Origin of the sequence: Malikia sp., from assembly GCF_028687635.1 — a bacterium.
Lineage (GTDB): Bacteria > Pseudomonadota > Gammaproteobacteria > Burkholderiales > Burkholderiaceae_C > Malikia.
In genome coordinates this window covers 167,759-225,131 of record NZ_JAQTZS010000003.1, presented here as the reverse complement: position 1 = coordinate 225,131, position 57,373 = coordinate 167,759, and the positions used below count along the sequence as shown (strand labels likewise).

Annotated in this window: 49 protein-coding genes and 2 riboswitches (2 of these 51 cut by a window edge); of the genes, 33 read left to right on the top strand and 16 right to left on the bottom strand. The window is 64.6% G+C overall.

Annotated elements, in window-relative coordinates; genetic code table 11:
• From PHR85_RS03745 to PHR85_RS03695, 11 genes are all read left to right on the top strand, one after another.
• Window positions 1–504 carry the 3' portion of a hypothetical protein gene (locus PHR85_RS03745; RefSeq protein WP_300050615.1) on the top strand. It extends 279 nt beyond the left edge of the window, so only the last 504 of its 783 coding nucleotides appear in the window; its start codon lies beyond the left edge, outside the window; it ends in the stop codon at window positions 502–504.
• A 46-nt stretch (window positions 505–550) separates the two neighbouring features.
• A complete protein-coding gene (locus PHR85_RS03740) occupies window positions 551–2,824 on the top strand; it encodes a glycosyltransferase (protein WP_300050612.1) in 2,274 nt (757 codons plus the stop codon).
• 34 nt (window positions 2,825–2,858) lie between these two features.
• Complete coding sequence (locus PHR85_RS03735) at window positions 2,859–3,299, top strand: hypothetical protein (RefSeq protein ID WP_300050610.1); 441 nt, start codon at window positions 2,859–2,861, stop codon at window positions 3,297–3,299.
• On the top strand, window positions 3,289–4,629 hold the full coding sequence (locus PHR85_RS03730; protein ID WP_300050608.1) for a hypothetical protein: 1,341 nt from the start codon (window positions 3,289–3,291) through the stop codon (window positions 4,627–4,629). Before PHR85_RS03735 ends, PHR85_RS03730 begins: the two co-directional genes overlap by 11 nt.
• A gap of 125 nt (window positions 4,630–4,754) precedes the next feature.
• A complete protein-coding gene (locus tag PHR85_RS03725; protein ID WP_300050605.1) occupies window positions 4,755–5,450 on the top strand; it encodes a heparin lyase I family protein in 696 nt (231 codons plus the stop codon).
• Between the two features lie 68 nt (window positions 5,451–5,518).
• Window positions 5,519–8,470, top strand: a complete 2,952-nt coding sequence (locus tag PHR85_RS03720; protein WP_300050603.1) for a glycosyltransferase — start codon at window positions 5,519–5,521, stop codon at window positions 8,468–8,470.
• Between the two features lie 6 nt (window positions 8,471–8,476).
• Complete coding sequence (gene gmd, locus PHR85_RS03715) at window positions 8,477–9,595, top strand: GDP-mannose 4,6-dehydratase (protein ID WP_300050601.1); 1,119 nt, start codon at window positions 8,477–8,479, stop codon at window positions 9,593–9,595.
• Between the two features lies 1 nt (window position 9,596).
• Window positions 9,597–10,556 (top strand): GDP-L-fucose synthase, encoded by a 960-nt coding sequence (locus tag PHR85_RS03710; RefSeq protein WP_300050598.1) that lies wholly within the window; start codon window positions 9,597–9,599, stop codon window positions 10,554–10,556.
• A gap of 88 nt (window positions 10,557–10,644) precedes the next feature.
• Window positions 10,645–11,649 carry a class I SAM-dependent methyltransferase gene (locus tag PHR85_RS03705; RefSeq protein WP_300050596.1) on the top strand — a complete coding sequence of 335 codons (1,005 nt, stop codon included), beginning with the start codon at window positions 10,645–10,647 and terminating at the stop codon, window positions 11,647–11,649.
• Between the two features lie 4 nt (window positions 11,650–11,653).
• A complete protein-coding gene (locus PHR85_RS03700; protein WP_367278700.1) occupies window positions 11,654–12,904 on the top strand; it encodes a glycosyltransferase family 2 protein in 1,251 nt (416 codons plus the stop codon).
• A gap of 76 nt (window positions 12,905–12,980) precedes the next feature.
• Window positions 12,981–14,669: an AIPR family protein gene (locus PHR85_RS03695; RefSeq protein ID WP_300050593.1), complete on the top strand. Its 1,689-nt coding sequence runs from the start codon at window positions 12,981–12,983 to the stop codon at window positions 14,667–14,669.
• A gap of 2 nt (window positions 14,670–14,671) precedes the next feature.
• Here the strand turns inward: PHR85_RS03695 and PHR85_RS03690 are convergent, their stop codons facing one another.
• The gene (locus tag PHR85_RS03690) at window positions 14,672–15,742 is read right to left on the bottom strand and encodes a glycosyltransferase (RefSeq protein WP_300050588.1); all 1,071 of its coding nucleotides are present in this window, start codon (window positions 15,740–15,742) and stop codon (window positions 14,672–14,674) included.
• Window positions 15,743–15,780: 38 nt separating this feature from the next.
• Here PHR85_RS03690 and PHR85_RS03685 point away from each other — a divergent pair, with 38 nt between their 5' ends.
• Window positions 15,781–16,530: a hypothetical protein gene (locus tag PHR85_RS03685; protein ID WP_300050585.1), complete on the top strand. Its 750-nt coding sequence runs from the start codon at window positions 15,781–15,783 to the stop codon at window positions 16,528–16,530.
• Between the two features lie 10 nt (window positions 16,531–16,540).
• On the top strand, window positions 16,541–17,185 hold the full coding sequence (locus tag PHR85_RS03680; RefSeq protein ID WP_300050582.1) for a hypothetical protein: 645 nt from the start codon (window positions 16,541–16,543) through the stop codon (window positions 17,183–17,185).
• Here the strand turns inward: PHR85_RS03680 and PHR85_RS03675 are convergent.
• Window positions 17,154–18,632 carry a tetratricopeptide repeat protein gene (locus PHR85_RS03675; protein ID WP_300050580.1) on the bottom strand — a complete coding sequence of 493 codons (1,479 nt, stop codon included), beginning with the start codon at window positions 18,630–18,632 and terminating at the stop codon, window positions 17,154–17,156. The two genes, PHR85_RS03680 and PHR85_RS03675, sit on opposite strands and share 32 nt — an antisense overlap.
• 113 nt (window positions 18,633–18,745) lie before the next feature.
• Window positions 18,746–18,913, bottom strand: a complete 168-nt coding sequence (locus PHR85_RS03670) for a hypothetical protein (protein ID WP_300050579.1) — start codon at window positions 18,911–18,913, stop codon at window positions 18,746–18,748.
• A 197-nt stretch (window positions 18,914–19,110) separates the two neighbouring features.
• Between PHR85_RS03670 and PHR85_RS03665 the strand changes: the two genes are divergently transcribed.
• From PHR85_RS03665 to PHR85_RS03655, 3 genes are all read left to right on the top strand, one after another.
• Entirely contained in the window at window positions 19,111–21,816 is a 2,706-nt protein-coding gene (locus tag PHR85_RS03665) for an EAL domain-containing protein (protein ID WP_300050577.1), read from the top strand.
• Window positions 21,813–22,163 (top strand): DUF3147 family protein, encoded by a 351-nt coding sequence (locus PHR85_RS03660; protein ID WP_300050574.1) that lies wholly within the window; start codon window positions 21,813–21,815, stop codon window positions 22,161–22,163. The genes PHR85_RS03665 and PHR85_RS03660 overlap by 4 nt, the downstream gene beginning before the upstream one ends.
• 99 nt (window positions 22,164–22,262) lie before the next feature.
• A complete protein-coding gene (locus PHR85_RS03655; RefSeq protein WP_300050571.1) occupies window positions 22,263–22,577 on the top strand; it encodes a DUF2322 family protein in 315 nt (104 codons plus the stop codon).
• Between the two features lie 27 nt (window positions 22,578–22,604).
• Here the strand turns inward: PHR85_RS03655 and PHR85_RS03650 are convergent, their stop codons facing one another.
• From PHR85_RS03650 to PHR85_RS03640, 3 genes are read right to left on the bottom strand one after another with little or no spacing between them, the layout of a single operon-like run.
• On the bottom strand, window positions 22,605–23,567 hold the full coding sequence (locus PHR85_RS03650) for a thymidylate synthase (RefSeq protein ID WP_300050568.1): 963 nt from the start codon (window positions 23,565–23,567) through the stop codon (window positions 22,605–22,607).
• Window positions 23,564–25,021: an FAD-binding oxidoreductase gene (locus tag PHR85_RS03645; protein ID WP_300050565.1), complete on the bottom strand. Its 1,458-nt coding sequence runs from the start codon at window positions 25,019–25,021 to the stop codon at window positions 23,564–23,566. The genes PHR85_RS03650 and PHR85_RS03645 overlap by 4 nt, the downstream gene beginning before the upstream one ends.
• A gap of 14 nt (window positions 25,022–25,035) precedes the next feature.
• Entirely contained in the window at window positions 25,036–25,500 is a 465-nt protein-coding gene (locus PHR85_RS03640) for a DUF2069 domain-containing protein (protein ID WP_300050563.1), read from the bottom strand.
• Between the two features lie 34 nt (window positions 25,501–25,534).
• Between PHR85_RS03640 and PHR85_RS03635 the strand changes: the two genes are divergently transcribed.
• The 4 genes from PHR85_RS03635 (at window position 25,535) to PHR85_RS03620 (ending at window position 29,742) form a co-directional block, all read left to right on the top strand.
• Entirely contained in the window at window positions 25,535–26,791 is a 1,257-nt protein-coding gene (locus PHR85_RS03635; protein WP_300050560.1) for a YihY family inner membrane protein, read from the top strand.
• A gap of 123 nt (window positions 26,792–26,914) precedes the next feature.
• The gene (locus tag PHR85_RS03630; RefSeq protein WP_300050557.1) at window positions 26,915–27,370 is read left to right on the top strand and encodes a CBS domain-containing protein; all 456 of its coding nucleotides are present in this window, start codon (window positions 26,915–26,917) and stop codon (window positions 27,368–27,370) included.
• 80 nt (window positions 27,371–27,450) lie between these two features.
• Window positions 27,451–28,545 carry a chorismate synthase gene (aroC, locus tag PHR85_RS03625; RefSeq protein WP_300050554.1) on the top strand — a complete coding sequence of 365 codons (1,095 nt, stop codon included), beginning with the start codon at window positions 27,451–27,453 and terminating at the stop codon, window positions 28,543–28,545.
• 15 nt (window positions 28,546–28,560) lie between these two features.
• Entirely contained in the window at window positions 28,561–29,742 is a 1,182-nt protein-coding gene (locus PHR85_RS03620) for an MFS transporter (protein WP_300050551.1), read from the top strand.
• Here the strand turns inward: PHR85_RS03620 and aroE are convergent.
• The gene (gene aroE / locus PHR85_RS03615) at window positions 29,723–30,559 is read right to left on the bottom strand and encodes a shikimate dehydrogenase (protein ID WP_300050549.1); all 837 of its coding nucleotides are present in this window, start codon (window positions 30,557–30,559) and stop codon (window positions 29,723–29,725) included. The genes PHR85_RS03620 and aroE overlap by 20 nt on opposite strands.
• A gap of 162 nt (window positions 30,560–30,721) precedes the next feature.
• On the opposite strand from aroE, the gene PHR85_RS03610 reads away from it, so the two are divergent.
• On the top strand, window positions 30,722–31,537 hold the full coding sequence (locus tag PHR85_RS03610; RefSeq protein WP_300050546.1) for a dioxygenase: 816 nt from the start codon (window positions 30,722–30,724) through the stop codon (window positions 31,535–31,537).
• A 10-nt stretch (window positions 31,538–31,547) separates the two neighbouring features.
• Here PHR85_RS03610 and PHR85_RS03605 read toward each other — a convergent pair whose 3' ends face one another.
• The 3 genes from PHR85_RS03605 to PHR85_RS03595 all read right to left on the bottom strand — a co-directional run bounded on the left by PHR85_RS03605 (window position 31,548) and on the right by PHR85_RS03595 (window position 35,290).
• Window positions 31,548–32,939 (bottom strand): L-serine ammonia-lyase, encoded by a 1,392-nt coding sequence (locus tag PHR85_RS03605; RefSeq protein ID WP_300050545.1) that lies wholly within the window; start codon window positions 32,937–32,939, stop codon window positions 31,548–31,550.
• Window positions 32,940–33,102: 163 nt separating this feature from the next.
• Window positions 33,103–34,293, bottom strand: a complete 1,191-nt coding sequence (locus tag PHR85_RS03600; RefSeq protein ID WP_300050543.1) for a M20 aminoacylase family protein — start codon at window positions 34,291–34,293, stop codon at window positions 33,103–33,105.
• A gap of 4 nt (window positions 34,294–34,297) precedes the next feature.
• Window positions 34,298–35,290, bottom strand: coding sequence for a tripartite tricarboxylate transporter substrate binding protein (locus PHR85_RS03595; protein ID WP_300050541.1), 993 nt, complete (start codon window positions 35,288–35,290; stop codon window positions 34,298–34,300).
• A 105-nt stretch (window positions 35,291–35,395) separates the two neighbouring features.
• Here PHR85_RS03595 and PHR85_RS03590 point away from each other — a divergent pair, with 105 nt between their 5' ends.
• The gene (locus PHR85_RS03590; protein WP_300050538.1) at window positions 35,396–36,292 is read left to right on the top strand and encodes a LysR family transcriptional regulator; all 897 of its coding nucleotides are present in this window, start codon (window positions 35,396–35,398) and stop codon (window positions 36,290–36,292) included.
• Between the two features lie 84 nt (window positions 36,293–36,376).
• Here PHR85_RS03590 and gcvP read toward each other — a convergent pair whose 3' ends face one another.
• From gcvP to PHR85_RS03560, 6 genes are all read right to left on the bottom strand, one after another.
• Entirely contained in the window at window positions 36,377–39,316 is a 2,940-nt protein-coding gene (gene gcvP, locus PHR85_RS03585; RefSeq protein ID WP_300050536.1) for an aminomethyl-transferring glycine dehydrogenase, read from the bottom strand.
• Window positions 39,317–39,385: 69 nt separating this feature from the next.
• The gene (gcvH, locus tag PHR85_RS03580; protein WP_300050533.1) at window positions 39,386–39,751 is read right to left on the bottom strand and encodes a glycine cleavage system protein GcvH; all 366 of its coding nucleotides are present in this window, start codon (window positions 39,749–39,751) and stop codon (window positions 39,386–39,388) included.
• 65 nt (window positions 39,752–39,816) lie between these two features.
• Window positions 39,817–40,944, bottom strand: a complete 1,128-nt coding sequence (gene gcvT / locus PHR85_RS03575) for a glycine cleavage system aminomethyltransferase GcvT (protein ID WP_300050531.1) — start codon at window positions 40,942–40,944, stop codon at window positions 39,817–39,819.
• A 68-nt stretch (window positions 40,945–41,012) separates the two neighbouring features.
• Window positions 41,013–41,124: riboswitch (glycine riboswitch) on the bottom strand.
• A 12-nt stretch (window positions 41,125–41,136) separates the two neighbouring features.
• Window positions 41,137–41,254, bottom strand: a riboswitch (glycine riboswitch).
• 31 nt (window positions 41,255–41,285) lie between these two features.
• Window positions 41,286–42,581, bottom strand: coding sequence for a glutamate-1-semialdehyde 2,1-aminomutase (hemL, locus tag PHR85_RS03570; RefSeq protein WP_300050654.1), 1,296 nt, complete (start codon window positions 42,579–42,581; stop codon window positions 41,286–41,288).
• Window positions 42,582–42,606: 25 nt separating this feature from the next.
• Window positions 42,607–43,566: a bifunctional hydroxymethylpyrimidine kinase/phosphomethylpyrimidine kinase gene (locus PHR85_RS03565; RefSeq protein WP_300050528.1), complete on the bottom strand. Its 960-nt coding sequence runs from the start codon at window positions 43,564–43,566 to the stop codon at window positions 42,607–42,609.
• A gap of 32 nt (window positions 43,567–43,598) precedes the next feature.
• The gene (locus tag PHR85_RS03560; protein WP_300050526.1) at window positions 43,599–45,095 is read right to left on the bottom strand and encodes a deoxyribodipyrimidine photo-lyase; all 1,497 of its coding nucleotides are present in this window, start codon (window positions 45,093–45,095) and stop codon (window positions 43,599–43,601) included.
• 54 nt (window positions 45,096–45,149) lie between these two features.
• On the opposite strand from PHR85_RS03560, the gene PHR85_RS03555 reads away from it, so the two are divergent.
• The 11 genes in view from PHR85_RS03555 to pyrR are tightly spaced (at most 42 nt apart) and all read left to right on the top strand, a layout consistent with a single transcriptional unit that may run on beyond the window.
• Window positions 45,150–46,871, top strand: coding sequence for a class I SAM-dependent DNA methyltransferase (locus PHR85_RS03555; RefSeq protein ID WP_300050524.1), 1,722 nt, complete (start codon window positions 45,150–45,152; stop codon window positions 46,869–46,871).
• Window positions 46,861–48,219 (top strand): restriction endonuclease subunit S, encoded by a 1,359-nt coding sequence (locus PHR85_RS03550; RefSeq protein WP_300050521.1) that lies wholly within the window; start codon window positions 46,861–46,863, stop codon window positions 48,217–48,219. Before PHR85_RS03555 ends, PHR85_RS03550 begins: the two co-directional genes overlap by 11 nt.
• 2 nt (window positions 48,220–48,221) lie before the next feature.
• Window positions 48,222–49,238 (top strand): SIR2 family protein, encoded by a 1,017-nt coding sequence (locus PHR85_RS03545; RefSeq protein ID WP_300050518.1) that lies wholly within the window; start codon window positions 48,222–48,224, stop codon window positions 49,236–49,238.
• Between the two features lies 1 nt (window position 49,239).
• Window positions 49,240–50,376: an AAA family ATPase gene (locus tag PHR85_RS03540; RefSeq protein WP_300050515.1), complete on the top strand. Its 1,137-nt coding sequence runs from the start codon at window positions 49,240–49,242 to the stop codon at window positions 50,374–50,376.
• Window positions 50,373–51,053: a DUF4276 family protein gene (locus tag PHR85_RS03535; RefSeq protein WP_300050512.1), complete on the top strand. Its 681-nt coding sequence runs from the start codon at window positions 50,373–50,375 to the stop codon at window positions 51,051–51,053. The genes PHR85_RS03540 and PHR85_RS03535 overlap by 4 nt, the downstream gene beginning before the upstream one ends.
• Window positions 51,050–52,063 (top strand): ATP-binding protein, encoded by a 1,014-nt coding sequence (locus PHR85_RS03530; protein WP_300050509.1) that lies wholly within the window; start codon window positions 51,050–51,052, stop codon window positions 52,061–52,063. Before PHR85_RS03535 ends, PHR85_RS03530 begins: the two co-directional genes overlap by 4 nt.
• The gene (locus PHR85_RS03525) at window positions 52,060–52,602 is read left to right on the top strand and encodes a hypothetical protein (protein WP_300050506.1); all 543 of its coding nucleotides are present in this window, start codon (window positions 52,060–52,062) and stop codon (window positions 52,600–52,602) included. The genes PHR85_RS03530 and PHR85_RS03525 overlap by 4 nt, the downstream gene beginning before the upstream one ends.
• Window positions 52,602–55,754, top strand: coding sequence for a type I restriction endonuclease subunit R (locus PHR85_RS03520; RefSeq protein WP_300050652.1), 3,153 nt, complete (start codon window positions 52,602–52,604; stop codon window positions 55,752–55,754). Before PHR85_RS03525 ends, PHR85_RS03520 begins: the two co-directional genes overlap by 1 nt.
• A 42-nt stretch (window positions 55,755–55,796) precedes the next feature.
• Window positions 55,797–56,534 (top strand): YqgE/AlgH family protein, encoded by a 738-nt coding sequence (locus PHR85_RS03515; RefSeq protein WP_300050503.1) that lies wholly within the window; start codon window positions 55,797–55,799, stop codon window positions 56,532–56,534.
• A complete protein-coding gene (gene ruvX, locus PHR85_RS03510; protein ID WP_300050500.1) occupies window positions 56,531–56,950 on the top strand; it encodes a Holliday junction resolvase RuvX in 420 nt (139 codons plus the stop codon). Before PHR85_RS03515 ends, ruvX begins: the two co-directional genes overlap by 4 nt.
• Window positions 56,947–57,373: the 5' portion of a bifunctional pyr operon transcriptional regulator/uracil phosphoribosyltransferase PyrR gene (pyrR, locus tag PHR85_RS03505; RefSeq protein ID WP_300050497.1), read on the top strand. It continues 95 nt past the right edge of the window; 427 of the gene's 522 nt are visible here — the first part of the coding sequence; its start codon is at window positions 56,947–56,949; its stop codon lies off the right edge, out of view. Before ruvX ends, pyrR begins: the two co-directional genes overlap by 4 nt.

Below are 57,373 nucleotides of genomic sequence, written 5' to 3'. Positions count from 1 at the left end.
TATTTTCAGATAATATCTAATCTTGTTCAGGCTGTTTCTAAACAGTTGGGTATCGATAAAATCTATGCGTATGGGTCATCTGGAGGTGGATTCGCATCTCTTATGCTTGCGAAAAATATTAAGGAAGTTTATTCGGTAGCTATAAATCCACAAACTAATGTATTTAAATATCATGATAATGCAGTCTCGAAATACTTTTTGACAGCATGGGGGTTTGAGACGAAAGATGCTTTGATTAAACTTCCGCGTGAAAAATTCGATGTCACAAATTTTCATGAGAGAAATTGCTTGGTTGTTCAAAATAAACTTGATAGATTTCATCTCGATAATCACTTTAAGCCATTTATGATTGCTAATAAAATTCCAATTATTGAAGAGGGAATTTATAAAGGCAATGCAATTTCATATTTGCTTTATAGTCACCCCAGCGGTCATGGACCCGAGCCGCTTGAGCTGTTTCCACTAATACTAGAGACAGCTATTTCGATAAATGAAAAACTATAATGTTTGCGAGTCTGTTGCCGGACTAAATTTTGCAGATTATCACTAATTGAAGTTATCACTCGTAGCCGACGCCTTCAGCAGCGCGGCATTTTTTCAGTGCATTGACAGCACGACGTATCTCCTACCCGAATCCTTCCATTCGGCCATCCTGCGTGCTTCGCCTGATCTGCTGTTCGTGGAATCTGCCTGGCGTGGGCAGGACAATGCGTGGCAGGGAAAACTGGCACCGCCCGGCCCCGAGATCCTCGATTGCCTGCGCTTGTGCAAGGCGCGTGGCATTCCTACCGTGTTCTGGAACAAGGAAGACCCGGTCCATTTCGGCACTTTCTTGCCGCTGGCACGGCATTTCGACCACGTATTCACGACGGACATCGACTGCATCCCGCGCTACATGAAGGCGCTGGGTCACGACCGCGTGTCGTTGCTGCCCTTTGCCGCGCAGCCGCGCTTGCAGAATCCTTTGCAGGATGGTGTCCGCCAGGCAGCCTTCAGCTTTGCCGGCTCGTGGTATCAGCGCTATCCGCAGCGCCAGCGCGAGTTTGCCGAGCTGGTGCGCGCGGTTTCAGCGATTGGCCCGGTGGATATCTTCGACCGGAACCATGGCAGTGACGCAACGGAAACCCGCTTCCCTGCGGAATACACGCCGTTGATCAAGGGTGGGCTGCCGTTCGATGAGATCGACCGCGCCTACAAGGGTTACCGCTTCGCGCTCAACATCAACACGGTGAAGCGGTCGCAGAGCATGTTCGCGCGCCGGGTGTTCGAGCTGATGGCGAGCAACACGCTGGTGGTCAGCAACGACTCGCTCGGCCTGCGCCTGTTCTTCGGTGATCTGGTCGCTGCTTCGGACGACGGTGCCGCCCTGGTCGATATTGTTCGTCCCCTGTGGGACGACGAAGCGCGCTATCGCCGCCATCGTCTGATGGCGCTGCGCGCCGTGCTGCGCGAGCACACCTATTCCCATCGCCTTTCATACATCCAGGCCCGCATCGCGGGCCGGAGCTGGAAGCCGGATCAGCCTGAAATCCTGATCCTGGCCGTTGCGGACTCCCCGGAAGCCGAGCAGCGGATCATTTCCAGCGTGGCACGCCAGCAATACCTCCGCTGTCGAACCCTGCTGCTGCGCCGCTACGTTCAGCGCGAAACTGTTCCAGTCCTGCAGCCCGGAATCACCTGCTTTACCGATCCGCTGGACTATCGCGCCGAAGTGGAGCAGGCCTTGCATGAAGTGCCCTGGCTCGCGCTGTTCGTCGCCGAGGATTTCTACGGCCCGCATTACCTGACCGATCTGGTCCAGGCCCGGCATTACTCGGACGCCGCGGCCTTCGGCAAGGTGGCCATGCATGCGGTGCAGGGCGGTCGCTGTGTGCTGCAGGCTGACGGCCAGCAATACCGGCCGGCGCATCGCCTGGCGGCCCGCAGCGCCTTGCTGCGCTCGGATTCTTTACTCGAGGGCTGGCTGGACGCCTGTCTGGACAATCCAGCGCTCATGGCGGTGGACTGGCCCGACATGCTGGCGACTGACGAGTTTCACTATTGCTGCAACGGTTCTGAACTCGATCCCGCCAGCGTGCTGGAGGTGGTTGGTGATCTGCCGGGGCTGGACCAGGGGCTTTCGCTGGCCGACGACATCCTGCCTGTTGCTGAGCGCTTGACGGCTGCCGACTACCGGCCTGCGGTGCCTGGGCCAGGTGCGATGACCGTGACACCTGAGCAGTTGCTCGGGTGGTTCGGTCCAGCGCCGCACGAAAAAATCGGCATGCGGCTGGATGAGGGCAATTTGCTGATTTCATCCCGACTGGCACCGGATGAGCGCGCCGTGGTTTATGCGCGTCCCCGCTTTTCTCGCCCAGAGCTGAATCTTGTAGCCGACAATCGGTTCCAGCTGCTGCTTGATCACGATCTGGCTTCGCTGGAAACGGTGCTGGATTTCCAGGATGTGGACAAGCGCAAGATCGGGCACACGATCAACCCAGCGGGTGCAGGCCTTTCCGTACTGCTTCCCGATGCCTGTCACTTTCTCCGCTTCGCCTTGCGCTTGCAGGGGGCGGGTACCGTCCGGGTTCGCGCGCTTGTGCTGGGGGAGGTGCGCGAACAGCCTGCGGTCTTGCTGCGCAAGGCGCAGTCTTTGTCTCGGTCGGACCCTGCCAGCCTCCAGGTTCTGGCGCGCCAGGCCAGGGATGCCTACTCGGCTGGAGACTATGAACGGGCTGCGGCCTTGTTCGAACAGGCCATGGCTGCTCGTCCTGAGCTGGCCCATGTTTACCGCTTCAGCTTGGAGCTTGCCAGGCGCAAGGCAGTGCTTGCCCGCAAGCCATAGTATTGTGCTGCACTGCCGCCCGGTCTGAACCCCTATGAAACGCCCCCAACCCAACCCGCACAGTCGGAAAATTCCGCCCAGGCTTGCCGCGTCGCCAACCCGGCCGGACCTGGAGCGATACGCGGCGCACGCCCGTTACATCGGCAGCGGCGAACACAAAAGCGCGCCCTGGCATGGCATCACGCCGGCATCCCGCAAGGAGAAAGACGCCAACCGTTGTCCACCTCACCTGACTCGGGATCAGGCAACCGCCATGTTGAAGGCCGGCATTCTGGCTGGCAACATCAGCGAAGAATTCGAGGGTGCGCTACCCAAGCGTGTCTGGTACAAAGGCGAGCAAGGCATATTTGAAGCTCGACTTACCGACCGGGCCGACTTGGAGTCAGGCAAACCCGCCGGCTACAAGGGCTGGCCGGAGAGTCTGGACAAATTGCCCACCAAGCCACGCGAAGTGAGGGCCTCCGATGCAATTTGATTTCACCTGCGAGTGGCAGGACAGCCCGACAGAAGTTCGCCTGCCCGCGCACCGATCCACTTGGGCCGATCTGAAGATCGCGGTCGATGACCGGGTTTTTACCTCGAACGAGCCGCTGGTCAGCGACGACGAAGACGCCGGGTCGCGAGACTTCATCGCCGTCAGTGTCTTCCCGCTGGCTGAGTTCATCGCTGCCAACTGGTGGCCCCTGCTGCACGAGCCGCAGGAAAAGGAAGGGCTGCTGTTGGATGCCAGCGCCTTCAAGCAGCGACACTGGATCAACAAGCACACGGACGGCTTCGCTTATCCCACCTTGGGGTTTTTCGGCGCGGATACCTCGGTGCGCATCGTTGCCAGACCTTCCCACATCGAAAGCGCCAATATCGAGTTCCCCGTCAGTTCCGGCAGCGCCAATGTGCACTGGAATGGCGTGGAAAGAAACGACGTGGAATCCGCGCTGTTGTGCTTTCTTGTCGCTACTGCCGAGCGGCTGCCCGCGAATGACGACAAGACATGGCTGCAAGACCTGATCGCTCGCATCAACCACGCCCGCACCGATCAGGACGAAGCGATCTATTGCCGTTGCGCGGGTCTGCTGGGTGCGGATCCCTTTGAGCCTGGCGACGAACTCTATACGGCGATCACCCGGACCATTGCTGTTCTCGGCCAGGATGTCGCGATGGAAATTTTCGCCACCGCCGAAGTCGCCAATGTGGCGAGCCGGGCACAGTGGCTGCAAGACCAGACGCGCAGCGTGATCAGGAAATCTCGCGAGGTTGCCGCCCATGCCGGTGAGCTGAAGCGCAGGCTTCAAGCCTCTAGGCCACAGGCCGGCAAACCCTGGGAGCGCGGCTATGCCGTCGCGCAACAATTACGGGACTTGCTCGGCATGGCGCCAGACAGGCCCATGTCTACGGTCGACGCGGTCACTCGAACCCTTTTCGATGCGCCCGCTACCGTTGTTTCGAGCATCAAGCATCTGGAATCGAACAGCGGCGCTCGCGGAGTCGCCTGCGAAAGCCGCGCAGGCTTGGGCATCGCCATGCAAAGTAGCCGTATGCCCCAGTTCCAGCTTGCAGCGACGTTCGCAGACTTCCTGTTTTCCGGGGATGGCGGGCTCTTCCTGTCCACCGGAGCCTCGACCGACCGGCAGAAGACCAACCGAGCTTTTGCTGCGGAGTTTCTCGCCCCGATTGAAGGTATCAAGGACAGGTGGTCGGCGAAAAAGATGCCAAACACCAATTTTGACGACATCGCCAGTCAATTTGGCGTTTCGCCTTACATTGTCCGTTACCAGGTTCAAAACCAGGCCGAGCATTTACTCGCCTAGTGACGTACACCTTAGCCGCGCTTGCCCGGAAAATATAGTAAATGCGATTGATCTTGGTGGGAGTTCTGTGGACCTGCTTGCCCGGTTTGGTGCTCGCTGAAAAGGCCGTACCGCCCCCGGCGGCTATGCCGGTCCTGTCCGTGAGCTATGAATCCGGTCAGCCTGAGTTGTCGCGCCAGCAGGTGGCTTTGGTGCTGCCAGCCGCCCGCGATGCGATCCGAACTGACTGCACCCAGGCGCGTAGCGGGCGCTGTTCGCTGGTTACCCATCTGCTGCCGCAGCTTGATTACGTCAGCCAGGGCGCCTGGCGGGCCGAGTCGAACGCGATGGAGTCGCTGGCGGTCCGCTATGGTCCGGGTGACCATTTCCTCTACCGCTTCAGCCTCAGGCTCGCTGACGGCTGGGATCTCAGGCCTCCCGCGTCGGGTGCGCCGCGCCCGGTGGACATCGTCTGGCAGTTCAAGCGTTTCGACGGTCCGCCCGACATGTTCGTCGCCGTCAAGGCGGGTGCGCTGGTGTTGCGCATCGGTGCCTCTACCCAGCTGACGCTGCTGCCGGCGCCGCTGCCGGCGGGGCGCTGGATCGATCTGGCGTTCGATGTGCGCTGGGCGACCGACGCGCGTGGCGAGGTCGGCGTCTCGGCCCAGGTTCAGGGCCAGGCGGCTCGCGGCTTGCGCCACGCCGGCCCCAATCTGCGCAATGCCAAGCCGCAGGCCGGTTATCTGAAATGGGGCCTGTACCTGCCGGATGCCCAGCCCGGCTTTGTGCCGCGCACGGTCTGGCACGACGCGATCGAGGTCTATCGACTGGACAGAAACTGAGCAAGCACTGATTTTTCATGCCTATTTACCGCTTCACACAACAGGTCGACTATGTCAGGCGCGACAGCTTGGCGCTGGACACGCTCGATCGCTCGATCTGCTTCAATCACCGTTTTTCGCTTTACCGCGATGCCACGCACTGTTACTGGGTGGACAGCGCCTGGCCAGGTGTCGCCAGGATCGGCCTGGAGCAGCTGCCGGATGGCTTCGAGCACTGGCCCGAGGTGGAGCAGTTCGCGCTGGGTTTTGCCGGCCCGGTGCTGGACCCGTATCCGGTCACCGTGGCGTCGCAGCCGCGTCACCGCAATGATCTGCTGTTCTGGCAGTTTCCTTGTCGCACCGAGCAGGATGCCTGGGAGCAGGCCCGGTCCGCTTCGAGCTGCGTGGCGATCGTCGAGCGCGACATCTACATCGGTTTGCCCTGGGCCACTTTCATCGACCGGAACCAGGCGCATCGGGTCACGCTGTTTCTGATGGCGTCGCGCCTGAAGCAGGTGCGCGATTTTCTGGCCCAGCATGGCATACGGCTGCGAGTACATACGGTGTGCCAGCATGTCTTCTGGTACCGCCACCTGGACTGGTTCCGCGACCTCGGCGTCACCGATCTCTGGATTTCCCACAAGGAACAGGGGTGGGATGAGGAGGAGGGCATCCGGCTGCATGCCTGGTCGCTCTATGCCGTCAATTACCGTGATCCAGCACGCCAGGCGGGCCTGGAGATCAAGCCGGTGGCGGAGCGCGGTACTTTCGCCTCCTTCGTCGGGGCGTACATGGCGCATTATCTGAGCGACGTGCGCCTGCGCCTGCAGGGTCTCGCGGGCTTGCCGGGCTATGAAGTCCGCTTGACCAATCAGTGGCACTTCAATCAGTCGGTCTATCAGTACCAGGTCAATGGCGAGGTGCCGGCGGCGGATGCCACCGACAGCGCTGCCGTGCTGGGCTACAACCGCATGCTGTCTGACTCGGTCTTCAGTCTTTGCCCGGTGGGTGCCGGTCCCAATACCCTGCGGCTGTGGGAGTCGCTGGCCACCGGTGCGATTCCGGTGGTGCTGAGTGATCGTCACCAACTGCCTGATTTAGATGTCTTTGCGCCCGGTTCGGGGCTGCGCTGGGAAGACGCGCTCATCCTGCATCCCGAGGACCAGCTGGATGCGCTCGATGCCCGCCTGCGCGCCATCCCGAGCGAGCGCCTGCAAGAGATGCAGCGCAAGGGTCGCCAGCTCTACCTGTTGTGTGAATGCTTCACGCCTGTTGCCGCCCAGATCGAGCCGTCGCTGACCGACGCCGCGCCCCGCGTGACGCTGCCTGTCGACCAGGCCGAGCCGGTTGTCGCTGAGCGCTGGATCGGGCTCGATGACCTGTACCGCGAAGCCGATGGGGCAGCGCGGCGCTTGCCTGTCATGGCTGCCGACTCCGCGCCGCTGGTGTCGGTGCTGATGACGACGCACAATGTGGCCGACTACATCGAGGCCGCAGTGACCTCGGTGCTGCGCCAGACCTGGCCACGGCTGGAGCTGATCGTCGTCGACGACGCCAGCACCGATGCCACCTGGACCATACTGGAGCGCCTGCAGCGAGCGTCTGGCGGCCTGCGCTGTCGGCGGCTCAATACCAATCTGGGCACTTATTTCGCGAAGAACCATGCGTTGCAGCTGGCGGGTGGCGACTATGTCTTCTTCCAGGACGGTGACGATCTGTCGCACCCGGATCGCATCCGCCTGTGCATGCAGCAGCTGATGCAACCGGGCGTGACGGCGGTGCGTGGCGCTTATTCGCGCGTGCGCTTTCCTTCGGGCCAGGTCTTGCCGGTCAACGGTCTGGTGCGCAAGCTGGGGCTTATCACCCTTGGCTTGCGGCGTCGGGTCTTCGATGACATCGGCAGCTTCAACTGCACCAGCAAGGCGTCGGACGACGAGTTTTTCCAGCGCCTGATGGCCTGGATGGCGGCCAAGGGCGGTGAACTGCGCGATCTGGACTTGCCGCTGTACTACAACACGCTGCGTGAGGGGTCGTTGTTTGCCGACATGGTGGCCAACGATCCCCTCGCTGATGGATGCATCGAGCAGCGGCCGTCACCTTCGCGTTCCGATTATGTCGATGCGTTCACGGCCAGGCACAAGCAGCTGGGGGTGGACGGTTTCAGGAAGTTTTTCAGCTATCCGGTGCTGCGCGACCGGATACCGGTGGCGCCCGACATGAGTCGTCTGGTCAATCCAGCCTTGCCGGTCGTCGCCACGCTGTGCTCGGTGCCCGAACGCATGGATCTGCTGCGCCGCACGTTGGCCAGCCTGGTGCCCCAGGTTGATGCGCTGCATGTCTACCTGGACCGTTACGACGAGGTGCCCGCTTTCGTTCGCGCCTGTCACCCGAATCTGACGGTGGTCCTGTCGCGTGACCGGCCGGGCTTGCGCGACAACGGCAAGTTCCTGCCCTTTGCCAACCTTGAGCGTGAATGCTACTATTTCACCACCGACGACGATATCGTGTATCCGCCTGACTATGTGGCGGCGATGATCCGGCGCATTGAGCATTACGGCCGGCAGGCCGTGGTTGGCGTTCACGGCGTCCTGCTGCCGGAACGGGCAGCGGGCTATTTCTCGGCCTTCCGCAAGGTGTTGCTGTTCAGGAATGGGTTGGAGCGCGATGCGTTGGTGAACAATCTGGGCACCGGCACCTTGGCTTTCCATTCGGAGTTGTTGCGCGGGCTGGATTTGAGCCACTTTCCGCAGGCAGGCATGGCGGACCTTTACCTTTCGCTCGTCTGCAAGCAGCGGCGGATTCCCATGGTGGCGATTTCTCGCCATGACGACTGGTTGCTTGAGATGGAGGCACCCAGTACCTTGTACCAGGAGTTCGTTCGGAACGATGGCGCACAGGCCGCGCTGGTTCGTTCCCATTGGCCCTGGGGTTATGCGGCGATAGGCGATGCGGTCGCTGCGGTCGGCTTGCGTGCAGCGCAGCCGGAAGTGGGCGAACGGCTGCATGCCCTGATGCCTTTGCTACCAACTTGTTTGCGCTGAAAACTGATGAAAAAAGCTCTGATCACCGGTGTGACCGGTCAGGACGGTTCTTACCTGGCCGAATTCCTGCTCGAAAAAGGCTACGAGGTCCATGGCATCAAGCGCCGCGCCTCGCTGTTCAACACGCAGCGGGTGGACCACATCTACGAAGACCCGCACTCGCAGGACCAGCGCTTCGTGCTGCATTACGGTGACCTGACCGACAGCTCGAACCTGACGCGCATCCTGCAGCAGGTGCAGCCCGACGAGGTCTACAACCTGGGCGCGCAGAGCCATGTCGCGGTGTCGTTCGAGGCGCCCGAGTACACCGCCGACGTCGATGCGATGGGGACGCTGCGCCTGCTCGAAGCGATCCGTTTCCTCGGGCTGGAGAAGAAGACCCGCTTCTATCAGGCGTCTACCAGCGAGCTGTACGGCCTGGTGCAGGAGACGCCGCAGAAGGAGACCACGCCGTTCTACCCGCGCAGCCCCTACGCGGTGGCCAAGCTCTACGCCTACTGGATCACGGTCAACTACCGCGAGGCCTATGGCATCTACGCCTGCAACGGCATCCTGTTCAACCACGAGTCGCCGCGCCGTGGCGAAACCTTCGTGACGCGCAAGATCACGCGCGGCCTGGCCAATATCGCCCAGGGGCTGGAGCATTGCCTGTACATGGGCAACATGGATGCGCTGCGCGACTGGGGCCACGCCAAGGACTATGTGCGCATGCAGTGGCTGATGCTGCAGCAGGAGCAGCCCGAGGACTTCGTGATCGCCACCGGCGTGCAGTACAGCGTGCGCCAGTTCATCGAGTGGTCGGCGGCTGAACTCGGCGTCACGCTGCGCTTTGAAGGGCAGGGCGTGGACGAGGTTGGCATCGTCGCGCGGGTCGACGGCGACAAGGCCCCTGCGCTGAAGGTGGGCGACGTGGTCGTGCGTGTCGACCCGCGCTACTTCCGCCCCGCCGAGGTCGAGACCCTGCTGGGCGACCCGAGCAAGGCCAAGGACAAGCTGGGCTGGGTGCCCGAGATCACTGTGCAGGAGATGTGCGCCGAGATGGTGGCCCATGACCTCGATGAGGCCAGGCGTCACGCCCTGCTGCGCGCGCACGGGCATAACGTCGCGGTAAGCGTGGAGCGCTGATATGAGCAGGATTTTTGTCGCCGGCCACCGTGGCATGGTGGGGGGCGCGATCGTGCGCCGCCTGCAGGCGCTGGATAGCTGCGAGATCTTGACCCGTAGCCATGCCGAGCTGGACCTGACCGACCAGGCTGCGGTGCGGCGCTTCTTTGCCGAGCAGCGCATCGATCAGGTCTATCTGGCCGCAGCCAAGGTCGGCGGCATCCACGCCAACAACACCTATCCGGCCGAGTTCATCTACCGCAACCTGATGATCGAGGCTAACGTCATTCACTCCGCCCACATGGCCGGGGTGCAGAAGCTGCTGTTCCTGGGCTCGTCGTGCATCTACCCGAAGCTGGCGCAGCAGCCCATGCGCGAGGATGCGCTGCTGACCGGCACGCTGGAGCCCACCAACGAGCCTTATGCCATTGCCAAGATCGCGGGCATCAAGCTCTGCGAGAGCTACAACCGCCAGTATGGCCGCGACTACCGCAGCGTGATGCCGACCAACCTGTACGGCCCTGGCGACAACTACCACCCCGACAACAGCCATGTGATCCCGGCGCTGCTGCGGCGCTTTCATGAAGCGGTGCGGCGTGGTGACGCGGAAGTGGTGATCTGGGGCAGTGGCACGCCGATGCGCGAGTTCTTGCATGTGAACGACATGGCGGCGGCCAGTGTGTTCGTGATGAATCTGGATGCTGACACCTACCGCGCCAACACGCTGCCGATGCTGTCGCACATCAACGTGGGCACCGGGGTGGATTGCACGATTCGTGAGCTGGCCGAGACGGTGGCGCGGGTGACGGGGTTTGGCGGTCGGCTGACGTTCGATGCGACCAAGCCGGATGGCGCACCCAGAAAGCTCATGGACGTGTCGCGCCTGGCGGCGCTGGGCTGGCAGGCCAGCATCTCGCTGGAAGATGGGTTGCGGGATGCCTATGCCTGGTTCCTTAACCATCAGGACTTGTACCGGCAATGATTTGTAACGGAGACGTGCCCTGATGCAAAAGAATACGGGCGGTTCAGCGACAATTCGCGCTTTTCCGCCAACCCATCTTGAGATCTAGATGTCGCAGAACAGTCCCTTGACCCCCGATACCGTGGCCCTGGCATACCGCCTGCTGCTGGGCCGCGAGCCCGAGAACCAGGCCGTGCTGGACCAGTTTTGCGACTCGGTGCCTGATCTGGCTCAGTTGCGCCAGGCTTTCATTGATTCGCCCGAGTTCCGCCAGCGCATGGCCGCAACCCTGGACAAGCCGCTGCCCAGCGTGCGTCAGCGCCATCCTTTCCACCTGCCGCAGATGCCGGTGGAGTTGGACGCGACGCCCGCCGAGCTGGCGCAGATGCTGGACCGGGTCAAGGCCGCCTGGGAGCGTTTCGGCGCCACCGAGCCCTACTGGTCGGTCGTCACGCAGCCCATGTACCGCATGGAGCAGATCGAAGCGCACCGCAAGGGCTTCTATCACTCGGGCAAGTATTCCCGTGATCTGTTCCTGGCGGCGCTGCGCCGCTGTGGCATCAACCCGGCCGAGCTTGGCAGCTGTCTGGAGGTGGGCTGTGGCGTCGGTCGCGTGACCCGCTATCTGGCCGAGGTCTTTCCCCGCTTGATCGCTGCCGATGTCTCGGGCGCGCACCTGGCGCACGCGCGCGAGTGGCTGCGGCAGGAGGGTCTGTCGCATGTGGAGTGGCAGCATTGGACCGATCCGGCTGCGCTGCAGCAACTGCCCGAGGTCGATGCGGTGTTTTCGCTGATCACGCTGCAGCACAATCCGCCCCCGGTGATGGCCTGGATGTTGCGTGCCTTGCTGGCCGCGCTCAAGCCCGGCGGCGTGGCCTACCTGCAGCTGCCGACCTACAGCAGCGGCTACCTGTTCGAGGTCAAGCGCTACTTGCATATCCCTCCGAAGGTGCCGATGGAAATGCATTTCCTGCCGCAGCACGAGGTTTTCGCGATCGTGCAGGCCTCCGGTTGCATCTGCCTGGAGGTGCGCGAGGACACCATGGTTGGCGACGAGAACCGCATGCTGTCGAACACGTTCCTGATCCGCAAGTCGGTCAGCTCTGGCAGCTGAAGCCGTGCGGGTCACGGTGGTCATGCCGTCGCTGAACCAGGCGGCCTACATTGATGAGGCGATCGACAGTGTCCTGAGCCAGGACCACGATGACCTTGAGCTGCTGGTGCTCGATGGCATGTCGACCGACGGCACGCTGCACAAGCTCGAACGCTGGCAGGTCCAGGCCGCCGGGCGCATGCGCTGGCAGTCGACCCGGGATGGCGGACCGGCGCAGGCGATCAACGCGGGGCTGTGTCAGGCCGATGGCGACCTGATCGGCTGGCTCAACTCGGACGACCGCTACGCACCGGGAGCGGTGCGCCGCGCGGTGCAGGCGATGCGGAGCCATCCGCATTGGCAGTGGCTCTATGGACATGGCCTGCATATCGACGCCAGTGGCCGCGAGCTTGAGCCTTACCCGACGCGGCCGCCTGGCACGCCGCTGCAGGCCTTTGCCGATGGCTGCTTCATTTGCCAGCCTACCGTTTTCCTGCGGCGGCAGGCGCTGGAGCGCGTTGGCCTGCTCGACGAGTCGTTGCGTCTCGCGTTCGATTTCGACTGGTGGCTGCGCTGGTTCAAGGCCTATCCTGGCGCCGTGGGTTGGGTCGACGCGGTGCAGGCGCATTCGCGGCTGCATCCGGGCTGCCTGACCTTGCGTCAGCGTCGCCAAGTGGTTGTCGAGGGCATGCGGGTGCTGGCTCGCCACCTCGGCGAGGCCCCGGGGCACTGGGTGCTGAGCTGCCTGAACGAGTGGTGCGAGTCCTATCCCTTCATGGAAGGCGAGACTTCGCTGGCGCAGATGCTCAGGGAGCTGCTGGCCGAGGTCAGGCCCTCGATGGAGCCGTCGCAATGGCGCGCGCTGGTCGGGCGCCTCGAACCTGACGCCCGTCTGCGCCTGTCGGGACCACGGCATTTCGTTTCGGTGCAGGCCGACGGCTGGGTTTCGCGCGAGTTGTCGGTGCGCCTGCGCTGGCAATCTGGCCAGCCGCGTACGCTGCGCCTGACCTGTTCCGGCAGCTGGCCGGTCCCTGGCCGCCTGGACCTTGCGATCACCACGCCTTCGGGCTTCGTTCAGCGCACGACGGTCGACGCGCGGCAGACTTTCGTGCTCAGGTTCGTTGCGTCCCAGGACGGCGACGCCGGTTGCGCGAGCTGGCGCGTCTCGACTTTGGAGGGCTTCGTGCCGGCCGACCATGAGCCGGGTTCGCAGGATCGCAGGGAGCTGTCGTTCAAGGTGCTCGGCGCCCAAGTGGAGGAAGCAACCCTTGATTGAGCTGCCCGCTGTTTTACGCCCGATCAGGCCCGGCCAGTATCATGGTCCCTTTGCGGAAAACAAAGCCGATAAATAAATGAATCTGAATGCATCGATCATTGATCAACGGCTCGCCGGAGTTCAGGAGGAAATTCGGCTCTGGGCGGACAACGAGCTGAATCTGACGGATGCAGCCCGCTTGAAACCGCTGGCCTTTGTCTATCTTTGCGTCAGAACCATGCTGGACCTGGACGCCCAGGAGGCTTTTGACTGCGTCACGGAAGGCGGTGGCGACTTTGGCGTGGATGCCATGCAGGTCACCGAGGAGGTGGATGGCGAGTTTGTCGTCACCTTGTTCCAGGCCAAATACAAGACGAAACTGGAAGGCGACTCGAATTTTCCGGAAGAAGGCATCCGGTCGCTGGTCAATGCCATCCGGCATGTTTTCGACCCCACGGCGGAGCTGGGAAGCATTAACGAACGTTTGCGCGTCAAGGTGGAAGAGGCGCGCTCCATGGTGCGCGATGGCTTCATCCCTAGGGTTCGCGCCATCGCGTGCAACAACGGCTTGAAGTGGAATGATCAGGCACAAGTCATCATGGATCTGGCGGGTTTTGGTGACCAGGTGACCTGGGAGCATGTCAACCACGATGTGCTGATCGGCATCCTGCAACGCCCCAAGCAGGTTGACGACACCTTGAGGCTGGTGGGTCGGGCCAACGTCGAGGACATGAACTTCAGTCGCGTCTGCGTCGGGCGCATGCCGGTGACCGAGGTAGCCGCGCTGATGCGTGCGCACGGCGACCGGCTGCTGGAGCGCAATATTCGGCGTTACCTGGGTTTGCACGGCAACCGCGTCAACGAAGGCATCCGGGCCACGCTGCAATCGCCTCAACCTTCCAACTTCTACTTTTTCAACAATGGCCTGACACTGGTCTGCAACGACTTCTCCTACAACGCGCTGCAAAACAGTGACTACCAGGTGCGCGTGGAGAACCTGCAGATCGTCAACGGTGGCCAGACTTGCATGACCATCCTCAAGACGGCCGATGCCATGGCGGCTCAGGGACGGTCCTTGCCGGAAGATGCCAGCGTTCTGGTGCGCCTTTACAAGCTGCCAAAAGACAATGAAGACATCGTGCTTCAGATCACCCACGCCACCAACAGCCAGAACCCGGTGGACCTGAAGGACTTGCGATCGAACGACGAGATTCAGCGCCAGCTGGAGGCCAGCATGCAGTCGCTGGGCTTCAACTATCGGCGCAAGCGGGTCGATGGATCGACCAAGGCGACGGACATCACCGCTGGCGCCGCAGCCGAGGCCTTGCTGGCGGTGTGGCGTGCGGCGCCGCATCAGGCCAAGTTCCTGACCCGCGAGCACTTTGGCAAGCTCTACAGCACCATTTTTCCGAGCGATGTGAACGGTGTCCAGGTGGTGCTGGCGGTGTTGCTCTATCGGATCACGGAAAACCACAGGCGCCGCCCATCGGTCAATGACCCGATGCTGGTGCGCTACGCCTCATGCTTCATTGCCATGCGCATGGGTCAACGCTTGCTGAAAGACCTGAAACGCAAGCTTGGCGACATCGACCATCGCAGCTTTGCCCTGGCGCACGGGCTGATCGAAGCACGGGGCGACCGCTACTTCAGCGCATCCGTCACCGATGTGGAAACCGCACTCAGGAACCTGTACGGCGACAAGGTGGTGTCCACCCTGCAGTTGTCGGCCACGTTCAGGCGTGGAGACCTGATCCAGATGTTGCTGGACTTGCCGATTGAGGGCTGAACTCAAAGGCTGGCCTGCAACACCTTGCGGTAACGCTCGGCCAGCGCCTGCGGCTCGAACGATGCGCTGGTCGCGATGCCGGCCCGGTTGCGCCCGAGTCGGCTGCGCTGCAGCGCCAGTTCGAGCTGTTGCGCGGCATGCCCGATATCCGGGTCGGCCCACCAGCTGGCGCAGGCGTTGGGGTAGTCGTCCGGGGCCACGTCCTGGCGCTGCCAGCGCACCAGCAGCGCGTTCTCCGGGGTCAGGAAGTCGGCCGGCCCCGAGAAGTCGGTGCTGACGATCTGCAGGCCGTGTTGCATCGCTTCGACCAGCGTGCGTCCCAAGCCCTCGCTGCGGTGCAGCGACAGGTAGCAGTCGGCGCTGCGGTAGAGGTCGGTCAGGCCGGCGGTGTCCAGCGTTTCCTTGAGCAAGTGGATGCCGGGATGTGGCGGCAGCCAGGCCAGTGCCTCGGCCGGCAGGTCCTGCCAGCGGTTGGCCTTGAGCACCAGGTGCGCGTCGGGCCGCTGTTGGGCGAAGCGCAGGAAGGCCTGCGCCACGCCTTGCGGGTTCTTGCGCGCCAGCGTCGAGTGCAGGTCGAACAGGTACAGGCTGACGAAGGCGTTGCGCGGGATGCCGAGTTCGGCGCGGAAGTCGCGTCCCCGGCCTTCGCGGCGCAACACCGGCAGCGGCAGCGCGAGCGTGAGCTTGCGTGCCGCATTGAAGAACGCGGACTGGACGAAGCGGGTCGGGCACCAGATCTGGTCCATCGCGCGCAGCGCAGGCAGATGCTCCGGCGGCACATCGGGCAGTTCCCAGAGGAAGTAGCCGATGCGCCGCTGCGCGGCCTCGAACAGCTGCGGCTGCAGCTCAAGCAGGCGCACGCAGGTGCCCGCCGACATGAAAAAGATGCTGGTGTCGAAATCCCGCGTCGACAGGTGGCGCCATCTGACTTCGACCTGGCCTTGCGACTCGGTCGGCAGGTCGATGACCGAGAATGGAATGCCCAGATGGTCTAGCATCGCGGCGAAGGATCTGAGGTCCTCGCCGAGTCCGAGTGGCGAGGTCGCATAGCCGATGAGGTTGAAGCCTTTCATTCGCTCATTCTATTATTCTGATAAATTAGAAGGCTCAAATGAAATTCTCACTGCCATTTTTCCGTCGCAAGTCTGCAGAAACCCCACGCAACGCGCTGGTTGAACAGCCCCCCGAGCCGCCCGCCGAAGAAAACCGATCGCGCTGGGATCTGGCCGCCGAGCAGCTCGCCAGCATGAATGCCGCCAAGGCGGAGGCCGTCGCGCCGGCGCCCATCCCTTGGCAGGCGCTGCCTGCCGAGCCCGAGCCCACCAAGGCGGCTCCGGTTGCTGTGCCGCCGCCCGCGCCAGTTGCCGTCGCCGCGCCCACCGCACCGCTCGGGATGACCCGCGAGGACGTGGTCGCCGCTTTCCACCTGTTCCTGCGCCGTGACCCCGAGTCCGAAGCGGTGATCGAGCCTTATCTGGGGCGCGAGCGCGAGCGCCTGCTCGGCGCCTTCCTGACCTCGGCCGAGTTCCTGCAGTGGCCCGAGCATCTGCGGCTGATCGTCGAGGTCGCGCAGGCGATCGAGCTGCGCCAGCTGGTGCCGCCGCCGCGCGAAGGTGTGCCGGCCTTGAGCGCGCAGGATCTCGAAGCGGCGCGCCGCATCCTGCAGCCGAGCGCGCCCGCGCAGGACACCGAACCGTCGCTTGAGGGGCAGCCGGTCGACTGGGCGCTGGCCCGCCTGATGTGCTCGGACGCGTTCCAGCGCAATCCGTTCAATGCGAAGCTCGTGACTGGCCTCGCGCGCGAAATCGCCGGTCAGCTCAAGCCCCAGACCGACCCGGGCGCCGGGGCGCGCCTGGGCTGACGCGCGCGCGATGGAAGTCCTGCACGCGACGCTGCCCGAGCTGGAGTCGCCCGCGCTGGCGGCGCGCCTGCGCGCGCCCGAGCCGCTGATGGTGATGCCCTGCATCGATGCCGCGCTGGGCCAGCGCGCAGCCGTCCACGCGGCGGCGCGCGCTGGCGTGCCGGGACTGCTGCTGGTGCTGCACGACCAGGCCCGGCTCGGCTTTGTCTCGGTGCTCAACGCGGTGTTCCGCGCTTCGGCCAGCCCCTGGGTCGGCTACATGGCGCAGGACGCGTTCGCCGGCCGCCAGTGGCTGGCGCTGGCGCTGCGCGCGCTGGAGTCCCGGCAGGCCGGGCTGCTCGGTTTCAACGACGGCAAGTGGCAGGGGCAGCTGGCATCGTTTGGCCTGGCGCGCCGCCGCTGGATCGAGTCGCTGTACGGCGGTGACTTTTTTTACAGTGGCTACCGCCGTCACTACGCCGACGCCGAGCTGACCTTGATCGCGCGCGAGCAGGGCCGCTATGTCTACCAGCCCGACAGCGTGCTGATCGAGGTCGATTGGGGCAAGGATGGCGCCGCGGTCGACGCGCAGGACCGCGCGCTGTTCGCGCGGCGCCGTGCCTCGGGCTTCGAGGGCCGCGTGCTCAAGCCTGAACTGCTGAACCTGATGGGGTGAGCGCGGCGGTATGCCGCTCGCAGAACAGCGTGCCGCTGTGGCCGATGACCCGCGTTCCCATCGCGATCGCCTCGCGCGCGGTCAGCCCGCTGCTGTAGGGGAAGGTGTCGAGCATCTCGGCATGCTGGTTGACGGCCTGCAGCGCTTCCAGGTGGCTGGCCGGACAGACATATTCGACGCTGACCGGGTCGAGCACCTGTTCGATGCGCTCGCGCACCTGCGGATACTGGTACTGCCGGTGCACGAATACCTTGCGCCCGGGCCGCGCGGCGAGGTGCGATAGGAAGGCGCGCGAGAGCTTGGCCGGATTCGCGAAGATGACCGGCTCGCTGCGCTTGTGCGCTGCTGGCGCCGGCAGGTAGGGTGGTGCGGTGTAGGTTGCGTAGCCACCCGCGAGGTTGAGCAGCGGCTCGGTGTAGAGCGACTGCAGCCGCAGCGGCGACTGCGCCTCGTCGCCGACCCAACCGTCGAAGCTCGACAGCCCGGTCGTCACGCTCTGGCCGCCAACCCATTTGTACTGGCGCCTTGCGGGCTTGACGCTGAGCGCCTGCAGCCCGACCGGATCCATCCAGCCGCCGAGGTCGTAGAGCAGGTCGAGGTTGGCGTCGTGCAGCGCCCGCGCGAGCTGCAGCGCGTCGAGTCCGTGTGCCTCGTGCCACTCATGGGCGAGCCGGCCCAGCTCGTCGCTCGCCCAGTCCTGGCGCGTGCCACGCTGGAAGACGATCAGCTCGCCTTGCTGTGCGGCCCGCCGCCACGTCGCTATCGTCAGGAAGTAGACCGGACCGGCGCACAGCAGCGGCGACAGGATGCCGATGCGCTGGCGGCGCGCGCCCGGCCCCCGTGGTGGCAGCGGCGCACGGTCCCAGCCGTCGAGGCGCAGATAGGCGCGCGAGAACGCGATGATGCGCTGGTTCAGCGTCAGCGCGTCCTCGTCGCGGTCGTACAGGCTGGCCATCAGCATCGTCAGCAGCGCGTCGCGCCGGTGTTCGGGGTCGGCCAGCAGTGGCGCCACCAGCGCGCTGGCCCGCAGCGGGTCGCCAAAGCTGTTCATCGCCAGGTCCGCCCGGCCGAGCAGCGCGTCGGCCTGTCCGGGCTGAGCGCGCAGTGCGGCGAGGTAGGCCTGGTCCGCGCCCGGCGGGTCACCGATCGCCTGCAGCGCTTGCCCGAGCAGCACCGCGCTCTGCCACAGCTGCGGTCGCGCGGCCAGCGCGCGCCGGCACAGCGGCAGCGCGTCGGCGTGCCGGCCGCTGGCGTGCAGGCACAGCGCGAGGTTGTGCAGCAGTTCGGGCGAGTCCGGCTGCCGGGCGAGACAGGCGCGGTAGGCCGCCGCCGCCGCCGGCCAGTTGGCCGCCAGGCGCAGCCGGTGCGCTTGCAGCAGCATCGCGTCAAGCGCAGGCAGGCTGTCCTCGCTGCGGATGGAGTTGGCGTCGGGCTGGGGCAGCATCATCCCGGCAAAGCATTGGTCATGGAATCAGAGCGGATCTTTTTCATGGTGGCGGCGTGGAGCACAGGCATCATACCGGGGATGACAACCCGCGCGCCGCCACGGCGACTCCCGCCTCACTGCGCCAGCACGAAGTCGATGAAGCCGCGCTCGACCGGAGTCGACACCAGCTTGACCCAATCCGAGCGACAGGTCGGGAAAGCGCAGTGGGTCGGTTTTGTGCTGCTCGGCCAGAAAAGCGTCCAGCGCCTTGCCATCGGGCTGGCGCGGCAAGGCGGTGCCATAGCCCCGCGCCACCTCGACGATGCGCGGCCAGCGCTCCGGCGAGCGCACCACCCGACGCAGCGAGGCGCTGCCCTGGTCACCCGACCCGGCGGTCTGCCCGAAAACCTCTCCGGTTTCCAGGGGATACCGGTAAGTTATATATTTTCAACAATTGAGATGTCGTTGTATCCGGTCTGTATCCGGTGGGAGGCCACATTTGTTTTTTTCGAAGGCCTTCAGGGTGGCCGGTGCCCCCGCTTCCATCAGGATCAGTCTGGTCTACCTTGTGCTGGCCAGCCTCTGGATCTGGGGTTCTGACTGGCTGGCCTTGCAATTGCTGGGGGAACCTGTCGCGGTCACGCGGGCCCAATCCTGGAAGGGCGAGCTCTTTGTCCTGTTCACGGCGGCGCTGCTGTTTGTCCTGGTGCGCCGGGAGGAGAGAGCCCAGGCCGCCATCCAGAACGAACTCAAGCGGACCCGCAGCCAGCTCGAGCATTTCGTCGATACCAGTGCTTCGATCATCTACGCGCTGGCGCCCGAGCCCGGCGCCGTGGGGGGCTGGCGGGTGTCGTACGTCAGCGGCAACGTCTTGCGTCTGACGGGGTATGCGCCAGCAGACTGGCTGCAGCGGGCCGGCTTCTGGTTCGAGCATGTGCATCCCGATGACAGATCGCGGGTGCGGCAGGCCCAGCGGCAACTGCATGAAACGGGTGCGCTCAGTCATCGCTACCGCTTCCAGCACCGTGACGGCCAATACCACTGGATCGATGACCAGTTGCAGCTCTACCGTGGGCCTGACGGTCAGCCGCTCGAAGTCGTGGGCAGCTGGCGGGATGTGACCGAGCAGGAGCAGGTCCAGCAACAGTTGCGCGCCGAGCAGCGGCGCTGGCGGTTCGCGGTCGATGGCAGCGACCTCGGGTTGTGGGACTGGAACCTGGCCGAAGGTAGCGTGTTCTTCTCGCTCCGCTGGAAGACCATGCTGGGCTACTCGGAAGACGAGATCGGCGTCGGCTTGTGCGAATGGGAGTCGCGCGTCCACCCGGATGACAAGGCACAGGTGCTGGCCGATGTCGAGCGCCATTTGCGCGGAGAAGTGGATTTCTACGTCAACGAACACCGGATGCGCTGCAAGGACGGCCGCTACAAATGGATCATGGACCGGGGTCGGGTCGTCGAGCGCGACGAGCAAGGCCAGGCGCTGCGCATGATCGGCACCCACACCGACCTGACGGCGCTCAAGCAGCGCGAGGAGGCGCTGGCGCTCAACGCCAGCGTGTTCATGAACAGCTCCGAGGGCATCGTGATCTGCGATGGCGACTGTCGCATCCTGTCGGTCAACCGGGCCTTCAGCGACATCACGGGCTATCGCGCCGAGGAGGTGCTGGGTCATCCGCCATCGCTGCTGCGCTCCGGCCAGCATACCCGGGCGTTCTACCGGGACCTGTGGCGCCAGATCAGCCGAACAGGTCGCTGGCGGGGTGAGATCCTGAAGCGTCGCAGGGACGGCGAGCCTTTCCTGGCGTGGCTGACCATCAGCCTGGTGCGGGACCCGTACGGGCAGGTCAGGCACTACTACGGCATCTTCCACGACATCACGCAGCGCAAGCAGGCCGAAGACCGGATCAGCCAGCTGACGCACCACGACGCCTTGACCGGCTTGCCCAACCGCGTGCTGCTGCGCGAGCGGATCGAGTCGGGGCTCGTGCAGGCCCGGCGTGAACAGGAGGCGCTGGCGCTGATGTTCATCGACGTCGATCGCTTCAAGTACATCAACGACTCGCTCGGGCACCAGGCCGGCGACGCCTTGCTGGTCGAGATGGCGTCCCGGCTGAAGCAGGCGCTCAGGCCACAGGACACGGTGTCGCGCATGGGGGGCGATGAATTCACCTTGCTGCTGCCCCAGATGGATGCCGAGGGCACGGCGCACTTGGCGCAGGAGATCATCGCGCGGATTTCCGCTCCCTGCCAGATCGACGGGATGGCGCTGATCGTGACGCCGTCGATCGGCATCGCGATGTTCCCCGGCGACGGGCAGGAGGTCGACGCCTTGCTGCAGGCGGGCGACACCGCCATGTACCGCGCCAAGGCGGCGGGTGGCGCCAACTTCCAGTTCTACGAGCTCGGCATGCACCTGAGCGCCAGCCGCACGCTGCAGCTCGAAAACGCCTTGCGCTGGGCGCTGGAGCGCCATGAACTGGAGTTGCATTACCAGCCGCAGATCGATCTGAAGACCGGCCAGGTGACGGGTTGCGAGGCCTTGCTGCGCTGGAAGCATCCGGAGCTCGGTCTGGTTTCGCCGGCCGAGTTCATACCGATCGCGGAGGCCAGCGGCCTGATCCTGCCGATCGGCGACTGGGTGCTCAAGACCGCCGTGGCACAGAGCCGGGCCTGGCAAGAGGCGGGCCTGGTGCCCTCGGTGATGGCGGTGAATATCTCGGCGGTCCAGTTTCGCCAGACCCGGTTCCCCGAACTCGTCCGGGCTGTGCTCGACGAGGCCGGCCTGGAGGCGGGTCGGCTGGAGCTCGAGCTCACCGAGAGCGTGGTCTCGGCCGACCCCGAGGGCGCCATCCGCATCATGGAGCAGCTCGACCGCCTGGGCGTGCAGTTGTCGGTCGATGATTTTGGCACGGGGTATTCCTCGTTGTCCTACCTGAAGCGGTTTCCGCTCGACAAGCTCAAGATCGACCAGAGCTTCGTGCGCGATCTGGGCAGCGACCCGGGCAATGCCTTGATCGTCTCCGGCGTGATTGCCATGGCCCGCAGCCTGGGGCTCAGGACGATAGCCGAGGGCGTCGAGACCGCCGAGCAGGTGGCCGCGCTGACCCGCGAAGGCTGTGACGAGATCCAGGGCTACTGGCACGCGCGGCCCATGCCGGCCGACCAGTATGATCACTGGCTCCGTGATTACCTGAAAGTTCCATGACCTGGCTCATCACCAAATACCTCGTGACAGCGGCGGTCGTCGTGCTGGTGTCCGAGTTCGCCAAGCGCAGCGACAGGCTCGGCGGTTTCATCGCGGCGCTGCCTTTGGTCACGCTGTTGGCGCTGATCTGGCTTCATGTCGAGCGGCAGCCGGCCGAGAAGATCGCCCGCCACGCCTGGTACACCTTCTGGTATGTCGTGCCGACGCTGCCGATGTTCCTGGCCTTTCCCTTCCTGCTGCCGCGCCTCGGGTTCTGGGGCACGCTGGGCGCGTCGGTGCTGATCACCGTGGCCTGCTTTGCGCTGTTCGCCTGGGCCTTGCGGCCCTTCGGCATCGAGCTGATCTGATCGCGGCATGTCCTGGGCCGGACAGACCTTGAGCCGGAGTCAGCCCGGCTGGTCACGGCACAATGGCGGGCTTTCTCAGTCCCATTTCAGGAAAGCAAGATGGCCTTCGCCGACAACCTCAAGCAACTCCCTTCCATCGCTCATCTGGTCGAGCTGCGGCTGATCGACGCGACCGGCGCCGTCGCCGCCACCATCGCGAACCAGCCCGGCAAGGCCGGCTCGCTGGCGGTCTACAACGCGCTGGCCGCCAAGCATGGTGCCATCAACGTGGCTGCTGCGCAGCAAGGGCTGGAGATCTTCGCCGAGCATACGGCTGACGCGCGCGCCAACCCGGGCAAGCACCCCAACATCGACCGCCTGCTCGAAGTGATCGCCTCGGGCCAGGGCTACTCCGTCAAGCTGATCGAGGCCTGAGCGCAGGCGGCCGGCGCACGCGTTCGCTCAGACCGCCATCGGCGCGGTCAGGTGGGCGTGGTGCTGGTAGCCCGCCAGGCTGAAGTCGCCCGGCTCGACCTGTTCCAGCCATTCGGGCTGGTACTGGCCGGTCAAGGCGTAGTCGGGGAGGCGGTCCGACAGCAGCAGCCGTGGCGCCGGCAGCGGCGCGCGCGCGAGCTGCTGCCGCAGCATCGGCACATGGTTCTCGTAGACATGCGCGTCGCCGATGAAGTAGCTGAACCATTTCGGCTGGTAGCCGGTCAGGCGTCCGACCAGATGCAGCAGCGCCGCGCCCTCGGTCAGGTTGAACGGCGTGCCCAGCCCCAGATCGTTGCTGCGGATGTAGAGGCAGAGCGAGATCTCGTGCGTCGCCGCGTTGGGCAGGAACTGGTACAGCAGGTGGCAGGGCGGCAGCGCCATCTCCTCCAGCTGGGCCCAGTTCCAGCCGTGGAAGATGATGCGGCGGTCGCTCGGGTTGTTGACGATGGTGTCGAGGCATTGGCGCAGCTGGTCGACCGCCTTGTAGAGCACGACCTGGCCGTCGGCGGTGTCGGCGATGCGGACATAGCCGCGCCCCAGCGCGTCCTCGATCTGGCCCGTGGCCGAGGCGGGCAGGGCCTTGAAGGCCGGCCAGTTGCGCCATTGCACGCCGTAGACCGGACCCAGATCATCCTCGCCCAGGCGGTAGGGATTGGCCAGCCAGGCGGCGTTCTCGTTGGCGTTCTGGTCCCAGACCTTGCAGCCGAGCGCGCGGAAGTCGGCCGCGCTGCGGTAGCCGCGCAGGAAGCCGACCAGTTCGCCAATGGCCGACTTGAAGGCCAGCTTCTTGGTCGTGACGGCCGGAAAGCCCTGGCTCAGGTCGAAGCGCATCGCCGCGCCGGGCAGGCTCAGCGTGCGGATGCCGGTGCGGTTGGTCTGCCAGCTGCCCTGCTCGAAGACGGTGCGGACGAGGTCGAGGTATTGCTTCACGGGGTTTCCTGCTTCGGTGTCGGGTTGGCCAACACGCGACCCGGGTTCATGAGGTTCTGTGGGTCGAGCGCGGCCTTGATGCGGCGCATCAGCGCCAGCGCCACCGGGTGCTTGTACTGCGGCAGCGTTTCGGCCTTCAGGCTGCCGATGCCATGCTCGGCGCTGATCGAGCCACCAAAGCGCCGCACCGAGTCGAACACGAGGTGGTTGATGCGGCTTTCCTGCCCGCGCAGGAAGGCGGCCGGGTCGCCGCCCTCGGGCGCCTGCACGTTGTAGTGCAGGTTGCCGTCGCCCAGGTGGCCGAAGTTGACCAGCCGCACGCCCGGGATCTCGGCGGCCAGCAGCGCATCGGTCTCGGTACAGAAGGCGGCGATGGCCGACACCGGCAGGCTGATGTCGTGCTTGATGTTGAGGCCTTCCTCGCTCTGCGCCAGCGAGATGCTCTCGCGGATCTGCCACAGGTTGTGCGCCTGGCCCAGGCTCTCGGCGATGATGGCGTCGCTGACGCAGCCTTGTGCGAGCGCGGCTTCGAGCAGTGCCTCGAAGCGCTCGCGCGCATGGGCCTCGCTCTCGCTGTCGGAGTTCTCCAGCAGCACGCACCAGGGATGGTCCTGCCACAGCGGCACGCGCAGCTGCGGGTAATGCTTGTCGACCAGCGACAGCGCGAAGCGGCTCATGGCCTCGAAGCCGGTCAGGCCGGCGCCGAGCTGGCGCTGCGCCATGCCGAGCAGCTCGACCGCGGCCTCGATCGATGGCAGGGCGGCCCAGGCGGTCAGCTTGGCGGCCGGCTGCGGCTGCAACTTGAGCGTGGCGCCGGTGATGATGCCCAGCGTGCCCTCGCTGCCGATGTAGAGGTCGCGCAGGTCGTAGCCGGTGTTGTCCTTGCGCAGCCCGATCAGGCCGTCCCAGATCTCGCCCTGCGGCGTGACCAGTTCCAGCCCCAGGCAGAGGTCGCGCGCGTTGCCGTAGCGCAGCACCTGGGTGCCGCCGGCGTTGCTGGCCAGGTTGCCGCCGATGGTGCAGCTGCCCTCGGAGGCCAGGCTCAGCGGCAGCAGCAGGCCGGCGGCTGCGGCGGCCTGCTGCGCGACCTGCAGGATGCAGCCGGCATCGACCGTCAGCGTCAGGTTGGCGGCGTCGAGCGCGCGCACCCGGTTCATGCGCTGCAGGCTCAGCAGCACCTGGGTGCCGCTGGCGTCGGGCACGCTGCCGACCACCAGTCCGGTGTTGCCGCCCTGCGGCACGATGGCTACGCCGGCAGCCGCGCAGGCCCGGACCACGGCGGCGACCTCGGCCGTGCTGCCCGGGCGCACCACGGCGAGCGCACGGCCACGGTGGCGGCGCCGCCAGTCCTGCTCGTAGGCCGAGAGGTCGGCGGCCGGGTCCTCATGCGTCAGCACCTGTCGGGCGCCGACGGTCGCGCGCAGGGTGGGCAGTAAATCGTTCCAGTCGGTCATCAAGTCGTCTCCCGTTAGGATTTGCTGGCGGCAGCGCTGGCGCCGGCATCGGCCGCCGCGGCCAGCGCGGCGCGCGCCGCCTTCAGCCGCAGCCGGATGTGCAGGGTGCAGGCGACGAACAGCCCGACGCACAGCAGCACCTCCAGACCGGCGAGCGCCTGTGACAGGTCGCGGTCGCTGCCGACGCGCACCAGGCCCTCGGTCGCGTAGAGCCAGACCAGCAGGCTGAGCGCGCGATAGGTGTACATGCGGTTCTTCAGCAGGCCGGGCAACGGCAGGCACAGCGGCAGCACCTTGATCGCCCACCAGGAGCCGCCCGGACGCAGCGGCGCCAGCCAGAGCTCCCAGGCCAGGCCCAGCGCGATCAGCGCCAGCGTGCAGGCAACGGCGGCGCGGCGCGCGGAATCCACCCCGGCGGGGGTGGGCAGTACGGTGCCCGGAGGGGCATCGGGCATCGGGTCGGGGCGGGTTTTTTTCATCTTGGGCGGGTAGAGCGATGGCATGATACCGGCGATGAGAACCTCATCGCGTGCGCGCCAGTCCGGCCGCCTGCATTTCGTCGATTCCTGGCTGCCCGGCTGGCTCCAGTCGCTGCGATGCCTCCCCTGGCGCGCTACCGCGTTGACGCTGCGCGAGCGCTTTCGCGTCGAGCGCCTTGGCATCACCGCCGGCAGCCTGACCTTCACCACCGTGATGTCGCTGGTGCCGCTGTTCACGGTCGGCCTGGCCATCTTCAGCGCCTTCCCCGTCTTTGGCCGCATGCAGCAGCAGCTGCAGCAGTGGCTGATCCAGAGCCTGATTCCCGACACGATCGCGCGCCAGGTCACTAGCTCTCTGTTGAGGTTCTCCGAGCAGGCCGGCAAGATGGGCTGGGCCGGCGCGGTGTTCCTGCTCGCGACCGCGCTGGCGCTGGTGCTGACGATAGACCGCAAGCTCAACGATATCTGGCGCGTGCGCCAGCCGCGACCGCTGGCACAGCGGGTGCTGGTCTACTGGGCGGCGCTGACGCTGGGCCCGCTGCTGCTCGGCGCCAGCCTGAGCCTGAGCTCCTACGCCGTATCGGCCTCGCGCGGCTGGGTCGGCGCGATTCCCGGCGGGGTCAAGCTGGCGCTCGATGGCATCGAACTGCTGCTCGGCCTGTTCGGCCTGGTGGCGCTCTATCGCTACGTGCCCAATGCCCGGGTGCGCTGGATGCATGCGCTCGGCGGGGCGCTGCTGACCACGATAGGCATCGAGCTCGCCAAGCGCTTGCTGGGCTTGTACCTCGGTCAGGTGCCGACCTATTCGGCGGTCTACGGCACTTTCGCGACCGTTCCCATCCTGCTGGTCTGGGTCTACATGGCCTGGGTGATCGTGCTGGCTGGCGCCGTCGTGACGGCCAGTCTGCCCAGCCTGCTGGCCGGCATCGATCGCCATGCCGACACGCCGGGCTGGGGCTTGCAGCTCGCGCTCGAGCTGCTCGCCTGTCTGGAGCAGGCGCGCATGGGCGGACTCGGCGGCGGCAGCCTGGAGTCCGTCGCGCTGCGGTTGCGCGTCGACCCGCTGCAGCTCGAACCTTCGCTGGAGGCGCTGGAGGCGCTGGACTGGGTCGGTCGCCTGAGCGAGGACGAGGCCAGGCTGGTGCTGCTGGTCGATCCCGCCGCGACGCCGCTGGCGCCGCTGCTGCAGGCGCTGGGCCTGCCACGGGAGCCGGGTACCGAGGCACTCTGGCAGGCCAGCGGCTGGCCGCGCCTGGTGCTGGCCGACGCGCTGCCCCGCGCCGTGGCCTGAAGCGTCGTGGCCTGCCTTGTGTATCCGGGTTTTCCCGGGTGGGCGCGATAGCGGCTCGCGTGCTTGCCTTTGTGGGCTATATTTGTACCAGGGCACGGTGGTGTGCCCAAGGAGCCGAAAAACATGAAAGTCAGCGACATCCTGCGCGTCAAGGGCGGCACGCTCTATACCGTTTCCCCCGACGAGAAACTGTCCCATGCGATCGAGACCATGGCCGAGTTCGACATCGGCTCGCTCGCCGTGATGGAAAACGGCCAGCTGGCCGGCATGCTGACTTTCCGCGAGGTGATCAAGACCCTGGCCCGCAACGCCGGCACCGTCGCGGGCAAGACCGTGGACAAGGTGATGGATCGCAAGCCGGCCACCTGCACGCCCGACACCGAGCTCGAACAGGTCCGCCCCCTGATGCTGGAAAGCCACACCCGCTACATGCCGGTGATGGACGGCAAGATGCTGATGGGCGTGATCAGCTTCTACGACGTCGCCAAGGCCATCGTCGATACCCAGAACTTCGAGAACAAGATGCTCAAGGCCTATATCCGCGAATGGCCGGCGCAGGAAGTGGACGAGAAGTCCTGATGTGACGCAAGGCTGGAGCGTCTTGTGCGCTCCAGCTCCGGCATCGCTTTCATCTGCCGCCTCTGGGATAATCAGAATCCATGAGCGGCAACACCTTTGGCAAACTCTTCACTGTCACCAACTTCGGCGAATCGCACGGCCCGGCCATCGGCTGCGTGATCGACGGCTGCCCGCCGGGCCTGGACCTGTGCGAGGCGGACATCCAGCAGGACCTGGACCGCCGCCGGCCGGGAACGAGCAAGTTCGTGACCCAGCGCAACGAGCCCGATCAGGTCCAGATCCTGAGCGGGGTCTACGATGGCAAGACCACCGGCACCCCGATCGCGCTGCTGATCCAGAACACCGACCAGCGCAGCAAGGATTACGGCAACATCCTGCAATCCTTCCGCCCCGGTCACGCCGACTACGCCTACTGGCACAAGTACGGCATCCGCGACCCGCGTGGCGGTGGCCGCAGCTCGGCGCGCCTGACCGCGCCCACCGTCGCGGCTGGCGCCGTGGCCAAGAAATGGCTGCGGCAGGCTTACGGCACCACCTTCAAGGGCTGCATGACCGCCATCGGCGAGGTCGAGATCCCGTTCGAGAGCTGGGACCATGTGCCGAACAACCCCTTCTTCGCGCCGCTGGCCGACGTGTCCGAGCTCGAGCTCTACATGAACGAGCTGCGCAAGTCGGGCGACTCCTGCGGCGCGCGCCTGCGCGTGACGGCGCAGAAAGTGCCGGTCGGCCTGGGCGAGCCGCTCTATGACAAGCTCGACGCGGACATCGCCTACGCGATGATGGGTCTGAACGCCGTCAAGGGCGTCGAGATCGGCGCCGGCTTCGCCAGCGTGGCGCAGCGCGGCAGCACGCACGGTGACTCGCTCACCCCCGATGGCTTCCTGAGCAACAACGCCGGCGGCATCCTGGGCGGCATCAGCACCGGCCAGGACATCGAGGTTTCGCTCGCGATCAAGCCGACCAGCTCGATCCTGATCCCGCGCGAGACCATCGACGTCGAGGGTAATCCGACCGAGCTGATAACCAAGGGGCGCCACGACCCCTGCGTCGGCATCCGCGCCACGCCGATCGCCGAGGCGCTGCTGGCGCTGGTGCTGATCGACCATGCGCTGCGCCATCGCGCCCAGTGCGGCGATGTGCGCGTGGGCACGCCCGACATCGCGGCGGCGCGCTAAGCGCGGGTGCCGAGCTTGAGCCGGGGGCGCGAACTCTGGCCCTTCGCCGCGCTGTCGGCGAGCTATTTCGCGCATATCGGCTTCTTCAACCCCTACCTGCCGCTCTGGCTCAAGGACGCGGGCTTCGGCCTGTTCGCGATCAGCCTGCTGACCTCGATGCAGTCGGCGACCCGGCTTTTCGCGCCCTACGCCTGGGGCTGGCTCAGCGACCACACGGGCGAGCGGGTGCGCCTGCTGCGCTTCTGTGCCATGGTCGCGCTGGGCGGCAGCGCCGGCCTCTGGCTAGACCTCGGTCCATGGGGGCTGGCCGGGGTGCTGCTGCTGATGTTCACCCACACCAGCGCGATGATGCCGATGAGCGAGGCCGCGCTGGCGCAGGTGGTCAGCCGCGCCGGCAGCTTCGATGCCCGGCTGTATGGGCGGGTGCGGCTGTGCGGCTCAGTGGGCTTCCTGCTGACCGTGATGGCGGCCGGGGCCTGGTTCGAGGCTCATGGCATGGGCAGCTTCCCGGCCTGGACCATGGGCACCTTGCTGCTGGTGGTGGCCAGTGTCTGGTGGCTGCCCGACCGGCGCGAGCCGGCCCAGGCCGGCCAGCGCTCGGAGTCCATCCTGCCGGTCTTGCGCCAGCCGGTGGTGGCCTGGTTCTTCGCCTCGGTCTTCCTGCATGTGCTGGCGCATGTGTTCGTCTATGTCTATTTCTCGCTCTACATCGATGCGCTCGGCTATCCCAAGTCGGTGATCGGCTTGCTGTGGGCCGCGTCGGTGCTGGTCGAGATCGCCTGGTTCTTCACCCAGGCGCGCTGGCTGCCGTTGTTGAGTCACGGCGGCTGGCTGCTGCTGGCCGCCGCGCTGGCGGTGCTGCGTTTCGTGGTCACGGCCGGCGCCGGGCAGTACCCGTGGTGGCTGTTCGCGGCCCAGTTGCTGCACGCGATCACCTTTGCCGCCCATCACTCGGTCTGCATCGCGCTGCTGAGCGAGCATTTCCCGGCCCGCCTGCGCGGACGCGGCCAGGCGCTCTATGCGGTGCTGGGCTACGGCCTGTCGGGCGTGGTCGGCGGCCTGCTGGGCGGCCTGATCAGCACGCGCTGGGGCGTGGGCAGCGTGTTCTGGCTCGCCGCCGCCATGGCGCTGCTGGCTTGCGGCGCGGCCTGGCGCATGCGGGCCGCGCAGCGCCGCCTCAGACCAGCGGCACGCTGATGCGCGCGATCATGGCGCGCGTCTCGGGGCGCACGCCGCGCCACCAGGCAAAGGCCTCGGCGGCCTGTTCGACCAGCATGCCGACGCCGTCGGCCAGCTGGCGCACGCCGGCCTGCCGTGCCAGCTGCAGGAAGGGCGTCAGGCCCTTGCCGTAGACCATGTCGTAGGCCAGGCCGTCGGCCGCGAAGGCGCTGGCGGGCAGCGGCGGTGTCGCGGCGCTCAGGCTGGCCGAGGTGGCGTTGATGATCACGTCGAAGGCATCGCGGCCCAGCTCGTCGAAGCCGCCGCCCTGCAGCGTCGCGGGGGCGCCGTTGGCGTGGAACGACTGCACCAGCGCGCTGGCCTTGGCGACGGTGCGGTTGGCGACGAACAGGCAGGCCGGCGCCTGGTGCAGGATCGGCAGGATGGCGCCACGGCTGGCGCCACCCGCGCCCAGCAGCAGCACCCGCTTGCCCTGGAGAGCCTGACCGAGGTTGTGCGTGATGTCGCGCACCAGGCCGACGCCGTCGAAGTTCTGCGCCTGGACGCGATCGCCCTCGAACTTGAGCGCGTTGGCCGCGCCGGCGGCGCGCGCGTCTTCCGACAGCTCGGTGGCGTAGGCGCAGGCGTCGAGCTTGAACGGCAGGGTGACGTTGAGTCCCTTGCCACCTTCGGCGCGGAAGGCATCCACCGTCGCGGCGAACTGGCCCAGCGGGCCTTCGATGGCGGTGTAGACCAGGTTCTGCCTGCTTTCCTGGGCAAAGGCCATGTGGATCAGCGGCGACTTGCTCTGGCTGATGGGGTTGCCGATGACGGCGTAACGGTCGGGGCTGGTCATGTCTGGCTGCAGGTCTGGATGGTGATTGCAGCGATTTTCGCTCATGCGCACGCTCGGATTTTTTGAACGCGGTCGCGCGCCGTGGCGAACAAGATTGGCGCATCCGGGCGCTACAGTCAAGGCATCGAGGCCCTGGCCTGGTTTTTTCTGGATTTTGCCGACATGACTCATTCCCCGCTGCCCGTCCTGTTCGTTTCGCACGGTTCACCGATGTTCGCGCTCGACCCAGGCCAGACTGGCCCGGCCTTGCAGCAGATGGGCGCGCGCTTGCGCGAGCGCGGCGACCTGCGCGCCGTGCTGGTGCTGTCGCCGCACTGGATGTCGCGCGGCGTCGAGGTCATGACGAATCCGCAGCCCGCGACCTGGCACGACTTCGGCGGCTTCCCCGAGCCGCTGTATCGCCTGCAATACCCGGCGCCGGGTGCGCCTGAACTGGCACAGCAGGTGCTGGAGCTGCTGCGGGCGGCTGGCGTGCCCGCGCAGGCCGACCCGGAGCGGCCCTTCGATCATGGCGCCTGGGTGCCGCTGCGCTTCTTGCTGCCGGCGGCCGACCTGCCGGTGCTGCAGCTGTCGCTGCTGGCGCATGCCGGGCCGCGCGAGCTCTACGCGCTGGGCCAGGCGCTGGCCGGCCTGCGCGAGCAGGGCGTGCTGATCCTGGCGACCGGCAGCATGACGCACAACCTGCGCGAGTTCATGGGCGGGCGCCCGGAGCAGGACGCGCCCGCCGCGCCCTATGTGGAGGAATTCGCGCGCTGGGTCGAGCAGGCCTTGCTGGCGCAGGACAGCGAACGCCTGTTCGACTACCGGCGCCAGGCCCCGCATGCCGTGCGCGCCCATCCGACCGACGAGCATTACCTGCCGCTGTATTTCGCGCTCGGCGCGGCCGGCTGGGGCCAGCCCGGCGCGGCCCAGCCCGAGTATTTCAACCGCGAGGTGATGTACAGCTACCTCGCGATGGACGCGATCACGTTCGATTGAACGGCAGACATCAGCATTCGACGATGTTGACCGCGAGGCCGCCGCGCGCGGTCTCCTTGTACTTGCTCTTCATGTCGGCGCCAGTCTCGCGCATGGTCTTGATCACCTTGTCCAGGCTCACGAAGTGGCTGCCGTCGCCGCGCAGCGCCATGCGCGCGGCGTTGAGCGCCTTGACGGCGGCGATCGCGTTGCGCTCGATGCAGGGAATCTGCACCAGGCCGCCTACGGGATCGCAGGTCAGGCCCAGGTGGTGCTCCATGCCGATCTCGGCCGCGTTCTCGACCTGTTCGGGCGTGCCGCCGAGCACGGCGCACAGCGCGCCGGCAGCCATCGAGCAGGCCACGCCGACCTCGCCCTGGCAGCCGACCTCGGCGCCCGAGATGCTGGCGTTCTCCTTGTAGAGGATGCCGATCGCGGCGGCGGTGAGCAGGAAGTCGATCACGCCGGCGTCGTTGGCGCCCGGGATGAAGCGCGCGTAGTAATGCAGCACGGCCGGCACGATGCCGGCGGCGCCATTGGTCGGCGCGGTCACGACGCGCCCGCCAGCGGCGTTTTCCTCGTTGACCGCCAGCGCGTAGAGGTTGACCCAGTCGAGCACGGCCAGCGAGTCGCGCAGCGTCGCCTCCGGGTGCTCGGTCAGCGCGCGGTGCAGCGCGCCAGCGCGGCGCTTGACCTTGAAGCCGCCCGGCAAAACTCCCTCGGTGCGGCAGCCGCGCCGCACGCAGTCCTGCATCACGCGCCAGATGCGCAGCAGGCCGGCATCGATTTCGGCGTCGCCGCGCCAGTGGCGCTCGTTGCGGCGCATGACCTGGGCGATGCTCAGGCCTTCGCGCTTGGCGATTTCGAGCAGCTCGTTGCCGCTCTTGAACGGCAGCGGCAGCACGGTGGTATCGGGCGCGATGACACGCTGCTTGCTGCCGTCGGCCGCCACCTCGTCGCTGACGATGAAACCGCCGCCGACCGAGTAGTAGCAGCGGTTCTCCAGCTCCTGGCCCTGCGCGTCATAGGCCACCAGCCGCATGCCGTTGGCGTGGAAGGGCAGGCTCTCGCGCCGCATGAACAGCAGGTCCTCGCGCTCGTTGAACGCCACCTCGTGCTCGCCGAGCAACGCGATGCGGTGGTCGCCGCGGATCGCCCGCAGCAGTTGCGGCACGCTGTCCACATCGACGGTGTCGGGCTCATGGCCGGCCAGGCCGAGCAGCACGGCGGTGTCGCTGCCGTGGCCCTTGCCGGTGGCGCCCAGCGAGCCGTAGAGCCAGCAGCGCACGCGCGCGGTCGGCCCGAGCAGACCGGCGTGGCGCAGCCGCAGGGTGAACAGGCGCGCGGCGCGCATCGGCCCCACGGTGTGGGAACTGCTCGGCCCGATGCCGATCTTGAACAGGTCGAAAACGCTGACGGCCATGGTGACTCTCCGATCAGCGGGACAGCTTGGACATGGGGACTCCTCGTCGAGGGGTTGGTGTCGGCAGGGCAGCGTAAAGCCTTTGCCTACGCCAGCAATCGATCTTATCTTTATAAAGCCGATCAGCTCCAGTGTCACTGCCGATTCAGCTGCGCCGCGGCCCTCAGGCGCCCAGGAAACGCTCGGTCAGCCTGACCCAGTAGGCCGCGCCGATGGCGATGTTGCCGTCGTCGAAGTCGTAGTTCGGGTTGTGCACCATGCAGGCGCCGTGGCCGCCGCTGGCCGCGTCGCCGTTGCCGATGAACAGGTAGCTGCCCGGCACCTGCTCCAGCATGAAGGCGAAGTCCTCGCTGCCGGTCAGCGGGGCGGTCTGCAGCTCGACGTTGTCGGCGCCGACCAGCTCCAGCGCCACCTGGCGCGCGAAGTCGGTCTCGGGCAGGGTGTTGACCAGCACCGGATAGCCACCCTGGAAATCGATGCTGGCCTTGACGCCAAAGCTCTGCGCCTGTGCCTCGACCAGTTCGCGGATGCGGCGGTTCAGCAGCTGGCGCACCTCGCGGTCGAGCGAGCGCACGCTGAGCTTGAGCGTGGCGCGCTGCGGGATCACGTTGTTGGCCTCGCCGGCCTGCAGCGAGCCGACCGTGATCACCGACATCTGCAGCGGCGCCACGTTGCGCGAGACGATGGTCTGCAGCGCCATCACGATGGCGGCACCCGCGACCACCGGGTCGATCGCGAGATGCGGCATGGCGCCATGGCCGCCCTGGCCTTCGAGCGTGATGGTGATGTTCTCGCTCGACGCCATGGTCGCGCCCTCGCGCAGCAGCAGCTTGCCGCGCGGAAAGCCCGGCATGTTGTGCATGGCGAAGATCGCGTCGCAGGGGAACTGCTCGAACAGGCCGTCCTCCATCATCTTTCTGGCGCCGCCCAGGCCTTCCTCGGCCGGCTGGAAGATCAGGTTCAGCGTGCCGTCGAAGTCGCCCTGTTCGGCCAGGTGCTTGGCGGCGGCCAGCAGCGTCGCGGTGTGGCCGTCGTGGCCGCAGGCGTGCATCAGGCCGGCGTGGCAGCTGGCGTGCGGCAGGCCGGTGGCCTCCTGGATCGGCAGCGCGTCCATGTCGGCGCGCAGGCCCAGCCGCTTGCCGCTTGTTCCGCTTTTGCCACGCACCAGCTGCCCGACCACGCCGGTGCCGCCCAGGCCGCGCGTGACGGCATAGCCCCAGGACGCGAGGCGCTCGGCCACCAGCTCGCTGGTGCGGAATTCCTGGTAGCCCAGCTCGGGGTGGCGGTGGATGTCGCGGCGCAGCGCCGTGAACTCGTCCGACAGGGCTTGCAGCGCGGTCAGGGTATCGGTCATGCTGTTACTGGGCCTGCAGGTTGATGGACTTGGCGATGGCGCGGTACTGGGCGACCTCGTTGGCGTAGGTCTTGCTCACCTTGTCCAGTGGCACCGGCTTCGGAACGATCATGCCCTGGGCTTCGAGCGACGCGCGCACGCCCGCGTCGTTGGCGACTTCGCTCAGCGCCTTGTGCAGCGCCTGCACCACGGGCTCGGGCGTGTCCTTGCGCACGAAATAGCTCTGCCAGGTATCGAACACGAAGCCCTTGAGGGCCTTGCTCTCGTTGAGGGTCGGCACCGACTTGAACGCGGCCTGGCGCTCGGCCGAGAGCGCGGCGACCGCCTTGATCTTGCCGCTGTTGACCAGCTCGACATAGGACTTGCCGTAGGGGGTGATGAAGATGTCGACCAGGCCACCCATCAGGTCCTGCGTGGCCGGCGCGCCGCCCTTGTAGGGCACATGGGTCAGCGGGACGTTGAGCACCTTGGACATCTGCTCGCCCAGGACATGGTAGAGCGAGCCGGGGCCGACGCTGGCGTAGGTCAGAGGGCGGCCTTCCTTGGCCATCTTGGCGGCGTAGGCGGCGAGTTCGTCACCGTTGCCCACCGGCAGGTCCTTGCGCGCGAACACGATCATCTCGTTGAGCGTGATCGATTGCACCGGACGGAAGTCCTCGCTCCTGTGCTTGACGGCGGCCACGGCCATCGGCGTGAGGATCAGCTCGTTGGGCGAACCCTGGTAGATGAGGTTGCCATCGGCGGGGGCGTTGAGGACCTTCTGTGCCGCGATCGCACCGCCGGCGCCGCCGAGGTTCTCGACGATCACGTTGCGCTCCAGATGCCTGGCCAGCACCGGGCTGACGATGCGCGCGATGACGTCGGAGACGCCGCCGGCCGGATAGGGCACCATCAGTGTCACCGGCTTGCCCGATTGCGCCATGGCACTGGCTGCCAGCGTGATGCCGGCCAGCAGGGCGGTGGTGCGCTTGAGGGTGAAGCGTTTGCGGTGGTCCATGTCTGTCTCCTGTTTATGTCTTGAACGCCTCATCTTATGGAGGGTTCATTGATGTGTCCAATGCATTATTTTCCTGATGATTATTCGTTCGTAGAATGAGTCCGCATGAACATCAAGCCCCTGGAGCATCTGCTCGCGCTCGCCGATACCGGCTCGTTCAGCCGCGCGGCCGAGCATTGCTGCATCACCCAGTCGGCGCTGAGCCGCAGCATCCAGAACCTGGAGGATGAGCTCGGCGGCCAGCTGCTCGACCGCATCGGCAAGCGCAACGAGTTGACCCCGCTGGGCTGCGAGGTGGTCGCGCGTGCGCGCCGCATCGTGCTGGAGGCCTCCGAGCTGCGGCGCAGCGCGGAACGGCTGCAGGGCGGCGGCGGCAAGATACGGGTCGGTCTGGGCTCCGGTCCCGGCGCCCTGCTGACGACGCCGCTGCTGTGCCACGCGGCCGAGCGGCATCCCGAGCTGCGGGTGTCGATCACGCGCGGCTCGACCGAGCTGCAACTGCTGCAACTGCGCGCCAGGCAGCTCGATGCGTTGGTGGTCGATGCCCGTCGGGTCGCGCCCGCCCCCGATCTGCGGATCGACCCGCTCGGCGACCATCCGGCCGGCTTCGTCTGTCGCGCCGATCACCCGCTGCTGCGGTTGCGCCGGATCGGGCTGGAGGACTTGCTGCGCTACCCCGTGGCGTCGACGCCGCTGTCGGACGAGGTGGCCCGGCTGCTGGTCGAGCAGTACGGCCCCGCCGCCGATCCGCAGCTGATGGTCTCGCTGCAGGGCGAGGAGGTCGACAGCCTGATCGCGACGGTCGAGCGCTCACATGCGGTCTACCTCGGCATTCTGGCGGCGGCGCGCGAAGGGCTGGCGGCCGGCCGGCTGGTCGAGTTGAAGCTGCAACCCGCCCTGCGGGCGCAGGCGCGCTTTGCCTACATCACCCTGCAGGGCCGGACCGAGGCACCGGCGATGAGCTGGTTCCGCCGCTTCGTCAGCAAAACCTTGCGCGATTGAACGCCTGGCCATCCCTGGCAGCCAGCTGGCGGCACGCAACAAAAAACCCGCCGAAGCGGGTTTCTTGTGGTTGGTACGGGAGCCTTATTCGGCGTCGCCCACCGGCAGGCAGCTGCAGAACAGGTTGCGGTCGCCGTAGACGTTGTCGACCCGGCCGACCGACGGCCAGTACTTGACCTGCTGGCCGGTCTTGAGCATGGCACCAACTTCGCGCGGGTAGGAGTGGTTCCACTCGGCGCCCAGCAGGCTGGCCGCAGTGTGCGGTGCATGCTTGAGCGGATTGTCCTCGCGCGGCCAGACGCCGGCTTCGACCTGGCGCACCTCGTCGCGGATCGCGATCATCGCGTCGATGAAGCGGTCGAGTTCCTCCAGCGTCTCGCTCTCGGTCGGCTCGACCATCAGCGTGTTGACGACCGGGAAGGACAGGGTCGGGGCGTGGAAGCCGTAGTCCATCAGGCGCTTGGCGACGTCCTCGGCCATCACGCCGCTGGTCTCCTTCAGGCCGCGCAGGTCCAGGATGCATTCGTGCGCGACATGGCCGTTGGCGCTGGCGTACAGCGTCGGGTAGTGGTTGCTCAACCGCTTGCTGATGTAGTTGGCGCTCAGGATCGCGGTTTCGGTCGCGTGCTTGAGGCCTTCGGCGCCCATCATGCGGATGTACATCCACGAGATCGGCAGCACGGCGGCGTTGCCCAGCGGCGCGGCCGAGACCGCGCCGACGGCCGGCTTGCCGCTCGGCACGCTGTCATTGACCGGACCGACATAGGCGCCTTGGGCGCTGGCCGTCGCGTGACCCGGCAGGTAGGGGGCCAGGTCGGCCACCACGCAGACCGGGCCGACGCCCGGGCCGCCACCGCCGTGCGGGATGCAGAAGGTCTTGTGCAGGTTCAGGTGGCTGACATCGCCGCCGAACTCGCCCGGTGCCGCGACACCAACCAGCGCATTCATGTTGGCGCCGTCGACGTAGACGCGGCCGCCATGGCTGTGCACCAGCTCGCACAGCGCCTTGACCTCGGTCTCGAACACGCCGTGCGTGCTCGGGTAGGTGATCATGACGGCGGCCAGGTTGGCGCTGTGCAGCTCGCACTTGGCCTTGAGATCGGCCAGGTCGACGTTGCCGTTTTCGTCGCACTTGGTCACCACCACCTGCATGCCGGCCATCTGGGCGCTGGCCGGGTTGGTGCCGTGGGCGCTGGACGGGATCAGGCAGATCTTGCGGTGGCCGTTGCCCTGCGCTTCGTGGTAGCCCTTGATCGCCAGCAGGCCGGCGTATTCACCCTGCGAGCCGGCGTTGGGCTGCAGGCTGATGGCGGCGTAGCCGGTGGCCTGGGCCAGCCAGGCGCGCAGCTGCTCGTCGAGCAGGCGGTAGCCTTCGAGCTGGTCGGCCGGCGCGAACGGGTGCGGCAGCGCGAACTCGGGCCAGGTGATCGGGATCATCTCGCTGGTCGCGTTGAGCTTCATGGTGCAGCTGCCCAGCGGGATCATGCTGCGGTCCAGCGCCAGGTCCTTGTCCGACAGCGCGCGGATGTAGCGCAGCATGCCGGTCTCGGAGTGGTAGCTGTTGAAGACCGGGTGCGTCAGGTAGGCGCTGCCGCGGCGCAGCGCGGCCGGGATCAGCGCCTCGACGCCAGCCTCGAAGGCCTTGACCTCTGGGCAGGCCTGGCCCGGCTGGGCGAACAGCGACCAGAGCTGGGCGATGTCCTCGCGCGTGGTGGTCTCGTCGAGCGAGAGGCCGACGCAATCGTTGCGCAGCTGGCGCAGGTTGACGCCGTTGGCGGCGGCATGCTGGACCAGGGCGTGGGCGGCGCCCGCGCTCGGGGTCTTGACGGTCAGCGTGTCGAAGGCGGTGTGGTGCACCAGCTGGTAGCCCAGCGCCTGCAGGCCCTGGGCCAGGATCGCGGTGTAGCTGGCGACGCGCTCGGCGATGCGCTTGAGGCCTTGCGGGCCGTGGTAGACCGCGTACATGCTGGCGATGACGGCCGGCAGCACCTGCGCGGTGCAGATGTTGGAGGTGGCCTTCTCGCGGCGGATATGCTGCTCGCGGGTCTGCAGCGCCAGGCGGTAGGCCGGGTTGCCGTGCACGTCGACGCTGATGCCGACCAGGCGGCCCGGCATCGAGCGCTTGTACTCGTCGCGGCAGGCCATGTAGGCGGCGTGCGGGCCGCCGGCGCCCATCGGCATGCCGAAGCGCTGGGTGGTGCCGACCACGATGTCGGCGCCCATCTCGCCCGGGGCCTTGAGCAGGGTCAGCGCCAGCAGGTCGGCGGCCAGGATCAGCGCGGCGTTCTTGCCGTGGATGGTCTCGGCCGAGGCGCTCCAGTCGCACAGCCAGCCGCTGCTGCCCGGGTACTGGTTGATGGCGGCGAAGTAGTCGTCCTGGCGAATAGCGTCGTTCCACTCGGCTTCGGTGGCGGCGATCCTGACCGTGATGTCCATCGTCGCGGCGCGGGTCTGGATCACCTCGATGGTCTGCGGGTGGCAGTCACCGCCGACGATGAAGACATTGCCCTTGGCCTTGACCGAGCGCCTGGCCAGCGTCATGGCCTCGGCGGCGGCGGTGGATTCGTCGAGCATCGAGGCGTTGGCGATCGCCATGCCCGTCAGGTCGGCCACCATGGTCTGGAAGTTGACCAGTGCCTCCATGCGGCCCTGGCTGATCTCGGCCTGGTAGGGCGTGTAGGCGGTGTACCAGGCGGGGTTTTCCAGGATGTTGCGCAGGATCACGCCCGGGGTGTGGGTGCCGTGGTAGCCCTGGCCGATGTAGCTCTTGAAGATCTTGTTCTTGCCGGCGATGGCCTTGAGCTCGGCCAGCGCCTGGGCTTCGGTGATGGCGTCGGGCAGCGCCATGCGGTGACCACGCGCGATCGAGCGCGGCACGATGCTGTCGATCAGGTCGCGGCGCGAGGCCTCGCCGATCACGGACAGCATGTGGGTTTCGTCGGCAGCGGACACGCCGATGTGGCGTGCGATGAATTCGCTGGCGTTTTCGAGGTCGGCCAGGGGGCGGGCGGTGGACGTCGACATGGCGTTGGGATTCCGGGCAGGCAAAAAGGAAGCCACCGCCGGGGTCGGCGGTGGCAGGATGGCGGTGACTTACTTGGTCAGGTCGCCGTAGGCGGTTTCGTCCAGCAGGGCGTCGACTTCGGCCGGGTTGGACAGCTTGACCTTGAAGAACCAGCCGGCACCCAGCGGGTCGCTGTTGGCCAGGGTCGGGTCGTCGCGCAGGGCTTCGTTGACTTCGATCACCTCGCCGCTGACCGGCATGTAGACATCGGCGGCGGCCTTGACCGACTCGACCACGCCAGCGACTTCCTGCGGGGCGTAGCTCTTGCCGATTTCAGGCAGCTCGACGAACACCACGTCACCCAGGGCATCCTGTGCATGGTGGGTGATGCCAACGACCGCGACGTCGCCTTCGACGTTCAGCCATTCGTGTTCGGGGGTGTATTTCAGGCTCATGGGGGCTCCAGATGAAAAAAGGTGGGACGGACACCGCCTGCGCGGTGCCTCATTGTCAAAGAAGATCAGCCGCGGTAGTAGCGGTTGGGCACGAACGGCATGGCGGCGACTTCCATCGCCACGGCCTTGCCGCGCACGATGGCGTTGACCTGGGTGCCCAGCGCCGCGTGGGCGGCATCGACATAGCCGATCGCGATCGGCTGGTTGATGGTCGGGCCGATCAGGCCGCTGGTCACCTCGCCGATGCGCTGGCCTTCGGTGTTCTGCAGTTCGACATGCTCGCGCACCGGCACACGGTCCTTGGCGATCAGGCCGACGCGCTTGCGGCTGGCTGGCTGGCTGCCGTCGAGCTGGGCCAGCACCTTGGCGGCGCCGGGGAAGCCGCCAGCGCGCTCGCCGCCGGTGCGGCGCACCTTCTGCATCGCCCAGTTCAGCGCGGCCTCGACCGGGGTGGTCGTGGTGTCGATGTCGTTGCCGTACAGGCACAGGCCGGCTTCCAGGCGCAGCGAGTTGCGCGCGCCCAGGCCGATCGGCTTGACTTCGGGCTGCGCCAGCAGGGCGCGCGCCAGCGCGTCGGCCTGACTCTCGTGGACCGAGATCTCGAAGCCGTCCTCGCCGGTGTAGCCGCTGCGGGTGATGTAGAGCTCGCTGCCGTTCCAGTCGAAGGCGCCGCCGGTCATGAACACCAGCTGCTCGACACCCGGGACCAGGCGCTGCAGCGCGGTGACGGCCTGCGGGCCTTGCAGCGCCAGCAGGGCGCGCTCTGGCATCGGGATGACCTCGCAGCGCTGGCCGATCCTGGCCTGGATATGCGCGATGTCGCCGGCCTTGCAGGCGCCGTTGACGACGACGAACAGGTGGTCGCCACGGTTGACGAACATCAGGTCGTCGATGATGGTGCCTTCCTCGGTCAGCAGCAGGCCATAGCGCTGCTTGTTGACGCCCAGACCGATCACGTCGACCGGCATCAGGCTCTCGAAGGCGGCGGCCGCGTCAGGCCCGACCAGGCGCAACTGGCCCATGTGCGAGACGTCGAACAGGCCGGCGGCGTTGCGCGTCTGGGCATGCTCGGCCATCAGACCGGCGGGGTATTGCACCGGCATCGAGTAGCCGGCGAAAGGCACCATGCGCGCGCCGAGTTCGATGTGCAGCGCGTTGAGCGGAGTGGTCAGCAGTGTATTGTGGTCGGACATGGCGGTTTGAGGCAGTTTTCAGCAGCGTGAAGCATACGCCGTATGGTCCGGGACCGCTACGGTGCATGCACTGCCCACCTGTCCGCTTTACCTGAGAGATTCACGCCAGCCGCATCGGACTCAAGCGTTTGCTCCTTCGGTGGCCGCGCTCGGGGCGCGGCTCTCTCCAGGGGGTAACGTCGGCCTCGCGGCCCACGCTTGTCAGTCCTTTTGCCTGAGCGTTCAGGACCCGCGGCAAAGCGGGTCTCCTGCGCCTTCGGCGGTCCTGCGATTGGCACGGCCAAGCAAGACTCTCTCCTGACAAGAGCAGGATTTTAGCCGCGAATGGGGCCGGTGCTGGCTCAGAGCTGCGCGAACACCTCGCGCGCGGCGGCGATCGTGGCCTCGATGTCGGTCGCGCTGTGCGCGCTGCTCACGAAGCCGGCCTCGTACAGCGCGGGCGCGAAGTAGACGCCGCGCTCCAGCATGCCGTGGTAGAAGCGGTTGAAGCGCGCGCCGTCGGTGGTCATGACGGTGGCGTAGTTCTGCGGCAGCTGGTCGAAGAAGAAGAAGCCGAACATGCCGCCCTGGCTGTCACCGCAGAACGGGATGCCGGCGGCATGGGCCGCCTCGGTCAGGCCGGCGACCAGGCTCTGGGTGCGGGCCGACAGCGCCTCGTAGAAGCCGGGCTTTTGCAGCTCGCGCAGCGTGGCCAGGCCGCAGGCGGTCGCCACCGGGTTGCCCGACAGCGTGCCGGCCTGGTAGACCGCGCCCAGCGGGGCCAGCTGCTCCATCACCGCGCGCTTGCCGCCGAAGGCCGCCAGCGGCATGCCGCCGCCGATCACCTTGCCCAGCACCGTCATGTCGGGCTCGAAGCCCGGAATCAGGCTGGCGTAGTGGCCCTGGGCGCTGGCCAGGCCGACGCGGCAACCCGTCATCACCTCGTCGAACACCAGCAGCGCGCCATGTTGCGTGCAGAGCTCGCGGCAGCGCGTCATGAACGGGACCGAGGCGCGCACGAAGTTCATGTTGCCGGCGATCGGCTCGATCATCAGGCAGGCGACGGCCGCGCCATGCTCGGCGAAGGCGGCTTCGAGCTGCTCGACGTTGTTGTATTCGAGCACCAGCGTGTCCTGCACCACCTCGGGCGGCACGCCGGCGCTGGTCGGGTTGCCGAAGGTGGCCAGGCCCGAACCGGCCTTGACCAGCAGCGCGTCGGCGTGGCCGTGGTAGCAGCCCTCGAACTTGATGATCTTCTTGCGCCCGGTGGCGCCGCGCGCCAGGCGGATCGCGCTCATGCCGGCCTCGGTGCCCGAGCTGACCAGGCGCACCATCTCGAGGCTCGGCACCAGCTTGACGATTTCCTCGGCCAGCTCGATCTCGCGCTCGGTCGGCGCGCCAAAGCTGAAGCCGTCCAGCGCGGCCTGCTGCACCGCCTCCAGCACGGCCGGGTGGCCGTGGCCCAGGATCATCGGGCCCCAGGAGCCGATGTAGTCGATGTAGCGCTGGCCGTTGGCGTCCCAGAAATAGGCGCCTTGGGCGCGCTGCACGAAGCGCGGCGTGCCGCCGACGGCCTTGAAGGCGCGCACGGGGGAGTTGACGCCGCCCGGGATCAGGGTCTTGGCGCGTTCGAACAGGGTCTGGTTGCGGTCGGTCATGGCAAGGAAGTGATTGGAGTCACGCTCAGTGCGGCGTGGCGTCATGGGAAAGGCTCGCCAGCAGGTCGTCGGCGGTCGTGGTGGGGCTGGCTTCGGGTTCGGCTTCGGGACCCTTGCCGTCCTCGGCATCGGACTCGTGGGCCCAGAACATCCGGTCGGGCAGCGCGCGGCCCATGCCGGGCCGAAAGCCCGCGGCCAGGCTGCGGTCGAGGTAGGTCAGCGCCTCGGCGCAGGCATCCTGCAACTCGCTGCCGGCGGCCAGCAGGGCGCACAGCGCGGCCGACAGCGTCTCGCCGGCACCGCTGAAGCGGGCCTCGAAGCGCTCGTAGCGCGCGCTCGCGAGCAGGGTCTCGGGCGAGGCCAGGTGGTTCTCGATCAGCTGGTCGGCCGCGATGAAGCCGGTCACCAGCGTGAAGGGGGTGCCGAGCGCGTAGGCCGCGCGCGCGATGTCGCGCGCGGTCGGTGCGCGCTCCTCGTCCCAGTCGGGCAGCAGCCAGCGGCACAGCGTGCTGTGGTTGCCGACCAGCACCGTGGTGTGCGGCAGCAGCAGGCCGACACAGGCGTCGAGGTAGTCCTCCAGTGCCGATGCCTCGCACCAGGACAGGTCGGGCATGTAGCCGATCACGGGCACGCCGTCGTAGTCGGACAGCACGCGCGCGATCGCGCCCAGGTTCTCCGGGCTGCCGGCGTAGCCGACCTTGAAGGCCTGCACCGCCATGTCTTCGAGGGCGTCACGCGCCTGCTCCTCGACGGTTTCCCCGTCGATTGCCACATGGCGGTGCACGCTGCGGGTGTCGCCCAGCAGCACGGCGGTCAGCACCGGCAGCACATGGCAGGAGGCGCTCGCCATCGCGGCGACGTCGCAGGCCAGGCCGGCGGCGCCGCTGGGGTCGTTGGCGTTGAAGGTCATGACGCAGGGCAGACCATGGGTCTGGGCGTCCTCGCCGGGCTCGGGTGCGGGCGGCAGTTCGGAAGAGGAGTTCATCTACAGGGGGATTTTATAAGACCATGCCGTTGTCAGGATTTCCTGACCACCGCATAGCGCGCCAGCGTCTGCTCGCGCGCCAGCGCGTGGTCGACCAGGGGGCGCGGATAGTCCCGGCCCAGCGTCAGGCCGGCGGCCTCCAGTTCCAGCGGACCCGCCAGCCAGGGCGCGTGCAGCGCGGCGTCGGGCAGCTTGGCGAGCTCAGGCAGATAGCGCCGAATGAACTTGCCCTGCGGGTCGAACTTCTCGCTCTGGCTGACCGGGTTGAAGATGCGGAACCAGGGCTGGGCGTCGCAGCCGCTCGAACTCGCCCATTGCCAGCCGCCGTTGTTGGCCGCCAGGTCGAAGTCGATCAGCCGCTCGGCGAAATAGGCCTCGCCGCGCCGCCAGTCGATCCCGAGGTCCTTGCACAGGAAGCTGGCCGTGACCATGCGCAGCCGGTTGTGCATGTAGCCGGTCTGGTTCAGCTGGCGCATCGCCGCGTCGACCAGCGGATAGCCGGTGCGGCCCTCGCACCAGGCGGCAAAGGCCAGCTCGGCGGCCTTGCCATGCTCCCACTGGATCGCGTCGTATTCGGGCTTGAACGAGCCGGTCGCCACCTGCGGGAAGTTGGCCAGGATCTGCAGGTAGAAGTCGCGCCAGATCAGCTCGGACAGCCAGGTGCTGGCACCGATCAGGCCTTGCAGGTGCATCTGGTGCGCGACGCCGGCGAGCTGGCGGATGCTGATGGTGCCAAAGCGCAGGTGCACGCTCAGGTAGCTCGGCCCCTTGACGGCGGGGAAGTCGCGCGCCTGCTGGTAGCGCTCGATCCGGGTCAGGAAGTCCTCGAACAGGCCCTGGGCACCGTGGCTGCCGGTGCGGATCCTGAGCGCGCGCAGGTTGGTGGCCTCGAAGCCGATGTCCGCCAGCGCGGGCACGCCGGCCGGATGCGCGGCGGGGCAGGGCGCGAGCGCGCCGGCGTGGCGCTCGACCGGATAGGGCTTGAGGTGGTAAGGGGTGATCTTCTTGAGCCAGGCGTTCTTGTAGGGCGTGAAGACACCGTAGGGCCGGCCGTTCTGTGTCACGAGCTCGTGGCGCTCGAAGATCGCATGGTCCTTGTGCAGGTGCAGCATGATGCCGGCATGGGCCAGCTTGCCGAGCACCTGCTGGTCGCGCTGGCGCGCGCCGGGCTCGTCGTCGTGGTTGGCGTAGACCGCCTGCACGCCGAGCTCGCTCGCCAGGCGCGGGATCTCGTCGCCAGCCGGGCCGTGGCGCACGATCAGCCCGACGCCGTCCGAGCCGTTGGCGCGCCCGAGCCCGCGCAGCTGTTCATCCAGGTCGAGCAGCGACTCGTGGATGAACTCGACCCGGCGGTCGGCTTTCAGGCCGCGTTCGAGCAGCGGCCGCAGGATGTCGGTGTCAAAGACGAAGGCGCACCAGACCCGTTTGCAGTCCTTCAGCGCGTGGTAGAGCGCGGCCTGGTCGGTCGCGCGCAGGTCGCGCCGGAACCAAATCAGTCCGCTGTCGTATTTTTTTTGGGGGGGGCTCATCATGCTCTATTGTGTGTGGCTGGTGGCGATCATATGGCAGTCATAATTCCAACTATGAACCCGATAGAACAACATTTTTTCAACGACCTGGAAAAAAAGCTCTGGACAGCTGCCGACAAGCTGCGCTCCAACCTGGACGCTGCCGTCTACAAGCATGTGGTGCTGGGCCTGATTTTCCTGAAGTACGTCTCCGACGCTTTTGAAGAGCGGCAAAAAGAGCTACGCGAGCAGTTTCAGAACCCGGATCATGATTACTACATGGACCCGGCAGATTACGTGGGTACCTACGACGAGGACGTGGCTGCCGAGCTGGAGGTGCGCGACTACTACACCGAGAAAAACGTGTTCTGGGTGCCGCTGGAAGCCCGCTGGCAAACCCTACGCGACTGTGCCCAACTGCCGCCCAAAGCGCCACTACCCTGGAACAAGCCCGGCCCAGGAAAATCGGGACAGCCAGAGCCGGAAGAGATGCGCAGCGTCGGTTGGCTTATTGATAATGCTATGGAAGCCGTCGAGCGCGAGAACGAGAAAAAGCTCAAGAACGTGCTCAACAAAGACTTTGCCCGCACGCAGATTGACAACCACAAGCTGGCCGACCTGATCGCCCACTTCTCGGACACCGATTTCAACCGGAAGGACTACAACGGCCAGCCGCTCAACTTGAAGAGCAAGGACATCCTCGGCCACGTTTACGAATACTTCCTCGGCCAGTTCGCGCTGGCCGAAGGCAAGAAGGGTGGCCAGTACTACACGCCCAAGAGCATCGTTACGCTCATTGTGGAAATGCTGCAGCCCTTCAAGGGCCGCGTGTACGACCCGGCCATGGGCTCGGGTGGCTTCTTTGTGCAGAGCGAAGAGTTCATCGAACAGCACGGTGGCAAGGTGGCCAACGGCAAGAGTGGGCAGATCAGCGTGTACGGGCAGGAAAGCAATCCCACCACCTGGCGCTTGGCGGCCATGAACATGGCCATTCGTGGCATCGACTTCAACTTCGGCGGGCAACCTGGCGACACTCTGCTCAACGACCTGCATCCCGACCTGCGCGCCGACTTCGTCATGGCCAACCCGCCCTTCAACATGAAGGAATGGTGGAACGAAAAACTGGTCAGCGACCCGCGCTGGATTGCCGGCACGCCGCCGCAGGGCAACGCCAACTTCGCCTGGCTGCAACACATGCTCTACCACCTGGCCCCGGCGGGCAGTATGGCCCTGCTGCTGGCCAATGGCTCGATGAGCAGCAACACCAACAACGAAGGCGAAATTCGCAAAAAGCTGATCGAGGATGACTACGTGGAGTGCATGGTTGCCTTGCCCGGTCAACTCTTCACCAACACGCAAATCCCGGCCTGCATCTGGTTCCTCGCCCGCGACAAACGCAATGGTCTGGCGCTCAACAAAACCAAACGCGACCGGCGCGGCCAGTTCCTGTTTATCGACGCCCGCCAGTTGGGCTATATGAAAGACCGCGTGCTACGTGACTTCACGTTGGAGGACATCAAGAAGGTGGCCGACACCTTCCATGCTTGGCAACTGGGCGAAGGTTATGAGGATGTGGTGGGCTTCTGCTATTCCGCCTCGCTGGACGACATCCGTAAGCACGAGCATGTGCTGACGCCAGGGCGTTATGTGGGCGCCGAGGCGCAGGAGGACGACGGCGAAGTCTTCGCAGACAAGATGGCGCGGCTGACGGCGCAATTGGCCGAGCAGTTTGCGGAGAGTGCGAAGCTGGAGGGCGAGATCAAGAAGAACTTGGCGGGGTTGGGTTATGGCTTCTGATTGGAAACCTGGACGCCTACGAGATATTGCTGACGTTGTGATGGGGCAGTCTCCAACTGCTGATTACGTCAATGAAGCATTTCAGGGAAAGCCACTGTTAAACGGGCCAACTGAGTTTGGCTCCATAAACCCAACTCCTGTGCAGTTCACAACTGACGTGCGCAAGAAAGCAAATCCAGGAGATCTATTATTCTGTGTGCGCGGTTCGACCACCGGGCGCATGAATTGGGCTGATCAGGAGTATGCGATTGGGAGAGGGCTTGCGGCAATCCGGCACCGTGACGGTGACGCCTTTCAGCATTTTGTCAGAGCAGTTATTGAGCTCAAACTCCCCGATCTGCTTGCCGCTGCAACTGGTTCAACATTCCCCAACGTTGGTCGCGATCAATTACTCGACATTCCCGCTTCTATTCCGCCTAAGGGAGAGCAACAGGTAATCTCTCGCTTCTTCAAAGGCATTGACGACAAGATCGAAATCAACCGCCGCATCAACCAAACCCTCGAAGCCATGGCGCGAGCCATCTTCAAATCGTGGTTTGTCGATTTCCACCCGGTCAAAGCCAAGATCGCTGCCATCGTTGAAGGCCGCGACCCGCTGCGCGTCGCCATGAGCGCCCTCAGCGGAAAACCCGATGCTGAACTCGACGCCCTGCCGCCCGAACAATACGAACATCTCGCCGCCATTGCCGCGCTGTTCCCGGATGAGATGGAAGAGTCGGAGTTGGGGGCGATTCCGAGAGGGTGGGCCTGTGGTGCGCTTGGTGATATTTGCAGCTTTACGGCGGGCAGCGCGTTCAAACCGGAACACCAGGGCAGTACAGAGGGGGACTATCCGTTCATCAAGGTGAGCGATATGAACCTTGCGGGCAACGAGGTCTTCATTCAATCGGCCAACAATTACGTGAGCAAGGCCCAACAGTCCGAAATGAAGGCGAAGTTGCACCCGTTGGGGGCGACCGTTTTCGCCAAGATTGGGGTGGCACTGATTTCGAATCGACGGAGATTGCTAACTTCCCCGACGATCATTGACAACAACTTGATGTCAGCCAGTCCCGTTGAAGGTAAATCCGGGAAGTACTTTTTGTATTCGTTGCTTAGCACACTCGATTTCAACACCTTGGTCTCAGGCACCGCCTTGCCGTACATCAACGTTTCCGACCTCAAGAAGATACCCATTGTGCGTCCACCTTACGACGCTTGCCTTGTTTTTGAGGCGAAGGCTTCCTCGATGTTTTCGATGATGCAGACGCTGGCTGCACAGAGCTCAACCCTTGCGACAACTCGGGATGCCTTGCTCCCTAGGTTGCTGTCAGGGGAAATTGAAGCATCTGGAACATTTGAGGGTTGACCATGGATTTTTGGCGACCAAAATATCACGAATATCTCAACTCCGAAGGGGATGTGGACATCGTTGGCTCCACATTTCAGCGGAGCCGAATATTGAAAGAGCTAGAGCCGGAAACATATCAGTTGTCTTTTGAGGATTGGGTGGAGGAGCGAAAGAGCACCCTGCGCGACGTGGCGGGTCAAGTGCTTGCTGTGCACGACAATGCAAATCGTTTCAGCGCACTTAAGAAGGCATATGGCTCTCGAAATGTCGTCCCTTTTCTTGGCGCGGGTCTTTCAATGCCCAGCGGGTATCCCGGGTGGACGAAATTTCTGTGGGATCTGCAGAGTGAGTCACACGTCAAACCAGTTGATTTGGAGTCGCTATTAGGTGCCGGGGATTACGAAGGTGCAGCTCAGTTACTTCACGATGATCTTGGTCCGGCATTATTTAATAAGCAACTTCAGGAATGCTTCGACAGAGACTGTGCCGCGATCGGTTCAATCAATTTGTTTCCACTCGTGTTTTCAGAGTCCAATGTCATCACAACCAACTTCGACAAATTGCTGGAGTCTGCCTTTTCTAGGCAATCGCAGGGCTTTGATCAAGTGGTTTTTGGTAGCAATTTGGGAGAGGCATTACGCATTCTGAATGCCGGAGGAAGGTACCTACTAAAGCTACATGGCTCATGTGAAACAGTTGCCAATCGTGTCTTGCTGCGTGATGAGTATGCACAAGCCTATGGTGATGCCGGCATCGTAGAACGATTCTTCTCCCGATTTTTGTTTGGCAAGTCACTGCTATTTGTTGGCTGTAGCTTATTGACAGATCGAACACTTCGAACTATGGAGCAGGTGATCGCCAAAGAAGAGGCACATACCCTACCACAACATTACGCCTTCCTTGAATTGAAGGATGGGGTCGATCGCGTCGAGCGCAAAAAGGCATTGGCAAAGGCCAATATATTTCCGATCTGGTATCCAGGGAATGAGCACGATGAATCGATTGAGGCGTTACTTCTGGCATTGATGGAGGAATGAGATGACCCAAATCCAGAAACTCACTATCAAGGGCTATAAGTCCATTGCCAATTTGGAAGAGTTTGCGCTTCGACCGTTGAATGTTATGATTGGGGCTAACGGTGCCGGCAAGAGCAACTTCATCGGACTGTTCCGCTTCTTGGCCTCGGTGGCTGGCGATAACTTTCCCGTAGAGGTGCAAAAATGGGGCGGGCCGGAAGCGCTGCTGCACTACGGGAGTAAAGTTACGCCACAGATGGAGATAGAGATCCAGTTCTCCGCCAATGAGGGAGTTACTGGCTCGTATGAAAACGGCTATCGACTGACACTTGAGGCTACGCAAGATAACCGTCTGATCTTTTCGCGTGAGGAACCTACGGTTCGAGGGGCTGGCTACAGCTTTCCCAAAGTCTACTCACTGGGTGCAGGGCACGACAGTGCGCGTATCCGAACCGACAAAGGCAGCTCTAGCGCCACGGTCAGCCGCTATGTGCTGGATAAGTTACAGATCTGGCGGCAATACCACTTTCACGACACAGGTGACACGGCGGCAGTCAAACGCATTCATGCGACGAATGATAACCTGCGCCTTAAGCCCGATGCGGCCAACTTGGCTGCTTATCTGCGCAAGCTCAAGACCACACCATGCTACGAGAGTAGCTACGACCGCATCGTGGAAACCATTCGCCGCGCAGCACCGTTTTTTGGTGATTTTGTGTTTCGCGATGAGATCAGTGAGTTCACCGAGTTGGAGTGGACGGAACGCGGGCGTCCCGATACGCCTTGGAAGGCACATGTGCTGTCAGACGGAACGCTACGTTTCATTTGTTTAACGACCTTGCTGTTGCAGCCCAATGCCTTGTTGCCAGACACGGTGCTGATCGACGAACCGGAACTGGGCCTGCATCCCTTTGCCATAAATTTGTTGGCCGAGATGTTGAAGGAGGCTGCCGAGTCGAAACAGGTCATCGTTTCTACCCAATCCGTGGAACTTCTCAATAACTTCCGACCGGAAGATGTGGTAGTGGTGCAACGCGAGGGCGATGCCTCGATATTCAAGCGTTTGGATGCGGAAGAACTGGGGGACTGGTTGACCGATGATTACAGTTTGGGAGAGTTGTGGAAACGTAATATCTTGGGCGGGAGGCCGACCCGATGAGCCGCGTTGTGGTGGTCTGCGAGGGCGAGACAGAAGAAGAATTCGTCCGCGATGTGTTGGCCCCATGCTTTTACGGCTTGGGTCTATACCTTGAGCCGCAAATGGTGGAGACCTCGCCTGGAAACCGTGGTGGTGCGCTGAACTATGATAGGGTGAAACCGCATCTGCGCAACACTCTGCGCCAGAAGAGTTCTCCATTTGTAACGACTCTGTTCGATCTCTACAAGCTCGATAAGCGATTTCCGGGCTTTGAACAGGCCAAAGCTATGCCTAATCTTGGCCGAAGATTGGCTTTGCTCCGGTGTGAACTGCATGCGGATGTAGTGGCCGCAGCTGGATGTCAGCCGAATCGTTTTATCCCCTACATCCAGCCTCATGAGTTTGAGGCCCTGCTCTTCAGCGATGTTCAGACATTGACATGCGTTGAACCAAGCTGGCAGAGGGCGAGCGCTGCGCTGGCAGCGGCACGCGCAGCGGCTGAATCGCCAGAGCACATCAACGACCGGCCTGAAACCAAGCCTGCGGCGCACTTGGAGCGTGAATTGAATAATCCCAGTTATCGTAAGCGCAGGCATGGCCCCATTGCTGCCCAGAAGATTGGTCTGGCCAAGATCGAGGCCGAGTGTGCGTTCTTTGCAGCGTGGCTAGCACAAATCAGGAAATTGGCTCAATCATGATCAATCAAATTAAACTCGATAATTTTGGGCCTCTTAATGGAGTCAATTGGTCGGCACTCGGCAAGATCAACCTGGTCATTGGCAGTAATGGCAGCGGGAAAACTTTTCTGCTAAAGTCCATCTACAGCAGCCTGCGCACGCTGGAAGACTACAAGCGCGGCGATGAGCAAAGGTCTGCTTCAGAGATTCTGTGGGAAAAACTGTACTGGACATTTCAAGCCGAGAAGATAGGTGACCTGGTCAGCAAGGGTGCGGACGCACCCCTTTCGAGCGCGCTAACAATCGAGAAAGAAGTTTTCTCCTACAGCTTCGGCAAGGACACAAGCAAGCAGATTTCCAGCCTCGAAAATCTTGTGCCGCCACGGGCCAGTAATTCGATCTTCTTGCCGGCCAAGGAGGTGTTGTCATTGCATCAGATCATCCTGAAGTCGCGCGAGCAGGACAAGGTTTTTGGTTTTGATGACACCTACTTCGATCTAGCCAAAGCGTTGCGTATTTCCACCAGCAAGGGCCGGAACTATGATGAATTCGCCAAGTCGCGCCGTCAGCTAGAGGACATCCTTGGCGGTGTGGTCGAGTACGACGAAGCTTCCGGTCGCTGGCTGTTTGTCAGAGGTCGTCACAAGTTCCCGATTGGAGTCACGGCAGAAGGCATTAAGAAAATCGCTATCCTCGACACACTGCTGGGCAACCGCTATCTGGACACCAACTCGGTGGTGCTGATCGACGAACCCGAGTCGGCCTTGCATCCTACCGCCATCTCGCAGTTGCTGGACATTGTAGCGATGCTGGCCGAACGTGGCATCCAGTTCTTCATGGCCAGCCACTCCTATTTCGTGGTCAAGAAGTTGTACCTGATCGCGCAGGAGCGTGGCTGGTCGATTCCCGTGATTTCTGCCACCGGCAGTGACTGGGCATGCGATGACCTTAAGAACGGCATGCCGGACAACCCCATCATTGCCGAGTCGATCCGCCTCTACCAGCAGGAAGTGGAGCTGGCCCTGAAATGAGCACCGACGCCATCATCGAATCGGGGATGACGTTTGGCCCTTACCCTGTGGGGCAATGCTTTTACATCGAGAAAAGCGCGTGCTACAAGAAGGTTCAGGAAGGCGTGCAGATGGCAGAGTTCTTGTTGCTGCGACAGCAGCAAGAGGGACCGACGGTATGGATCGTCGAAGCCAAGTCCAGCAGCCCAAGGCCAGAGACGCAGCCTAACTTTACGGAGTTCATCGACGAAATTCGCAGCAAGCTGACCCACGGCTTCTTGCTCGCCGTCGCCGCTCGGCTGCAGCGCCATCCTGCAGCGGCTGATGAACTGCCTGATTCTTTCAAGACGCTTGATCTGCAGGCACAGGGATTCCGTTTTGTACTGGTCATCAACGGGCATAAGCAGGAATGGCTGGCACCGCTGCAAAGTGCGCTGTCGCTGGTTCTCAAGCCCATCGTGAAAACGTGGGCACTCCCTGCCACCTCTGTCGTAGTCCTGAACCATGAGCTGGCACAAAAGCACGGCTTGATTCTGCCAGCAGCAGGAGCCGCGTTATGATGAACGAACAAGAACTCGAAGACCTCTGCATCGTTTGGTTTCAGGAAACCGGCTGGCGGTTTGTGCACGGGCCAGACATCGCACCCGACGGTGACACTCCAGAACGCGCCGACTACCGGCAGATCATTTTGCGCGACCGGCTGCTGGCGGCCTTGGTTCGCATCAACCCACACATCCCCGCTGCAGCGCTGGAGCAGGCCGTTCACACCGTGCACACCATCAGTGAGCCACTGGCAGTGGTGCGCAACCGCAGTTTTCACCGGCTGCTTCTATCTGGTGTATCGGTGGAATTTTCAGTAGGGGACGAAAAGAAAACCGATCTGGTGCACCTGATCGACTTTGCCAACCCGCAGCACAACGAATTCCTGGTGATCAACCAGTTCACTGTCACAGGCACCAAGCAGCCCAGGCGCCCCGACCTGGTGACTTTCATCAACGGCCTGCCGCTGGCGGTGATCGAGCTGAAGAACCCGGCCAACGAACAGACGGACGTGTGGGACGCCTTCAACCAGTTGCAGACCTACAAGGACGAGATCAGCGACCTGTTCAACAGCAACGAAGCGCTGGTGGTCAGCGATGGTTGGACGGCCCGCGTGGGCTCACTCACGGCCAACGCCGAGCGCATGTTGCCCTGGCGCACCATTGCCAACGAGGATGATCGGCCCCGCCTGCAACTGGAGCTGGAAACCGTGGTGCGCGGCTTTTTTGCACCGGAGTTGTTCCTTGATTACATCCGCCACTTTGTGCTGTTCGAGCAGGATGGCGATGTGGTTGTTAAAAAGATCGCGGGCTACCACCAGTTCCACGCGGTGCGTGAGGCAGTGCGCGCCACGGTGATTGCGGCCAGATCGCCCGACAAGGGTTTGCTGGAGGTGCGTGAAGAGCGCGCTACTTACGGTAAAGAGGTGAAGCCGGGCTCGCGTAAGGCCGGTGTGGTTTGGCACACCCAAGGATCTGGCAAGAGCATCACCATGGCCTGCTACGCGGGCAAGCTGCTGCAACAGCCCGAGATGAAGAACCCGACCTTGGTGGTGGTGACGGACCGTAATGATTTGAATGGGCAACTGTTTGCCACCTTCTGCGCGGTTAGTGACTTGCTCAAGACCACGCCGCTGCAAGCCGGGAGCCGCGACGAATTGCGCGAGATGCTGGCCTCGCGCCAGGCGGGCGGCATCATCTTCACCACGGTGCAGAAGTTTGCGCTGCTGGATGAGGAGGACGAGCACCCGCTGCTGTCCGAGCGCTCCAACATCGTGGTGATTTCGGACGAAGCACACCGCAGCCAATACGGCATGAAGGGGCGCTTTGACGAGAAGGCGGGCAAGTACGTGTTCGGCTATGCCAAGCACCTGCGCGACGCCCTGAAGAATGCCACCTTTATCGGTTTTACCGGCACCCCGATTGCCCTGGAGGATAAGGACACCCGCGCGGTATTCGGCGACTATGTCAGTATCTACGACATTCAGGATGCCGTGGACGATGGAGCCACCGTACCCATCTTCTACGAGAGCCGCTTGGCTAAGCTGGATGTGAAGCAGGCTGAGATCGACGCGCTTAACGAGCAGGTCGAAGAAGTGGTGGAAGATGAAGAAGACATTGCCAGTCGCGAGAAGACCAAGAGCGAGTGGGCTGCGCTGGAAAAGCTGGTGGGTGCTGAGCCACGTCTGGCGCAAGTGGCCAAGGACTTGGTCGATCACTTCGAAACCCGTAGCTCAACGCTGGATGGCAAGGCGATGATCGTCTGCATGAGCCGCGACATTTGCGCGCAGCTTTACAAGGCCGTCGTCGCACTGCGCCCCGAGTGGCATAGCGACGACCCCGAGCAAGGCGAGATCAAGATCGTGATGACGGGCTCGGCGGCAGACAAGCCGCTGCTGCAAGCCCACCTGTACAGCAAACAGGTCAAGAAGCGAATGGAAAAACGCTTCAAGGATGCCAAAGACCCGTTGAAGCTAGTGATCGTGCGCGATATGTGGCTGACCGGCTTTGATGCCCCCTGCTGCCACACCATGTATGTGGACAAGCCCATGAAAGGCCACAACCTGATGCAGGCGATTGCACGGGTGAACCGGGTGTTTAAGAACAAGCCGGGCGGCCTGGTGGTGGATTACATCGGGATTGCCAACGAGCTGAAGGCGGCGCTCAAGACCTACACCGAAGCCAAAGGCAAGGGCGACCCCACGCACAACGCCGCTGAGGCCCTTGCGGTGTTGCTGGAGAAGATGGACATCGTGCGCGGCATGATGCACGGCTGCGACTACAGTGGATTCGAGACCCAGGCTGCCGCGTTACTGGTGCCCTGCGCCAACCACTTGCTGGGTTTGAAGGACGGCAAGCAGCGCTTCCTCGACACTATGGTCGCGGTGGCCAAGGCCTATTCGCTGTGCGGCACGCTGGATGATGCCGCCGCGCTGCGCAAGGAAATTGCTTTTTTTTCTGCCATCAAGGCGGCCATCACCAAGTTCACCACGGTGGACAAGAAGCGCTCCACCGAAGAGAAAAACAGTGCGCTCAAACAGATCCTGGATAACGCCATCGTCGCAGACGGGGTAGCAGACATCTTTGCGCTGGCTGGCTTGGACAAGCCCAACATCGGTCTGCTATCCGACGAGTTCCTTGAGGATGTGCGCCAGATGAAAAGCCGCAATCTGGCGGTGGAGTTGCTGGAAAAACTGCTGCGTGACGAGATCAAGGCGCGGGCGCGCAACAACGTCGTGCAAGAGAAGAAGTACGGCGACCGGCTGCTGGAAACCCTGCGCAAGTATCACAACCGCGCTGTCGAGACGGCCCAAGTCATCGAGGAACTGATCCAGATGGCCAAGGACTTCCAGGCTGTGCTGGAGCGCGAGGCGGCCCTGGGTCTCGGCCAGGACGAGATTGCCTTCTACGACGCGTTGGCGAGCAACGAGCAAGCTGTGCGTGAGTTGGGGGATGAGACGCTGAAGAAAATCGCGGTCGAAATCACTGAAAAGCTGAGAGGCAGCACGACAGTGGACTGGCAGGTACGGGAAAGCGTGCGAGCCAAGCTACGTATTCTGGTACGACGAACTTTGCAAAGATGGAAGTATCCGCCTCCTGGTCCTGGCGAGGCTGATGCTGTAGAGCTGGTTTTGATGCAGGCCGAGTCCCTTGCGAGCACATGGTCTAGCTAGCTTGCTCGGGAGGCTGGTGTCGGCCACGTAAAATCCAGTCCTATGAGTTCGGATACCGCCCCTATTAACTTGACCCATCATTTCCTGATCGCCATGCCCGGGCTGAACGACGAACTCTTTGGCAAGAGCGTGGTTTACCTGTGCGAGCATAGCGCGCGCGGCGCGCTGGGCCTGATCATCAACAAGCCGAGCGACAACGGGCTCGGGGAATTGTTCGAGCGCCTCGACTTGCCGCTGCGCCGCGAGGACCTGCGCCATGCGCCGCTGCTGCGCGGTGGGCCGATCCAGACCGAGCGCGGCTTCGTGCTGCACGAGGCCATGGGCGAGGCGCAGGCCGTCGGCAGCGACGAGACCCCACCCGCCATCCGCGAGGCGATCCGCGAGGCGCTCGCCAGCCTCGAACGCGCGGCTTCGCCCTCGCCATCGGCCGAGCCGGCGACCGACGAAGCCGACACCGAGGCGCCGGACGACGAGCCGGTCGTGCATTCGGCCTATGCCTCCAGCCTGCGCATCGAAGGCGGGCTGGAGATGACGACCTCGCGCGATGTGCTGGAGGCGCTCTCGTCGGGTGCCGGACCGCGCAAGGTGATGGTCGCGCTCGGCTATTCGTCCTGGGGCGAAGGCCAGCTCGAATCCGAACTGGCCGAGAACAGCTGGCTGACCGTGGCGGCCGACCCGGCCGTGATCTTCGACACCCCGGTCGAGCAGCGCTACGAGAAAGCCATGGCCTTGCTGGGGCTGGAGCCCTGGATGCTGGCGCCGGGATCGGGGCGCGCATGAGCGGCCTGCCAATACCCGTCGTCCCGCCGGGCCAGATGAGCTTCCTGGCCTTCGACTTCGGCACCAAGCGCACCGGCGTCGCCAGCGGCAACCGCATCACGCGCACCGCCACGCCGCAGGCCACGATCAAGGCCGAGGGCAGCGACGCGCGCTTCCTGCAGGTGGCGGCCCGCATCAAGGAATGGCAGCCCGATGCACTCGTCGTTGGCGTACCCTTCCACCCCGACGGCGCCGCGCACGAGAACACTGTGCGCGCGCTCAAGTTCGCGCGCCAGCTGCGCGGCCGCTTCAACCTCGCGGTCTACGAGGTCGACGAGCGCTACAGCACGACCGAGGCCCACAGCCTCGGCGCCAAGGACGTCGATGCGGTTTCGGCCTGCATCATCCTGGAACAATTTTTGAGGAGTTTGCCTTGAGTTTCTTGAATCTGGACGCGGAAGCGCTTTACGCCGAGCTGCTGCGCGGCGTAAAGGGCCTGATCGCGATGAGCGCCGGCCCGCTGAAGCTGGTCGGCGTGACCTCGGGCGGTGCCTGGCTGGCCGCGCGGCTGCAGCGCGAGCTGGGGCTGGCGGGCGAGATCGGCGTGATCTCGTCGGCCATGCACCGCGACGACTACAAGCAGCGCGGCTTGAGCGCGAGCAGCGAGCAGACCCGGCTGCCCTTCGATGTCGATGGCACCCAGGTGCTGCTGATCGACGATGTGCTCTACACCGGCCGCACCATCCGGGCCGTGATCAACGAGCTGTTCGACTACGGCCGCCCGGCCAGCGTGCAGCTGGCGGTGCTGGTCGACCGTGGCGGGCGCGAGCTGCCGATGCAGGCCGACTTCGCCGCCGTGC

Bases quoted from the DNA above. Each gene is read 5' to 3' on its own strand.
- PHR85_RS03735 (WP_300050610.1), top strand. From the start codon at position 2,859: ATGAAACGCCCCCAACCCAACCCGCACAGTCGGAAAATTCCGCCCAGG.
- PHR85_RS03730 (WP_300050608.1), top strand. From the start codon at position 3,289: ATGCAATTTGATTTCACCTGCGAGTGGCAGGACAGCCCGACAGAAGTT.
- PHR85_RS03725 (WP_300050605.1), top strand. From the start codon at position 4,755: ATGCCGGTCCTGTCCGTGAGCTATGAATCCGGTCAGCCTGAGTTGTCG.
- gmd (WP_300050601.1), top strand. From the start codon at position 8,477: ATGAAAAAAGCTCTGATCACCGGTGTGACCGGTCAGGACGGTTCTTAC.
- PHR85_RS03710 (WP_300050598.1), top strand. From the start codon at position 9,597: ATGAGCAGGATTTTTGTCGCCGGCCACCGTGGCATGGTGGGGGGCGCG.
- PHR85_RS03705 (WP_300050596.1), top strand. From the start codon at position 10,645: ATGTCGCAGAACAGTCCCTTGACCCCCGATACCGTGGCCCTGGCATAC.
- PHR85_RS03695 (WP_300050593.1), top strand. From the start codon at position 12,981: ATGAATCTGAATGCATCGATCATTGATCAACGGCTCGCCGGAGTTCAG.
- PHR85_RS03690 (WP_300050588.1), bottom strand. From the start codon at position 15,742: ATGAAAGGCTTCAACCTCATCGGCTATGCGACCTCGCCACTCGGACTC.
- PHR85_RS03685 (WP_300050585.1), top strand. From the start codon at position 15,781: ATGAAATTCTCACTGCCATTTTTCCGTCGCAAGTCTGCAGAAACCCCA.
- PHR85_RS03680 (WP_300050582.1), top strand. From the start codon at position 16,541: ATGGAAGTCCTGCACGCGACGCTGCCCGAGCTGGAGTCGCCCGCGCTG.
- PHR85_RS03675 (WP_300050580.1), bottom strand. From the start codon at position 18,632: ATGATGCTGCCCCAGCCCGACGCCAACTCCATCCGCAGCGAGGACAGC.
- PHR85_RS03670 (WP_300050579.1), bottom strand. From the start codon at position 18,913: ATGGCACCGCCTTGCCGCGCCAGCCCGATGGCAAGGCGCTGGACGCTT.
- PHR85_RS03660 (WP_300050574.1), top strand. From the start codon at position 21,813: ATGACCTGGCTCATCACCAAATACCTCGTGACAGCGGCGGTCGTCGTG.
- PHR85_RS03655 (WP_300050571.1), top strand. From the start codon at position 22,263: ATGGCCTTCGCCGACAACCTCAAGCAACTCCCTTCCATCGCTCATCTG.
- PHR85_RS03645 (WP_300050565.1), bottom strand. From the start codon at position 25,021: ATGACCGACTGGAACGATTTACTGCCCACCCTGCGCGCGACCGTCGGC.
- PHR85_RS03640 (WP_300050563.1), bottom strand. From the start codon at position 25,500: ATGAAAAAAACCCGCCCCGACCCGATGCCCGATGCCCCTCCGGGCACC.
- PHR85_RS03635 (WP_300050560.1), top strand. From the start codon at position 25,535: ATGAGAACCTCATCGCGTGCGCGCCAGTCCGGCCGCCTGCATTTCGTC.
- PHR85_RS03630 (WP_300050557.1), top strand. From the start codon at position 26,915: ATGAAAGTCAGCGACATCCTGCGCGTCAAGGGCGGCACGCTCTATACC.
- aroC (WP_300050554.1), top strand. From the start codon at position 27,451: ATGAGCGGCAACACCTTTGGCAAACTCTTCACTGTCACCAACTTCGGC.
- aroE (WP_300050549.1), bottom strand. From the start codon at position 30,559: ATGACCAGCCCCGACCGTTACGCCGTCATCGGCAACCCCATCAGCCAG.
- PHR85_RS03610 (WP_300050546.1), top strand. From the start codon at position 30,722: ATGACTCATTCCCCGCTGCCCGTCCTGTTCGTTTCGCACGGTTCACCG.
- PHR85_RS03605 (WP_300050545.1), bottom strand. From the start codon at position 32,939: ATGGCCGTCAGCGTTTTCGACCTGTTCAAGATCGGCATCGGGCCGAGC.
- PHR85_RS03600 (WP_300050543.1), bottom strand. From the start codon at position 34,293: ATGACCGATACCCTGACCGCGCTGCAAGCCCTGTCGGACGAGTTCACG.
- PHR85_RS03595 (WP_300050541.1), bottom strand. From the start codon at position 35,290: ATGGACCACCGCAAACGCTTCACCCTCAAGCGCACCACCGCCCTGCTG.
- PHR85_RS03590 (WP_300050538.1), top strand. From the start codon at position 35,396: ATGAACATCAAGCCCCTGGAGCATCTGCTCGCGCTCGCCGATACCGGC.
- gcvP (WP_300050536.1), bottom strand. From the start codon at position 39,316: ATGTCGACGTCCACCGCCCGCCCCCTGGCCGACCTCGAAAACGCCAGC.
- gcvH (WP_300050533.1), bottom strand. From the start codon at position 39,751: ATGAGCCTGAAATACACCCCCGAACACGAATGGCTGAACGTCGAAGGC.
- gcvT (WP_300050531.1), bottom strand. From the start codon at position 40,944: ATGTCCGACCACAATACACTGCTGACCACTCCGCTCAACGCGCTGCAC.
- hemL (WP_300050654.1), bottom strand. From the start codon at position 42,581: ATGACCGACCGCAACCAGACCCTGTTCGAACGCGCCAAGACCCTGATC.
- PHR85_RS03565 (WP_300050528.1), bottom strand. From the start codon at position 43,566: ATGAACTCCTCTTCCGAACTGCCGCCCGCACCCGAGCCCGGCGAGGAC.
- PHR85_RS03560 (WP_300050526.1), bottom strand. From the start codon at position 45,095: ATGAGCCCCCCCCAAAAAAAATACGACAGCGGACTGATTTGGTTCCGG.
- PHR85_RS03555 (WP_300050524.1), top strand. From the start codon at position 45,150: ATGAACCCGATAGAACAACATTTTTTCAACGACCTGGAAAAAAAGCTC.
- PHR85_RS03550 (WP_300050521.1), top strand. From the start codon at position 46,861: ATGGCTTCTGATTGGAAACCTGGACGCCTACGAGATATTGCTGACGTT.
- PHR85_RS03545 (WP_300050518.1), top strand. From the start codon at position 48,222: ATGGATTTTTGGCGACCAAAATATCACGAATATCTCAACTCCGAAGGG.
- PHR85_RS03540 (WP_300050515.1), top strand. From the start codon at position 49,240: ATGACCCAAATCCAGAAACTCACTATCAAGGGCTATAAGTCCATTGCC.
- PHR85_RS03535 (WP_300050512.1), top strand. From the start codon at position 50,373: ATGAGCCGCGTTGTGGTGGTCTGCGAGGGCGAGACAGAAGAAGAATTC.
- PHR85_RS03530 (WP_300050509.1), top strand. From the start codon at position 51,050: ATGATCAATCAAATTAAACTCGATAATTTTGGGCCTCTTAATGGAGTC.
- PHR85_RS03525 (WP_300050506.1), top strand. From the start codon at position 52,060: ATGAGCACCGACGCCATCATCGAATCGGGGATGACGTTTGGCCCTTAC.
- PHR85_RS03520 (WP_300050652.1), top strand. From the start codon at position 52,602: ATGAACGAACAAGAACTCGAAGACCTCTGCATCGTTTGGTTTCAGGAA.
- PHR85_RS03515 (WP_300050503.1), top strand. From the start codon at position 55,797: ATGAGTTCGGATACCGCCCCTATTAACTTGACCCATCATTTCCTGATC.
- ruvX (WP_300050500.1), top strand. From the start codon at position 56,531: ATGAGCGGCCTGCCAATACCCGTCGTCCCGCCGGGCCAGATGAGCTTC.